General features: G+C 69.4%; 57 protein-coding genes and 1 riboswitch (1 of these 58 only partly in view). Of the genes, 22 read left to right on the forward strand and 35 right to left on the reverse strand.

Annotation, left to right across the window (positions count from 1 at the left end):
- Positions 1-200: 200 nt before the first annotated feature.
- The 4 genes from AB0I12_RS14295 to AB0I12_RS14310 all read right to left on the reverse strand — a co-directional run bounded on the left by AB0I12_RS14295 (position 201) and on the right by AB0I12_RS14310 (position 4,353).
- Entirely contained in the window at positions 201-1,031 is an 831-nt protein-coding gene (locus tag AB0I12_RS14295; RefSeq protein WP_359929138.1) for a DMT family transporter, read from the reverse strand.
- Between the two features lie 177 nt (positions 1,032-1,208).
- Positions 1,209-1,952, reverse strand: a complete 744-nt coding sequence (locus AB0I12_RS14300) for an SDR family oxidoreductase (protein ID WP_359929140.1) — start codon at positions 1,950-1,952, stop codon at positions 1,209-1,211.
- Between the two features lie 16 nt (positions 1,953-1,968).
- On the reverse strand, positions 1,969-3,036 hold the full coding sequence (rsgA, locus tag AB0I12_RS14305) for a ribosome small subunit-dependent GTPase A (protein WP_359929142.1): 1,068 nt from the start codon (positions 3,034-3,036) through the stop codon (positions 1,969-1,971).
- Between the two features lie 153 nt (positions 3,037-3,189).
- Positions 3,190-4,353 carry a YhjD/YihY/BrkB family envelope integrity protein gene (locus AB0I12_RS14310; protein ID WP_359929144.1) on the reverse strand — a complete coding sequence of 388 codons (1,164 nt, stop codon included), beginning with the start codon at positions 4,351-4,353 and terminating at the stop codon, positions 3,190-3,192.
- 63 nt (positions 4,354-4,416) lie between these two features.
- On the opposite strand from AB0I12_RS14310, the gene AB0I12_RS14315 reads away from it, so the two are divergent.
- Together AB0I12_RS14315 and AB0I12_RS14320 are read left to right on the forward strand one after the other, a co-directional pair.
- On the forward strand, positions 4,417-6,048 hold the full coding sequence (locus AB0I12_RS14315) for an acyl-CoA dehydrogenase family protein (protein WP_359929146.1): 1,632 nt from the start codon (positions 4,417-4,419) through the stop codon (positions 6,046-6,048).
- Positions 6,045-6,125, forward strand: a riboswitch (ZMP/ZTP riboswitch). (Overlaps the previous gene by 4 nt.)
- Positions 6,126-6,153: 28 nt before the next feature.
- A complete protein-coding gene (locus tag AB0I12_RS14320; RefSeq protein ID WP_359929147.1) occupies positions 6,154-7,602 on the forward strand; it encodes a glycine hydroxymethyltransferase in 1,449 nt (482 codons plus the stop codon).
- Between the two features lie 51 nt (positions 7,603-7,653).
- Here the strand turns inward: AB0I12_RS14320 and AB0I12_RS14325 are convergent, their stop codons facing one another.
- A complete protein-coding gene (locus AB0I12_RS14325) occupies positions 7,654-9,204 on the reverse strand; it encodes a DHA2 family efflux MFS transporter permease subunit (RefSeq protein WP_359929148.1) in 1,551 nt (516 codons plus the stop codon).
- A 63-nt stretch (positions 9,205-9,267) separates the two neighbouring features.
- Here AB0I12_RS14325 and AB0I12_RS14330 point away from each other — a divergent pair, with 63 nt between their 5' ends.
- Together AB0I12_RS14330 and AB0I12_RS14335 are read left to right on the forward strand one after the other, a co-directional pair.
- Positions 9,268-9,738, forward strand: a complete 471-nt coding sequence (locus tag AB0I12_RS14330) for a MarR family transcriptional regulator (protein ID WP_359929150.1) — start codon at positions 9,268-9,270, stop codon at positions 9,736-9,738.
- The gene (locus AB0I12_RS14335; RefSeq protein ID WP_359929152.1) at positions 9,735-10,769 is read left to right on the forward strand and encodes a hypothetical protein; all 1,035 of its coding nucleotides are present in this window, start codon (positions 9,735-9,737) and stop codon (positions 10,767-10,769) included. Before AB0I12_RS14330 ends, AB0I12_RS14335 begins: the two co-directional genes overlap by 4 nt.
- A gap of 3 nt (positions 10,770-10,772) precedes the next feature.
- Here AB0I12_RS14335 and AB0I12_RS14340 read toward each other — a convergent pair whose 3' ends face one another.
- The 4 genes from AB0I12_RS14340 to AB0I12_RS14355 all read right to left on the reverse strand — a co-directional run bounded on the left by AB0I12_RS14340 (position 10,773) and on the right by AB0I12_RS14355 (position 14,452).
- Positions 10,773-11,954, reverse strand: coding sequence for an amidase (locus AB0I12_RS14340; protein WP_359929154.1), 1,182 nt, complete (start codon positions 11,952-11,954; stop codon positions 10,773-10,775).
- Complete coding sequence (locus AB0I12_RS14345) at positions 11,951-12,553, reverse strand: hypothetical protein (protein ID WP_359929156.1); 603 nt, start codon at positions 12,551-12,553, stop codon at positions 11,951-11,953. Before AB0I12_RS14345 ends, AB0I12_RS14340 begins: the two co-directional genes overlap by 4 nt.
- Before the next feature lie 139 nt (positions 12,554-12,692).
- Positions 12,693-13,886 (reverse strand): MFS transporter, encoded by a 1,194-nt coding sequence (locus tag AB0I12_RS14350; protein WP_359929158.1) that lies wholly within the window; start codon positions 13,884-13,886, stop codon positions 12,693-12,695.
- Complete coding sequence (locus AB0I12_RS14355) at positions 13,883-14,452, reverse strand: helix-turn-helix domain-containing protein (RefSeq protein ID WP_355690785.1); 570 nt, start codon at positions 14,450-14,452, stop codon at positions 13,883-13,885. The genes AB0I12_RS14350 and AB0I12_RS14355 overlap by 4 nt, the downstream gene beginning before the upstream one ends.
- Positions 14,453-14,863: 411 nt before the next feature.
- Between AB0I12_RS14355 and AB0I12_RS14360 the strand changes: the two genes are divergently transcribed.
- The 6 genes from AB0I12_RS14360 to AB0I12_RS14385 are packed head-to-tail and all read left to right on the forward strand — an operon-like array spanning position 14,864 to position 20,390.
- Positions 14,864-16,552, forward strand: a complete 1,689-nt coding sequence (locus AB0I12_RS14360) for a nitrite/sulfite reductase (RefSeq protein WP_359929160.1) — start codon at positions 14,864-14,866, stop codon at positions 16,550-16,552.
- Entirely contained in the window at positions 16,549-16,698 is a 150-nt protein-coding gene (locus AB0I12_RS14365) for a hypothetical protein (protein WP_355690782.1), read from the forward strand. The genes AB0I12_RS14360 and AB0I12_RS14365 overlap by 4 nt, the downstream gene beginning before the upstream one ends.
- On the forward strand, positions 16,695-17,378 hold the full coding sequence (locus tag AB0I12_RS14370; RefSeq protein WP_359929162.1) for a phosphoadenylyl-sulfate reductase: 684 nt from the start codon (positions 16,695-16,697) through the stop codon (positions 17,376-17,378). The genes AB0I12_RS14365 and AB0I12_RS14370 overlap by 4 nt, the downstream gene beginning before the upstream one ends.
- A complete protein-coding gene (gene cysD, locus AB0I12_RS14375) occupies positions 17,360-18,286 on the forward strand; it encodes a sulfate adenylyltransferase subunit CysD (protein WP_359929163.1) in 927 nt (308 codons plus the stop codon). Before AB0I12_RS14370 ends, cysD begins: the two co-directional genes overlap by 19 nt.
- Entirely contained in the window at positions 18,286-19,599 is a 1,314-nt protein-coding gene (locus tag AB0I12_RS14380) for a GTP-binding protein (RefSeq protein ID WP_359929165.1), read from the forward strand. The genes cysD and AB0I12_RS14380 overlap by 1 nt, the downstream gene beginning before the upstream one ends.
- The gene (locus AB0I12_RS14385) at positions 19,596-20,390 is read left to right on the forward strand and encodes a sirohydrochlorin chelatase (RefSeq protein WP_359929167.1); all 795 of its coding nucleotides are present in this window, start codon (positions 19,596-19,598) and stop codon (positions 20,388-20,390) included. The genes AB0I12_RS14380 and AB0I12_RS14385 overlap by 4 nt, the downstream gene beginning before the upstream one ends.
- Here the strand turns inward: AB0I12_RS14385 and solA are convergent.
- Together solA and AB0I12_RS14395 are read right to left on the reverse strand one after the other, a co-directional pair.
- Complete coding sequence (solA, locus tag AB0I12_RS14390; RefSeq protein WP_359929169.1) at positions 20,387-21,511, reverse strand: N-methyl-L-tryptophan oxidase; 1,125 nt, start codon at positions 21,509-21,511, stop codon at positions 20,387-20,389. The two genes, AB0I12_RS14385 and solA, sit on opposite strands and share 4 nt — an antisense overlap.
- A 43-nt stretch (positions 21,512-21,554) precedes the next feature.
- Positions 21,555-22,544: an aldo/keto reductase gene (locus AB0I12_RS14395; RefSeq protein ID WP_359929171.1), complete on the reverse strand. Its 990-nt coding sequence runs from the start codon at positions 22,542-22,544 to the stop codon at positions 21,555-21,557.
- 122 nt (positions 22,545-22,666) lie between these two features.
- Between AB0I12_RS14395 and AB0I12_RS14400 the strand changes: the two genes are divergently transcribed.
- Positions 22,667-22,894, forward strand: a complete 228-nt coding sequence (locus AB0I12_RS14400) for a ribbon-helix-helix protein, CopG family (protein WP_359929173.1) — start codon at positions 22,667-22,669, stop codon at positions 22,892-22,894.
- Positions 22,894-23,979: a Clp protease N-terminal domain-containing protein gene (locus AB0I12_RS14405; protein ID WP_359929175.1), complete on the forward strand. Its 1,086-nt coding sequence runs from the start codon at positions 22,894-22,896 to the stop codon at positions 23,977-23,979. The genes AB0I12_RS14400 and AB0I12_RS14405 overlap by 1 nt, the downstream gene beginning before the upstream one ends.
- A gap of 19 nt (positions 23,980-23,998) precedes the next feature.
- Here AB0I12_RS14405 and AB0I12_RS14410 read toward each other — a convergent pair whose 3' ends face one another.
- From AB0I12_RS14410 to zapE, 3 genes are read right to left on the reverse strand one after another with little or no spacing between them, the layout of a single operon-like run.
- On the reverse strand, positions 23,999-24,868 hold the full coding sequence (locus AB0I12_RS14410; protein WP_359929176.1) for a polyphosphate kinase 2 family protein: 870 nt from the start codon (positions 24,866-24,868) through the stop codon (positions 23,999-24,001).
- Positions 24,869-24,909: 41 nt separating this feature from the next.
- Positions 24,910-25,371, reverse strand: coding sequence for a hypothetical protein (locus AB0I12_RS14415; protein WP_359929177.1), 462 nt, complete (start codon positions 25,369-25,371; stop codon positions 24,910-24,912).
- A 12-nt stretch (positions 25,372-25,383) separates the two neighbouring features.
- Complete coding sequence (zapE, locus tag AB0I12_RS14420) at positions 25,384-26,400, reverse strand: cell division protein ZapE (RefSeq protein ID WP_359929179.1); 1,017 nt, start codon at positions 26,398-26,400, stop codon at positions 25,384-25,386.
- A gap of 75 nt (positions 26,401-26,475) precedes the next feature.
- Between zapE and AB0I12_RS14425 the strand changes: the two genes are divergently transcribed.
- Together AB0I12_RS14425 and AB0I12_RS14430 are read left to right on the forward strand one after the other, a co-directional pair.
- Positions 26,476-27,417 (forward strand): aldo/keto reductase, encoded by a 942-nt coding sequence (locus AB0I12_RS14425; protein ID WP_359929181.1) that lies wholly within the window; start codon positions 26,476-26,478, stop codon positions 27,415-27,417.
- A complete protein-coding gene (locus AB0I12_RS14430) occupies positions 27,414-28,766 on the forward strand; it encodes a GH1 family beta-glucosidase (RefSeq protein WP_359929183.1) in 1,353 nt (450 codons plus the stop codon). The genes AB0I12_RS14425 and AB0I12_RS14430 overlap by 4 nt, the downstream gene beginning before the upstream one ends.
- 468 nt (positions 28,767-29,234) lie before the next feature.
- Here AB0I12_RS14430 and AB0I12_RS14435 read toward each other — a convergent pair whose 3' ends face one another.
- Complete coding sequence (locus AB0I12_RS14435) at positions 29,235-29,666, reverse strand: ROK family protein (RefSeq protein WP_359929185.1); 432 nt, start codon at positions 29,664-29,666, stop codon at positions 29,235-29,237.
- A 97-nt stretch (positions 29,667-29,763) separates the two neighbouring features.
- Here AB0I12_RS14435 and AB0I12_RS14440 point away from each other — a divergent pair, with 97 nt between their 5' ends.
- Positions 29,764-30,795 (forward strand): zinc-binding dehydrogenase, encoded by a 1,032-nt coding sequence (locus AB0I12_RS14440; RefSeq protein WP_359929187.1) that lies wholly within the window; start codon positions 29,764-29,766, stop codon positions 30,793-30,795.
- Here the strand turns inward: AB0I12_RS14440 and AB0I12_RS14445 are convergent.
- The 9 genes from AB0I12_RS14445 to AB0I12_RS14485 form a co-directional block, all read right to left on the reverse strand.
- A complete protein-coding gene (locus AB0I12_RS14445) occupies positions 30,731-31,009 on the reverse strand; it encodes a hypothetical protein (protein ID WP_359929188.1) in 279 nt (92 codons plus the stop codon). The two genes, AB0I12_RS14440 and AB0I12_RS14445, sit on opposite strands and share 65 nt — an antisense overlap.
- Positions 31,010-31,321: 312 nt before the next feature.
- Positions 31,322-31,648, reverse strand: coding sequence for a hypothetical protein (locus AB0I12_RS14450; RefSeq protein WP_359929190.1), 327 nt, complete (start codon positions 31,646-31,648; stop codon positions 31,322-31,324).
- 22 nt (positions 31,649-31,670) lie between these two features.
- Positions 31,671-32,009: a hypothetical protein gene (locus AB0I12_RS14455; RefSeq protein WP_359929191.1), complete on the reverse strand. Its 339-nt coding sequence runs from the start codon at positions 32,007-32,009 to the stop codon at positions 31,671-31,673.
- A complete protein-coding gene (locus AB0I12_RS14460; RefSeq protein WP_359929193.1) occupies positions 32,009-32,287 on the reverse strand; it encodes a hypothetical protein in 279 nt (92 codons plus the stop codon). The genes AB0I12_RS14455 and AB0I12_RS14460 overlap by 1 nt, the downstream gene beginning before the upstream one ends.
- A complete protein-coding gene (locus tag AB0I12_RS14465; RefSeq protein WP_359929194.1) occupies positions 32,284-33,156 on the reverse strand; it encodes a hypothetical protein in 873 nt (290 codons plus the stop codon). Before AB0I12_RS14465 ends, AB0I12_RS14460 begins: the two co-directional genes overlap by 4 nt.
- Positions 33,157-33,188: 32 nt before the next feature.
- Positions 33,189-33,524: a YnfA family protein gene (locus tag AB0I12_RS14470; protein ID WP_359929196.1), complete on the reverse strand. Its 336-nt coding sequence runs from the start codon at positions 33,522-33,524 to the stop codon at positions 33,189-33,191.
- A complete protein-coding gene (locus AB0I12_RS14475; RefSeq protein ID WP_359929198.1) occupies positions 33,521-33,931 on the reverse strand; it encodes a MerR family transcriptional regulator in 411 nt (136 codons plus the stop codon). The genes AB0I12_RS14470 and AB0I12_RS14475 overlap by 4 nt, the downstream gene beginning before the upstream one ends.
- Positions 33,928-34,206 carry a hypothetical protein gene (locus AB0I12_RS14480; protein ID WP_359929199.1) on the reverse strand — a complete coding sequence of 93 codons (279 nt, stop codon included), beginning with the start codon at positions 34,204-34,206 and terminating at the stop codon, positions 33,928-33,930. Before AB0I12_RS14480 ends, AB0I12_RS14475 begins: the two co-directional genes overlap by 4 nt.
- A 38-nt stretch (positions 34,207-34,244) precedes the next feature.
- Complete coding sequence (locus tag AB0I12_RS14485) at positions 34,245-34,823, reverse strand: DUF1707 and FHA domain-containing protein (protein ID WP_359929201.1); 579 nt, start codon at positions 34,821-34,823, stop codon at positions 34,245-34,247.
- Positions 34,824-34,928: 105 nt separating this feature from the next.
- Here AB0I12_RS14485 and AB0I12_RS14490 point away from each other — a divergent pair, with 105 nt between their 5' ends.
- From AB0I12_RS14490 to AB0I12_RS14500, 3 genes are all read left to right on the forward strand, one after another.
- Positions 34,929-36,005 carry an ATP-dependent DNA ligase gene (locus AB0I12_RS14490; protein ID WP_359929203.1) on the forward strand — a complete coding sequence of 359 codons (1,077 nt, stop codon included), beginning with the start codon at positions 34,929-34,931 and terminating at the stop codon, positions 36,003-36,005.
- 150 nt (positions 36,006-36,155) lie between these two features.
- Positions 36,156-36,563 (forward strand): undecaprenyl diphosphate synthase family protein, encoded by a 408-nt coding sequence (locus AB0I12_RS14495; protein ID WP_359929205.1) that lies wholly within the window; start codon positions 36,156-36,158, stop codon positions 36,561-36,563.
- A gap of 65 nt (positions 36,564-36,628) precedes the next feature.
- Positions 36,629-37,147: a hypothetical protein gene (locus AB0I12_RS14500; protein ID WP_359929206.1), complete on the forward strand. Its 519-nt coding sequence runs from the start codon at positions 36,629-36,631 to the stop codon at positions 37,145-37,147.
- Here the strand turns inward: AB0I12_RS14500 and AB0I12_RS14505 are convergent.
- Both AB0I12_RS14505 and AB0I12_RS14510 read right to left on the reverse strand, forming a co-directional pair.
- Positions 37,119-37,295 carry a hypothetical protein gene (locus AB0I12_RS14505; RefSeq protein ID WP_359929208.1) on the reverse strand — a complete coding sequence of 59 codons (177 nt, stop codon included), beginning with the start codon at positions 37,293-37,295 and terminating at the stop codon, positions 37,119-37,121. The two genes, AB0I12_RS14500 and AB0I12_RS14505, sit on opposite strands and share 29 nt — an antisense overlap.
- Entirely contained in the window at positions 37,295-39,172 is a 1,878-nt protein-coding gene (locus tag AB0I12_RS14510) for an ABC transporter ATP-binding protein (protein ID WP_359929762.1), read from the reverse strand. The genes AB0I12_RS14505 and AB0I12_RS14510 overlap by 1 nt, the downstream gene beginning before the upstream one ends.
- Before the next feature lie 139 nt (positions 39,173-39,311).
- Between AB0I12_RS14510 and AB0I12_RS14515 the strand changes: the two genes are divergently transcribed.
- From AB0I12_RS14515 to AB0I12_RS14525, 3 genes are read left to right on the forward strand one after another with little or no spacing between them, the layout of a single operon-like run.
- Complete coding sequence (locus tag AB0I12_RS14515) at positions 39,312-39,752, forward strand: SRPBCC domain-containing protein (RefSeq protein ID WP_359929210.1); 441 nt, start codon at positions 39,312-39,314, stop codon at positions 39,750-39,752.
- Entirely contained in the window at positions 39,749-40,084 is a 336-nt protein-coding gene (locus AB0I12_RS14520) for a metalloregulator ArsR/SmtB family transcription factor (RefSeq protein ID WP_359929212.1), read from the forward strand. The genes AB0I12_RS14515 and AB0I12_RS14520 overlap by 4 nt, the downstream gene beginning before the upstream one ends.
- Positions 40,081-40,521, forward strand: coding sequence for an SRPBCC domain-containing protein (locus AB0I12_RS14525; protein ID WP_359929214.1), 441 nt, complete (start codon positions 40,081-40,083; stop codon positions 40,519-40,521). Before AB0I12_RS14520 ends, AB0I12_RS14525 begins: the two co-directional genes overlap by 4 nt.
- Here the strand turns inward: AB0I12_RS14525 and AB0I12_RS14530 are convergent.
- A complete protein-coding gene (locus tag AB0I12_RS14530; RefSeq protein WP_359929216.1) occupies positions 40,518-41,282 on the reverse strand; it encodes an enoyl-CoA hydratase/isomerase family protein in 765 nt (254 codons plus the stop codon). The genes AB0I12_RS14525 and AB0I12_RS14530 overlap by 4 nt on opposite strands.
- Positions 41,283-41,306: 24 nt before the next feature.
- On the reverse strand, positions 41,307-42,905 hold the full coding sequence (locus tag AB0I12_RS14535; RefSeq protein ID WP_359929218.1) for an ABC-F family ATP-binding cassette domain-containing protein: 1,599 nt from the start codon (positions 42,903-42,905) through the stop codon (positions 41,307-41,309).
- A 95-nt stretch (positions 42,906-43,000) separates the two neighbouring features.
- Between AB0I12_RS14535 and AB0I12_RS14540 the strand changes: the two genes are divergently transcribed.
- Entirely contained in the window at positions 43,001-43,903 is a 903-nt protein-coding gene (locus AB0I12_RS14540; RefSeq protein ID WP_359929219.1) for a neutral zinc metallopeptidase, read from the forward strand.
- Positions 43,904-43,960: 57 nt separating this feature from the next.
- Here the strand turns inward: AB0I12_RS14540 and AB0I12_RS14545 are convergent, their stop codons facing one another.
- From AB0I12_RS14545 to AB0I12_RS14575, 7 genes are all read right to left on the reverse strand, one after another.
- Positions 43,961-48,949 carry a fibronectin type III domain-containing protein gene (locus AB0I12_RS14545; protein WP_359929220.1) on the reverse strand — a complete coding sequence of 1,663 codons (4,989 nt, stop codon included), beginning with the start codon at positions 48,947-48,949 and terminating at the stop codon, positions 43,961-43,963.
- A gap of 356 nt (positions 48,950-49,305) precedes the next feature.
- Positions 49,306-52,317 carry a hypothetical protein gene (locus AB0I12_RS14550; protein ID WP_359929222.1) on the reverse strand — a complete coding sequence of 1,004 codons (3,012 nt, stop codon included), beginning with the start codon at positions 52,315-52,317 and terminating at the stop codon, positions 49,306-49,308.
- A 21-nt stretch (positions 52,318-52,338) separates the two neighbouring features.
- Complete coding sequence (locus AB0I12_RS14555) at positions 52,339-53,289, reverse strand: hypothetical protein (protein ID WP_359929224.1); 951 nt, start codon at positions 53,287-53,289, stop codon at positions 52,339-52,341.
- 109 nt (positions 53,290-53,398) lie between these two features.
- On the reverse strand, positions 53,399-54,043 hold the full coding sequence (locus AB0I12_RS14560; RefSeq protein ID WP_359929226.1) for a hypothetical protein: 645 nt from the start codon (positions 54,041-54,043) through the stop codon (positions 53,399-53,401).
- An 18-nt stretch (positions 54,044-54,061) separates the two neighbouring features.
- Positions 54,062-54,790 (reverse strand): hypothetical protein, encoded by a 729-nt coding sequence (locus AB0I12_RS14565; protein ID WP_359929228.1) that lies wholly within the window; start codon positions 54,788-54,790, stop codon positions 54,062-54,064.
- The gene (locus tag AB0I12_RS14570; RefSeq protein ID WP_359929230.1) at positions 54,777-55,223 is read right to left on the reverse strand and encodes a TadE/TadG family type IV pilus assembly protein; all 447 of its coding nucleotides are present in this window, start codon (positions 55,221-55,223) and stop codon (positions 54,777-54,779) included. The genes AB0I12_RS14565 and AB0I12_RS14570 overlap by 14 nt, the downstream gene beginning before the upstream one ends.
- A gap of 8 nt (positions 55,224-55,231) precedes the next feature.
- Positions 55,232-55,563, reverse strand: the 3' portion of a protein-coding gene (locus AB0I12_RS14575) for a TadE/TadG family type IV pilus assembly protein (RefSeq protein WP_359929232.1). 118 nt of this gene lie beyond the right edge of the window; only the last 332 of its 450 coding nucleotides appear in the window; the start codon falls outside the window, past its right edge; the stop codon is at positions 55,232-55,234.

Here is a 55,563-nt window from a genome sequence, read left to right on the forward strand (position 1 = left end):
AGTGGTCACGTCGGGCGGTCGGCTCACCCGCGTGAGTTGGGTTCGCCGGCTCGTACGGACGGCGCTTGTCAGGTTGGGCAGTTGGCGCACCCGTGAGGGGTGAGTTCGGCGACAGGGCTGGGTTGGGCAGCCGACTCATCCGCGGGGCAGGCGCCGCCGCCTCGGTTGGCGGCGGCGCCTGTCCCCGGGGCTGGGGTGGTTCAGTTGCGTGCGCCGCGGGACTGAGCGGCGATTGCTGCTAGGAGGATTGCGGCTCCTACGAGGGCTGGGGTGGTGAGCCGTTCGTGGAAGGCGAGGATGCCGATGGCTGCGGCGACGACCGGTTCCAGCAGGGCGATGGTGGCGGCTGTCGAGGCTTTCAGGGTCTTCAGGCCTGTGTAGAAAAGCGTGTACGCGAACGCCGTCGGGACCAGACCGAAGTACGCGATCAGTAGCCAGCCGGTGAGTGTGGCCGGGAGGGCGGCGAAGGGGGCGAGGAAGGCGGCGCCGACGGCGAAGCCCAGGAGTGCAGCGGTGACGGGGTCTGGGGTGTTGCGGTTCAGGAGTGTTGTCAGTGTGTAGCCCGCGGCAGAGGCTACGGCTGCTGCTATGCCGGTGAGACTGGTCGTGCCGGCGGTTGCCGACAGCAGGCCGAGGCCTGCGACAGCCACGAAGAGGGCCGGCGTCAGTCGTTCGCGGGCGGCGACGGCGACAAGGATCGGCGCGGCGCCCAGGGCGATCACCGTGGCTGTTCCGACGCCGACGCGCGGGATCGCGGTGAAGTAGCCGAGCTGGCAGACAGCCAAACCCAAGCCGCTCAGCACATGACGCACCGAGCCGGCCGCCACCAACGGACGAACCGGGGTACGGCGGGTGAGGAGGCGGGCAAGGATCAGCCAGAGGGCGGCGGATGCCAGGCGCCAGAAGGAGACGGCGAGTGGTGTGAGGCCCTGCTGGGTGAGAAGGGCGCCGGTCGGGCCGCCGGTGCCCCAGGCGACGGCGGCGGCGATGATGGCGACGAGGGCACGCCTCGTCGAGAGACGGTGGTGCATGGGACACTCCGGGAAGGTGTTCGCAACGAATGGTCGAGGCGTCTGCGAACAGCCCGAAGAAGCCCAGGCCGACGACCTGGGCGCGAGAGCAGCCGTCCGCTAAGCGGCGGCCGGCGGAGTGATGATGCGATGCACGAGGAGGACCTTAACCAGTCCCCCGCCGTCGGGCGAACGCATTTACATCCGCAGGTACGAACCTCCGTTGAAGTCCAGCACGGTCCCGGTGGCGAACTCGGCCTCGGGCGATGCCAGGTACAGGATCGCGGCGGCGACCTCGGACGGATCGGCCACGCGTTCGAGCGGGCTCTCCAGCCGGCGCCGGTCGTACCCGTCGCCGGCCAGGTTCACCGCGGCCATGTCCGTCACGGTCCAGCCCGGCGCGATCGCGGTGACCGCGATCCCGTCCGGCCCGAGCGCCCGCGCCAGCGACTGCGTGAAGGAGACGATCGCCGCCTTCGAGGCACCGTACGCCGGCTGGTTCGGCTCGCCGCGGAACGCGCCGCGCGACGACACGTTCACGATCCGCCCGCCGCGCGGCATGTGCCGGACCGCGCACCAGGTGACGTTGGACGGGCCAACGAGATTCACGGCGAGCGTGTCCGTCCACGCCTGCTGCCATTCGGCGTACGTCGACTCGCGGATCCGGTGCGGGTGGTACACGCCGGCGTTGTTCACCAGGACGTCGATCCCGCCGAGCGTCCGCGCCGCGTCGTCGACCGCGGTCCGGATCGCCTCCGGGTCGGCGAGGTCGGCCTGGACCATCACGTGCCCCGTCCCGGGAAGCTCCTTCAGGACCTGGGCCGCGGCGTCCGGCGAGGAGCTGTAGTGAACGGCTACGCGATCACCCGCGGCAGCGAACGCCCGCGCCGCCGCCGCGCCGATCCCCCGCGAAGCCCCCGTCACCAGCACAGATCGGTTCATGGGACCGATCCTTTCATCAACCGCGAGGCTTGATGTCCCGTCGGTACGACTTGCTGGCCCGCACCCAGTCCTTCTTCGCCTGCGCCCGCAGCCGCGCGTCGGCCCGACGAGCCATGTACGCCGCTTCGCGCTGCAGCTTCACCCAGCTGTCGTAGCGCCGGTACGGCAACGACCCGTCCTCCAGCGCCGCCTGCACCGCGCACCCGGGCTCCATCACATGTGAGCAGTCCTTGAACTTGCACTGCTCCGCCAGCGACGTGATGTCGGGGAACGCCGCGGCCAGTCCTTCGCCGCTCTCCTGCAGGCCGATCCCCCGCAGCCCGGGCGTGTCGATGACGACCCCGCCCGCGGGCAGCACGATCAGCTCGCGCCGTACCGACGTATGGCGGCCCTTGCCGTCCTCGCGGATCTCCTGAACGTCCAGCAGCTCCACGCCGGCGAGAGCATTCACCAGCGACGACTTGCCGGCACCACTCGAGCCGAGCAGCGCCAATGTGGCGTTCCCGTCGAGCAGCGCCCGTACGTCGTCGATGCCCGCACCCGTGGTCGCGCTGCACACCAGTACGTCGGCACCCGGCGCGGCGAGCGCCACGTCCTCGGCCAGCGACTCGGCGTCCCCGACGAGGTCGGACTTGGTCAGTACGACGACCGGCCGTGCACCGCTCTCCCAGGCCAGCGCCAGGAACCGCTCGATGCGGACGATGTTCGGCTCCGGGACCAGACCGACGACGATGGCGATCACGTCGACGTTGGCGGCGAGCACCTGCCCGCGCGACGAGCCGCCGACCTCGGCGCGCACGATCGTGGTCCGGCGCGGCAGCACCGACTCGAGCGTGATCCGGTCGTCCGGCCAGAACCGCAGGACGACCCAGTCCCCTGTGCAGGGGCCGGCCTGGGCGTCGGAGGCGATCTCGGCGAGCAGCGCCCCGGACCAGCTCGCGCGGACCGGACCGTCCTCGGTGAAGACCGTCGCCAGGCCCTTGTCGACCCGGGCGACGCGTCCCGGAACGAGGTCCTCCGGGACGGACTGCAGAAACTCGGCCGTGGAACTGTCGAGTCCCAGGGCCTGAAGTGTGGCTGACATGCGGCGAACCTTTCCGAGGGTCCGGCCGCGGGATCAGGTCAGCGGACGGACGGTGTAGGAGACAACGGCCCGACGGGCCTGTTGAAAGCTCATGGCGGTTGCCTCCTTCCGGTTCCAGCGGTCCCGAGCCGGGGACCGTGTGTCGCGATGCCGTCAGCCTAGGTCGTCGGTGTCACCCTGCGCACCGGATTTTCCGACCGAGGCCGGCTTGCGCGCGGCCTCGGTCTCACCTTGAGCTTCAGGCTCAGGCTTCGGCTCAGCCTTCGGTCGAGGGACGGCATTGCGTGGCCGCTCGGCGAGCTTCTCGATCTTCCGGCCGAGCTGCGCCTCGGGCCGCTCCTCCTCCATCACCGGGGTCAGCGTGTGGTCGTGGTGCGGCTCCGACTCCGCCCTCATCACCGGCTCGACCTCGTCGCCGGCCTCCTCGACCGTCGCGACGTTCTTGACCTCTGCGACCTGCGCCTTGTGCGGCCACAGCCGGTCCACGACCGCGTTCAGCGCGGCGCCGATGAGTACGGCGATCGCGGTCATGTAGAGCCACATCAGGACCGCGATCGGCGCGGCCAGCGGCCCGTAGATCGACGTACCGCCGACCGTGCTCTGCAGGATCCACCGGAGCACGAAGCTGCCCAGGATCCAGATCGACAGCGCCAGGAACGAGCCGGGCAGGTCGGAGACCCACGGCGTCCGGATCGGGACCGACAGGTGGTACAGGGTGTTCAGGAAGCCCGCGGACAGGATCGTGACCACCGGCCAGTACAGCTGGTTCAGGAAGTCCAGCCGGTGCGGCAGCAGCGCGTCGACCGCGTTCGGTCCGGCCAGCACCAGCGGCAGGACGATGACCCCGATGACGAGGGCCGCGCAGTACAGCGAGAACGACAGCGCCCGGGTCCGGACGATGCCCCGCTTGCCGCCCATCCCGTACATGATCGTGATGGTGTCGACGAACACGTTCAGCGCGCGGCTGCCGGACCACAGGGCCAGCACGAAACCGATCGAGATGACGTCCGGCCGGCCGCCGTTCAGCACCTGGTCGAGGGTCGGCGCGATGACGTTCTTGATCGAGTCGTCGGTCAGCGCCCGGGCGGCCAGGTCGACGATCTGCTGCTTGATGTCGTTGATCGTCTCGACCTCGAACCACTTGCTCGCGATGTAACCGAGCGAGCCGGCCAGCCCGAAGATCAGCGGCGGCAGCGAGAGGATCGCGAAGAACGCCCCCTCGGCCGCGAGTCCGGTGACCCGGTAGCGCAGACAGACGCCGACCGTCTGGGTGAGCAGCTTCCAGGTCGTCGCGGGGACCTTGCGAACCCATGCCAATGAGAGGGAGCTCCCACCAGTGGGTCCTGCCCCAGAACGTGCCATACCGCTTACCGTACTGACATGGCGGACCCATTCGCGGTAACGAATCAGGCTCCCCCACTGCGGGGCGTGAACTTCTTCACCCAGGACCGGCCCCTCGGTGACGCTCTGCGTCCGTACGCCGACCTGACGGCGGATCCCGGACTCGGCCGGATCGGCGAGCTCGCGGGCTCCGAGGAGGCCCGTGCGCACGCCCTCCCCGCGAACCAGAACCCGCCGGTCCTGCGCACCCACGACCGCTACGGGAACCGGATCGACGAGGTCGAGTTCCACCCGTCGTGGCACTGGCTGATGGAGCAGGCCGTCGGGTTCGGGCTCCAGGCCGCGCCCTGGACGACACAGCCGAGCGACCACCCGGCGCCACACCTGACCCGCGCCGCGGGGTTCTACCTGTGGTCGCAGGTCGAGCCCGGGCACGGCTGCCCGATCTCGATGACGTACGCCGCGGTGCCGGCGCTCAGGGCGGACGAGCAGCTCGCCAAGGAATGGGTCCCGCAACTGGCGTCGACCCGGTACGACGTACGGCGGTTGCCGGTCGCGGCGAAGCACGGCGTACTCGCGGGGATGGGGATGACCGAGAAGCAGGGCGGCTCCGACGTCCGGGCGAACCTCACGACCGCGACCCCGGCCGGGGACGTGTACCAGCTGAACGGGCACAAGTGGTTCTGCTCCGCGCCGCAGGTGGACCTCTTCCTGGTCCTGGCGCAGGCGCCGGACGGACTGAGCTGCTTCGTCGTACCGCGGGTTCTTGCCGACGGCAACCGGAACCCGTTCGCGCTGCAGCGGCTCAAGGACAAGCTCGGGAACCGGTCGAACGCGTCGTCGGAGGTCGAGTTCCACGGCACCATCGGGTACCGGCTGGGAGACGAGGGCGCCGGGGTGCGGACGATCATCGAGATGGTCGCGGCGACCCGTCTGGACTGTGTGCTCGGCTCCGCGGCCCTGCAGCGGCGGGCGCTGGTCGAGGCTGCTTGGCATACGCGGCACCGGAGCGCGTTCGGTGGGTTGCTGGCGGACAAGCCGGCCATGCAGAACGTGTTGGCGGATCTCGCGATCGAGTCCGAGGCGGCGACGGCCCTGGGGATGCGCCTGGCCGCCGCGGTGGACGCCGCGACCGCGGGCGACCCGCAGCAGGCGGCGTTCCGGCGGATCGCGCTGCCGCTCGCGAAGTTCTGGGTGTGCAAGCGGACGCCGTTCATGGTGGCCGAGGCGCTGGAATGCCTCGGCGGGAACGGGTACGTCGAGGAGTCCGGGCTGCCGCTGCTCTACCGGGAGTCGCCGCTGAACTCGATCTGGGAAGGATCAGGCAACGTCAACGCGCTCGACGTCCTGCGGGCGCTGCGCCGCCCGGAGTCGCTCGACGCGTGGCTGACGGAGATGGCTGCCGTTCAGGGTGCCGATCAGCGGCTGGACGCGGCGGTGAACGACGTACTGCAAGCGCTTGCTGACACCGAGAATGCCGAAGCGGGCGCGCGCAGGCTGGCCGGACAGATGGCTCTTTGCCTCCAGGCATCGTTGCTGATCCGGCATTCCGCGCCCGAGGTCGCGGACGCATTCGTCGCGTCGCGGCTGGCGGGTGACTGGGGCGGAGTGTTCGGGACGCTGCCGCGCACGACGCCGTTCGATCGGATCCTCGAGCGCGCGATAGGGTGAGGCGTCGCGACTGGCGCGCTAGGTGGAGAACCACCGGGGAGCGAAGAACGCGGGCACCGTGCGCCTGGGTGCCGGCGACCCACTGCAACCGCAGGAGAGACAACGATGACTCAACCCTTCGACGCCGCCGCCGCGTCGGCCGCGTACAACAACGCGCTGCAGGTGATCGCCGCGGTGGAGCCCACCATCGCCGGCGCGATCAAGGCCGAGCTGGCCGACCAGCGGTCCTCGCTGAAGCTGATCGCGAGCGAGAACTACGCCTCCCCCGCCACCTTGCTCACGATGGGCAACTGGCTGTCGGACAAGTACGCCGAGGGCACCATCGGGCACCGCTTCTACGCCGGCTGCCAGAACGTCGACACCGTCGAGCAGACCGCGGCCGACCACGCGCGGGCCCTGTTCGACGCGCCGCACGCCTACGTCCAGCCGCACTCCGGCATCGACGCGAACCTGGTCGCGTTCTGGGCGATCCTGGCCCAGCGGATCGAGTCCCCGGCGCTGGCCGAGGCGGGCGCGAAGCACGTCAACGACCTGAGCGAGGAGGACTGGACCAAGCTCCGCAAGGCGCTCGGCGACCAGAAGATGCTCGGTATGTCGCTGGACGCCGGCGGTCACCTGACGCACGGTTTCCGGCCGAACATCTCCGGCAAGATGTTCAACCAGCACTCCTACGGCACCGACCCGGCGACCGGCCTGCTCGACTACGACGACGTCGCCCGCAAGGCCCGCGAGTTCAAGCCGCTGATCCTGATCGCCGGCTACTCGGCGTACCCGCGCAAGGTGAACTTCGCGACAATGCGCGAGATCGCCGACGAGGTCGGCGCGACCCTGATGGTCGACATGGCGCACTTCGCCGGCCTGGTCGCGGGCAAGGTCTTCACCGGCGACTTCGACCCGGTCCCGCACGCGCACGTCACGACGACCACGACGCACAAGTCGCTGCGCGGCCCGCGCGGCGGCATGGTCCTGTGCCAGCCGGAGTACGCCGAGTCCGTCGACCGCGGCTGCCCGATGGTCCTGGGCGGCCCGCTCAGCCAGACGATGGCCGCGAAGGCCGTCGCGCTGGCCGAGGCGCGGCAGCCCTCGTTCCAGCAGTACGCGCAGGCGGTCGCCGACAACGCGGTCACGCTTGCCGAGGGTCTGATGAAGCGCGGCGTCAAGCTGGTGACGGACGGCACCGAGAACCACCTGGTCCTGCTCGACGTCTCGTCGTACGGCGTCACCGGCCGGCAGGCCGAGTCCGCGCTGCTCGACGCGGGCATCGTCACCAACCGCAACGCCGTCCCGCGCGACCCGAACGGCGCCTGGTACACGTCGGGCGTCCGGATCGGTACGCCGGCGCTCACCACGCGCGGCTTCGGCGCCGACGAGTTCGACCGGGTCGCCGAGCTGATCGTCGACGTGCTCTCCGCGACCACGCCGACGACCACCTCTGCGGGCGCACCGTCCAAGGCGAAGTACGTGCTGGCCGACGGCGTCGCCGACAAGACCAAGGCCGCCTCGGCCGAGATGCTCGAGAAGTTCCCGCTGTACCCGGGCCTCGTGCTCAACTGACACGCAAACCAGCGCCCGCTCCCCCCGTGGAGCGGGCGCTGTGTCGTGTGATCAGGAGTCCTGCACACCCATCAGGACGTCCGGCGACGGTTTCGCGGCACGCTTCGGCATCAGTACGGCCGCGAGGACCGCGCCGGTGACAGCGATGCCGGCGGACACCCACATCGTGGTGTTCAGGCTGGTGAGGAAGGCGTCGCGCACGCTGTTCGCGAGGTCGGCCGACCCCGTCTTCGCGGCCACCGCGAGTCCGCCGCCGAGGCTCTTCTCGACCGCGTCCGCTGCCTGCGCCGGCAGACCTGCGGTGTCGACGTCGTGGCGATAGACCGAGTTCAGGACGGTGCCGAGGACGGCGACTCCCACCGTGCCGCCGACCTGGCGGAACGCCTGCAGCAGGCCCGATCCGGTGCCGGCCCGCTCCGGGTCGAGGACGCCGAGCGCCGCGTTCATTGCCTGCGGCATCGAGCACCCGAGGCCGAAGCCGACCACGGCGAACCAGGTCGCGGTGTAGCCGTACCCGGTGCCGAGGTCGGTGAAGGCGCCGAGCACGAACCCGGCCGCCATCACCGCGAAACCGGTCATCACGACCAGCCGGGTGCCGACGCGGGCCTCGACCGGTTCGGCCAGCTTCGCGCCGACCGTCATGCCGCCGATGAACGGCAGCAGCTTCAGCCCGGTGTGCAGCGCGTCGGACCCGTTGATGCCCTGGAAGTACTGCGGCATCGTGAACAGCAGCCCGAAGATCGCGAACACCGAGACCGTCAGCAGTACGGCGCCGCCGGTGAACACCTTCTCGCTGAACAATCGCAGCTCGATCAGCGGACCGGCGGCCCGCCGCTGCCAGAGCAGGAACGCGCCGATCAGGACGACGGCCAGCGCGAGGTACACGATCGTGACGCCGTCACCCCAGGACGTCTCGCCGGCCTTCGTCACGCCGTACACCAGAGCGGCCAGACCCGCGCTGGACAAGACGATGCCGGGCCAGTCGATGGCCGGGCGGTTCGAGCTGCGGCTCTCCGGGACGAGCAGCGTGACGGCGAATGCGGCGAGGAACGCGATCGGCACGTTGATCACGAAGATCCACTGCCAGCCGGCGTGGTCGAGCAGCAGGCCGCCGACGATCGGGCCCAGCGGCATACCGATGCTGTTGGCAACGACGAAGAACCCGATCGCCTTCTTCCGCTCCTCCGCGGTGCGGAACAGCACGGTGATCAGCGACAGCGCGACCGGGACGATCATCGCCGCGCCGATCCCGAGGAACGCCCGGGCGGCGATCAGCTGACCGGCCGAGTCCGACAGCGCGCAGGCGACGGACGCCAGCCCGAACAGGGACAGCGCGATCGCGATGATCCTGCGCCGGCCGTACCGGTCGCCGAGCAGCCCGGCCGGCAGCAGCAGCGCGGCGAGCACCAGGTTGTAGCTGTTCGCCATCCATTGCAGCTGGCTCGTGGACGCGTCCAGGTCCTGGGAGAGCGTCGGGAGGGCGACGTTGAGCACGGTGGTGTCCAGGCCGAGGACGAGGACGGCGAGACACAGGGCGATGAGGACTCCGAAGCGCCGCGCACCGGTGAGCGCCGGCGAGGAAGTGCCGATGGTCGAGGTCATGAAATTCAAAATATCAGAAGTTTGTGATAGTTGCGATAGATCAGATTACTGTAAGCTTCAACCATGGCGGAGGAACCGAGCCGGGAGGCAGTCAGCCAGTTCGTCGAGCGCTTCGCGGGCGTGCTGGCGAACAGCGGCGTGCCGACGATGTCGGCGCGGGTGATGGGCGCGATGCTGGTCAGCCCCACCGGCACGATGACGGCGGCCGAGCTCGCCGAGTCGCTGAAGATCAGCCAGCCCGCCGTGTCCGGCGCCGTCCGGCAGCTGCTCCAGGTCTCCTTCATCTCCCGCGAGCGGCTGCCGGGCTCACGCAAGGACCACTACCGGATCCGCGAGGACGTCTTCGCGGCGATCCTCGAGCGCCGCAACCTGGCCCTCAGCGAGTGGGAGTCGACCAGCCGCTCCGGCGCGTCGCTGTTCGGCGAGGACTCCCCCGTCGGCCGCCGCCTCACCGAGGCGGCCGACTTCTTCGCCTTCATCCACGCCGACATGGACCAGATGATCAAGAACTGGCGCTCGGCACACTCACGGTGAACCGCCGCGAGGCGAAGCGGCTCGTCGGTACGGCGTGGCTGGACAGCGACTACCGCACCGCGTGGGAGACCCGCATCATGCGCCGCCGGGTCCCGCTGTACCGTGCCGCGATCGGTGCGCTGCGCGCGCTCAACGCGGTGACCGGCGGGCGGAACCGTCCGTCGTTCCGGGTGACCCGCTGGGAGCGGGTGGCTCCGCACGGCGGCACCTTCGCGATGGACAAGCTCGAGACGATGACCGGGCGCACCGATCATCCCGTCACGTCGCGGGCCGAGTTGCGCGCGCGGACGTCGTTCGCCTCCCGGCTGGCGCGGGCGGTGTCCGCGGACGAGTGGCCGCAGATCATCGCCGAGTACGAGCGGCGCCGGCGCGGCGAGCGACCGCAGTACCGGTACGTCGGGCATCGGCCGCTGAACGCGACGTCGCACGCGCTGATGGACGAGGCCTGGGTGCGGGGTGACCTGCCGACGGATCCATTCCGGGCGTGGAACGTGCTGAAGTACGAGGACGAGGGAGCCTTCTACAGCTCGTTCTTCACGCACGGCAACGCACGCGGGTACGCCGGTGGCGAGACGAACGTGGGGTTCCAGCGCGGGCGGGTCGTGTTCGACGTGAACTGGCGGCAGACCGCCTCGCTCGCCGGCGAGCAGGCAGTCCTTCGCCGCAGCCGGTTCCTCCGGGCGAAGGAGCTGGTCAAGTTCTTCCGGACCGAGCTGAAGGAGGTCGTCCGACCCCCGGCCGAGCCCGCTGCGGCGCCCACGACGTACGAGGACGTCTACACGCCCGAGGTGGTCGCAGCCGTCGCCGACTTCACGAAACCCGAAGCGCTGCGCTCGCCGACCGCTCGCGGTGAGACCACGCCGGACCGGCACCGTGCCTCCGCGATCGAGGTCGCCAACACCGTGGAGCGCGCTCTGCCACCCTTGACCGCCGCGCCACGACCCTCGGCCGGCGTGCCGGAAGCCGGCAGTACGACGTCGCACGGCGCCCGCGCGGATCATCCACGCCGGCCGGACGGCCCCGTTCGTTGAGCCCTACTTGCAGGTTGTGCTGATCGGGGGTGCTGAGAGGTCTGCCTGCAGCTGACGGGCCGCGGCGAGAGCGACGGCGTCGGCGCCGTGCGGGGCGACGACCTGCATCCCGACCGGGAGGCCGTTCGACAGACCGGCCGGGACGCTCACCGCCGGATGACCGGTCACGTTGAAGACCCAGCACGGATCGCCGGTCACGATGCTCTGCTCGTGCTGGTCGTAGCCGTGGGCAACGGTCAGCGTCGTCGGCGTCACCAGGACGTCGACCTCCGCGAAGAGGTCGGCGAGCGCCCTGTTGTTGTGGTCCCGGATCTCACGGGCCCGGTTGGCTGCGGCAGCCTCCGCGCCCCGTCCGTTGTCGAGCGCCGACAGGACCGGCCACGCCTCGTCCGTGGGTGCGAGCTTCAACGGTACGTCGACCACCTGCACGTCAGTCGCCGCCAGGCGTTCACGCAGTACGCGATCGACGCCTTCCTCTGCGGGACAGGCGCCCAGCGTCGAGAAGTACGCAACCCGCCACCGCCGGGTGGGCTCGGTCGGTACCGGCCAGTGCGGCAGGGCCGACGGGTCGAGGCGGTGCGGCCCGCTGGCGATGCTCGTCGCGAGGACGACGTCGTCGAGGTCCGCGCCGATCACGCCGGCCGTGGTCAGTCCGCCGAGCCCGCGCCCACCCGGCCGCGGCACGCGCCCGTACGTGCCCTTGAACCCGACGATCCCGCAGAACGCCGTCGGGATCCGCAACGATCCGCCGCTGTCACCACCGGTCGCGAGCGGTACGACGCCTGCCGCCACCGCGGCCGCTCCCCCTGCGGTCGAACCGCCGGGTGAGCGCTCGGGATCCCACGGATTCCGGGTGTACTCCCGCCCGTTCCACCCGAACGTCAGCGAGACGGCACCCGGCCGCGCCCGCGTCGCCCACCCGATCGGGATCGCGCCGGCCGTGACCAGGCGCTCCAGGATCGGCGACTCGGGCGGCGTCCGCGCCTTGATCAAGAACGGCACGCCTGCCAGTGCCCCGGTCGGCTCCAACCGCTCCGCCGCCCGCCGCGCCCCCTCCGCGTCGAGCTCCTCGACGAAGTGCAGCAGAGGATCCAGCCGCCGAGCGGCGTCGAGAGCGGCCTCGACAACCTCGAGCGCGGCCACACTGCCCGACCGCACCGACGCCGCGGTCTCACGAGCTGTCATCCGGCGACGAGGGCGTACGCGAAGGGGAGCCGGCGATCCAGCCACGGAGCTTTGATCGTGATCGATTTGGTTGCTTCGGACAACATGACGACGTCGTCGCCGGCTCGCCATTCGAGGACGCGTTCCTTGGTGGGCTGGTCGCCGCCGTCGGCGCCGAAGCTGGTGAGGGCGTCGAGGACGCCGGTGAAGATCCGGCCCGCAGCCTTCTCGGCAAGTTGTTTGGCGTCGCCGCTCAACCACTCGGTGCGTCCGACGATCTCCGGACGGCCGGGCTGGTCGATACGCCAGTTCGGGCGCAGCAACGGCCGCGTCGACGGGATGCGGGTGATGGAGCCGAGAGATGAACCGTCGGCATCGCGCACGGTCCAGGAGTCGGGACCCGCCGCTACGGCGACGCACAGCAGCCGGGTCAGTTCGGCGTCGAGGTACAGCGAGTGTTCCGGCCCGGCATATGCACACGCCGCGAGCACCCGGTCGTGCTTCCCGCCCTGCGGCACCCGGATCGCCTTCGGCCCCCAGCCGATCTTCTTGCGCTTCGGCGTAGCCGGCAGCTCGACCGTACCGACGGTGAATTCGCGGACGCTCTCCCAGCCGGACACCTGCGCGAGTTTACGGCAGCGGCGACGCGATCGACGCGGGCGTGCAAGCTCGACAGGACGTATCCATCCCGATCCGGCACGCGCACGCGGGACAACCCGCGCGGAAGGCGGACATGTCCTGTCGACCCTGCACATGAGTTCAGCGATTGACCCTGGCCGCCGCCCACAGGACCAGGGCCGCGAACAACGATGCGACGAGCGCGCAGGCGACCGGAATGCTCGAGAGGCTGATCAAGGCTCCGAAGCCGGTCATCGCGACGGGCATCAGGGCCTCGTCGGACAGGTTCACGATGCTGAAGCTGCGACCGAGGTACGCCGGGGCGACCGACTGCTGGAACGCCGCCGACAACTGCGCCGACGCGATCCCGGCCGTGCAACCGATCATCGCCATCGCGACGAAGACACCGAGCTTCGGCATCAGCCCGATCATTGCGCAACCGGCCGCCTGGACGACGAGTGCGAGCAGACCGGATCGCGCGAGGTCGGCCGGCTTCCACCGCATCGCCACCAGCGCACCGACCGCGGCGGCGACCCCGGAACACGCCTCGAACCAGCCGTACCAGGCCGAGCCCCAGCCCGCGGAGTGGGTGCGTTGCACCAGACCGACGGCGAGGATCGGGCCGACGCACAGATTCAGCCCGGAGAACGCGATCACCAGCGTCCGCGCCCGGACGTCCCGCTTCAGGTAGCCGAAGCCGTCGCGCAGGTCCGCGCGGATCGACCGCCCCACCGACACCGGCTGCGGGAGCCGGGGCTTCACCAGGAAGGCGAGCGCCAGCGCGATCACCACGAACGACGCCGCGTCGACGATCATCACCGTGATCAGCCCGCCGTGCGCGACCAGCAGGCCGCCGAGCGGAGCGCCTGCGAAGATCGCGAGCCGCTGCGCCAGTTGCGAGCCGGCCGACAGCTTCACCAGGTCCTCCGAGCGGACCATCCGCCGCGGCAGCGTCCCCGAGGCCGGTGTGTAGAGCGCGTCGACGGCACCGAAGACGACAGCGACCGTCAGCAGGAGCGCCAGGGACAGACCCCAGATCGCCACGGCCGACGCGGCGAGGGTGAGTACGACGATCCGCGCGAGGTTGGCCAGGATCATCGTCCGGCGGCCGTCGAACCGGTCGGCCAGCGCGCCGCCGTACAGCAGGACGAGCGCCTTCGGCAGGGCGCCGACGCCCATCACCAGTCCGGCGCCCGCCGGGGTCGTGATCTGGGCGGCGCTCCACGCGAGTCCGACGTACCACGCCATGTCCCCGGCCTGCGAGACCGCGGCCGACGCGATCCATCCGTGCACCCGATGGTCTCTCCGGAGCGGCGGGAAGACCTCGGTGGTCACGGGCGGGCAGGGACGGCGTGGGCGAAGAAGAAGACGCGGTGCGCGTCGTCACCCTCGGCGGGATTGTCGTGGTACTCCCGGACCAGGTCCTCGACCCGCTCGCTCAGCTCGACGAGCTGGTCGGGCGTCAATGTGAGCCATCTCTCGGTCGCGTACGCCGCCCGCACCCAGGGCTCGCCGAACTCGTGCCGGATGTCGAACCACTGCCGCACCTTGCCGACGTGGTGGGCGAGGTTCGCGTCCTCGGCGGTGGCCGCGACGAGCTCGCCGGCCGGGTCCCCCTGCGCGTCGGCGATCGACCACGAGTACTCCGAGGTGTCGCCGAGCTTCCACCAGCGTTCGCGGCGGTTCCGCGCCAGCTCCGGGGCTTCGGCGATCACGCCCGCGGACGCGAGAACCTTCAGGTGATGGCTGATGTTGCCGACAAGTTCTCCGGTCGCGGCGGCCAGCGCGGAGGCGGTCGCGGGACCGTCGACGGACAGCAGGTCGAGCAGCCGGCGGCGCAGCGGATGGTGCATGGCGGCGAGCACGGACGGCGTCACGGTCCGGCGGTTGGCGGGCGTCATGACGAGCAGAGTACGTCGCACAAGAACTCTTGCACAAGAGTTCTTGCGGACTGCGTTCGGTAGCAGAATCAATCTCCAGCAGACTGGTAGACATAGCCACATCGTGAGATCGGGTCTCACGATGTAGGAATGGGAGTTGATTTGTCAGGCTCTGACGCTGACGCTTGTGGACATGCTCGCTGCCCTCTCCACCCACCTCGTAGGTCGCATTCATGTCGACCTCGGGCGGATGCGCAGCGCCATCTGTTGTCCTTCGATGTTCTGACAGCCACCCTGCCCGGGCCAACGACGGCCCCCTGATCACCCCCGATCACCGCTGGGTGCGCACCGCGCGGAACGCATCGAACCGACGACGCTTCGATCTGCCGCTCGCAGGTGAGCACCTGTCACGAGGACAAGGACACGCCCCCGATGACTGCCGGCGTCACCTCTGCTGCCCGGAAACCGGCCCGCCCCCGCAAAGGCAAGGGCGAAGGCCAGTGGGCACTCGGATACCGCGAGCCGCTCAACAAGAACGAAGAGAACAAGAAGAACGACGACGGCCTGAACGTCCGGGCCCGGATCGAGAACGTCTACGCGCACCGCGGCTTCGACTCGATCGACCCCGCCGACCTGCGCGGCCGGTTCCGCTGGTGGGGTCTGTACACGCAGCGCAAGCCCGGGATCGACGGCGGCAAGACCGCGACGCTCGAGCCGGAGGAGCTGGACGACCGCTACTTCATGATGCGGGTCCGGGTCGAGGGCGGCCAGCTGACCGCCGAGCAGCTCCGGGTGATCGCGGAGATCTCCACGACGTACGCGCGCGACACCGCGGACATCACGGACCGGCAGAACATCCAGCTGCACTGGATCGCGATCGAGGACGTGCCGGCCATCTGGCAGCGGCTCGAGGCGGTCGGCCTGTACACGACCGAGGCCTGCGGTGACGTGCCGCGGGTGGTGATCGCCAGCCCGGTGGCGGGGATCGCCGCGGACGAGATCATCGACCCGACGCCGGCCATCGACGAGATCGTCGAGAAGTACATCGGCTCGAATGAGTTCTCCAACCTGCCGCGCAAGTTCAAGACCGCGCTCACCGGGCACCCGTCGCACGACGTCGTCCCCGAGGTGAACGACATCGCGTTCGTCGGTGTGGTGCACCCCGAGCACGGCCCGGGCTTCGACCTGTGGGTCGGCGGCGGCCTGTCGACGAATCCGATGCTCGCGCAGCGGCTCGGCACCTGGATCCCGCGCGACGAGGTCGCGCAGGCCTGGTGGGGCGTCACCAGCATCTTCCGCGACTACGGCTACCGCCGGCTGCGCAACCGGGCCCGGCTGAAGTTCCTGCTCGCCGACTGGGGTGTGGAGAAGTTCCGCGAGGTGCTCGAGGAGAAGTACCTCAAGCGCAAGCTGATCGACGGCCCGGCGCCCGAGGTGCCGGCCGTCCAGGGCGACCACGTCGGCGTACACAAGCAGAAGGACGGCAAGTACTTCGTCGGCGTCGCGCCGGTCGTCGGCCGGGTCTCGGGTACGTCGCTCGCGCAGGTCGCGGACGTCGTCGCGCGGCACGGGTCGAACCGGATCCGGACGACCGCGCAGCAGAAGCTGCTGGTGCTGGACGTGGAGGAGTCGCAGGTCGACTCGCTCGTCGCCGAGCTGGACGCACTCGGGTACCAGGCGAACCCGTCGGCGTGGCGGCGGAACACGATGGCCTGCACCGGTATCGAGTTCTGCAAGCTGGCGATCGTCGAGACCAAGGCCAAGGCCGCGCAGCTGATCAACGAGCTCGAGGAGCGGATCCCCGAGCTCGACGTACCGATCACGGTGAACGTCAACGGCTGCCCGAACTCCTGCGCCCGGATCCAGGTCGCGGACATCGGCCTGAAGGGCCAGCTGGTCCTCGACGCCGACGGCCACCAGGTGCCCGGCTACCAGGTGCACCTCGGCGGCGGCCTCGGGCTGGACGCCGGGTTCGGCCGCAAGCTCCGCGGCCACAAGGTCACCGCCGACGACCTCACCGACTACGTGGAGCGTGTCACCCAGAACTACCTGAAGGAGCGCAACGAGGGCGAGCGCTTCGCCCAGTGGGTCACCCGAGCGGACGAGGAGGCACTGACATGAGCGAACGTGCGGCGCCCCTCTACTGCCCGTACTGCGGAGACGAGGACCTCAGGCCCTCCGAGGACGGCCATGGCACGTGGGAGTGCCGGCCGTGTGCACGGGTGTTCCAGCTGAAGATGATCGGGTTGCGGGTGACGGTGGAATGAGTGACTTGAAGACGATCGCCGAGGAGGCGAACGAACGGCTCGCCGACGCGTCGGCGGTCGAGGTGCTCGCGTGGGCACGGGAGACGTTCGGCGACGAGCTCGTCGTCACCGCCTCGATGGCCGACGGTGCGCTCCCGCACCTGGCGGCGCAGGCGGCGCCGGGCGTCGACGTCCTGTTCCTGGACACCGGCTACCACTTCGCCGAGACGATCGGGACCCGGGACGCGGTCGCGGCCACGCTGCCGATCCACCTGATCAACGCGACCCCGCGGCAGACGGTCGCGGAGCAGGACGCAGAGTACGGCGAGAAGCTGCACGACCGCGACCCGAACAAGTGCTGCGCGCTGCGCAAGGTCGAGCCGCTGAACCGGTACCTGTCCGGCTACAAGGCCTGGGTCACCGGCATCCGCCGCGAGGAGGCGCCGACGCGGGCCAACACGCCGCTCGTCGAGTACGACGAGAAGCGCGACATGGTGAAGCTCAACCCGATCGCGCCGTGGACGCAGGAGGACCTGGACGGCTACATCCAGGACAACGGCGTACTCGTGAACCTGCTGCAGTACGACGGCTACCCGTCGATCGGCTGCGAGCCGTGCACGCAGCGCGTCGCGCCCGGTGAGGACCCGCGCAGCGGCCGCTGGGCCGGCACCGGCAAGGTGGAATGCGGGTTGCACACATGACCGTCCCGGTAACAAGCACAGTGACTGAGCTCGATGCTCTCGAGAGCGAATCGATCTTCGTGTTCCGCGAGGTGGCGGCGGAGTTCGAGCGGCCGGTGATCCTGTTCTCCGGTGGCAAGGACTCGATCGTCATGCTGCACCTGGCGCGGAAGGCGTTCGCGCCGGCCGGCGTGCCGTTCACGTTGCTGCACGTCGACACCGGCCACAACTTCCCCGAAGTGCTCGAGTACCGTGACGCGGTCGTGCGGCAGCTCGGGCTGCGGCTCGAGGTCGCGAGCGTCGAGGAGTACCTCGCCGACGGCCGGCTGCGCGAGCGCGCGGACGGCACCCGGAACCCGTTGCAGACGGTCCCGTTGCTGGACGCCATCAACGGGCACCGCTTCGACGCGGTGTTCGGCGGCGGCCGCCGCGACGAGGAGCGGGCGCGGGCGAAGGAGCGGATCTTCAGCCTGCGCGACGAGTTCGGGCAGTGGGACCCGCGCAACCAGCGCCCGGAGCTGTGGTCGCTGTACAACGGCAAGCACCGCCCGGGTGAGCACGTCCGGGTGTTCCCGCTGTCGAACTGGACCGAGCTGGACGTCTGGAACTACATCGAGCGCGAGGGCATCGAGCTGCCGAGCATCTACTACGCGCACGAGCGGGACGTGTTCGAGCGCGACGGCATGCTGCTGGCCGTCGGCCCGTACTCGCAGCCCCGCGACGGCGAAACGGTTGCCAAGCGCATCGTTCGGTACCGGACCGTCGGCGACATGTCCTGCACCGGCGCGGTGGCCAGCGGCGCCTCGTCCGCGGCCGAGGTGGTCGTCGAGGTCGCCGCGAGCGAACTGACCGAGCGCGGCGCGACCCGGGCCGACGACCGCGTCAGCGAGGCCGCGATGGAAGACCGCAAGCGAGAGGGGTACTTCTGATGAGCACTCCGACAGAGCGGCTCGCCCAGCGCGGCCTGCTGCGGCTCGCGACCGCGGGCTCGGTCGACGACGGGAAGTCGACGCTGGTCGGCCGGCTGCTGCACGACTGCAAGGCGATCCTCGCCGACCAGATCGCGCACGTGAAGACCGTGTCCGAGGCGCGCGGCGGTGACTTCGACTTCGCGCTGCTCACCGACGGCCTGCGGGCCGAGCGGGAGCAGGGCATCACGATCGACGTCGCCTACCGGTACTTCGCCACCGACAAGCGGTCGTTCATCCTGGCCGACTGCCCCGGGCACGTGCAGTACACCCGCAACACCGTGACCGGCGCCTCCACCGCCGACGTCGTCATCATCCTGGTCGACGCCCGCCACGGCGTCCTCGAGCAGACCCGCCGGCACCTCGCCGTCGCCGGCCTGCTCCGGGTCCCGCACGTCGTCCTCGCGGTCAACAAGATCGACCTGGTCGGCTACGACGAGGCCGTGTACACCAAGATCGCCAAGGACGTCGGCGAGGTCGCCGACCAGCTCGGCATCGCCGACCTGCAAGCCATCCCGGTGTCCGCGCTCGCCGGCGACAACGTCGTCGAGCGGTCCGCCGAGACCGCCTGGTACGACGGGCCGACCCTGCTCGAGCTCCTGGAGAACGCGACCGGCCGCACCGACACCTCGACGCAACCGCTGCGCTTCCCGGTGCAGTACGTGATCCGGCCGCAGACCGACGACGAGTACCGCGACTACCGCGGCTACACCGGCACTGTTGCCTCCGGCACGGTCACGGTCGGCGACCCGGTCATCGTGCTGCCCGCGGGCCGCCGTACGTCGATCGCCGGTATCGACCGCCCGGTCGTCACCGCCACCTCGACCGCGGTGGCCGAGCGGCCGTCCGCGGTCGCCGGCGAGGCGGTCACCGTCCGGCTCGCCGACGACATCGACGTCGCTCGCGGCTCGGTGATCGTGGCCGCCGAGGCCTCCCCCGGCACCCGCCGGGAACTGGCCGCCACCGTCAGCTGGCTGTCCGACCGGCCGCTGACGGTCGGAGCCCGAGTGCTGATCAAGCACACCACGACGACCGCGCAGGCGATCGTCACCAAGATCACCGGGGCGCTGGACCTCGACACGCTCGGCGTCATCGATGCCACCGAGCTGGGCCTCAACGACATCGGCAAGGTGCAGCTCAAGGTCGCCGCACCGCTGGCCGCCGATCCGTACTCCAGCAACGCCATCACCGGATCGTTCCTGCTGATCGACGCCCACGACGGGTGGACACTCGCAGCCGGCATGATCGACGACGAAGAAGGGGAACTGCTGTGACTGCTCCAGCGCTCGTGATCCTCGCCCACGGCAGCCGCGACCCGCGTTCGGCCGCCACCGTCCACTCGCTCGTCACGTGCCTGCGCGGGATGCGGGACGACCTGCGGATCGAAGCCTCCTTCCTCGACCACTGCCCGCCCACGCCGTACCAGGTGATCGGCAAGCTCGCCGCCGAGGGCGTCGAAGAGGTCGTCGTCCTCCCGCTGCTGCTGTCGTCGGCGTACCACGCCAAGATCGACGTACCGGCCGTCGTCGACGAGGCCCGGACCCGGTTCCCGAACCTGCGGATCATCGCCTCCGACGTGCTCGGGTACGACGACACGCTGCTCGACGTCCTCGACCGCCGGATGCGCGCGGAGCTGAAGGACGGCCGGGTACGGGAGCTGGACGCGATGGTGCTGGCCTGCGCCGGTTCCAGCGATTCGCACGCGAACGCGAGCGTGACCCGCCTCGCGCGGCTGTGGGGCCAGCGTCACAAGCTGCCGGTGACCGCCGCGTTCGTCGCTGCCGCATCCCCGTCTCCCGCCGAGGCGGTGCTCCAATGGCGCCTGGAGGGTCGCCGCCACGTGGCGGTCGGCTCGCTGTTCCTCGCGCCCGGGGTGCTCCCGGACCAGGCCGAAACCACCTCACGCCGGGCCGGCGCGGTCGCCGTGTCCGCGCCGCTGGGCGTGAGCGCCGAGGTGGCCCGGCTGGTCCTGCTCCGCTACGGCGTGGCCGGCCTGGACCTGCTCACCCTCGAGCCGGCCCCGCGCCCGGTCATCGCCCGCCCGGAGCTCGTCCGGACGGCCTAGAACCGGTGCGGGTCGACGAAGGAGACGTCAGTGGAGGGCGTCTCCTTCGTCGTGATCTGCGCCAGCAGCTCGCCGAGACCGGCGCAGTGCTTGAAGCCGTGCCCGCTGTCGCCGCCGGCGATCACCACGCGCTCGTCGTACCGCCCGGCCAGGAACTGCCCGTCGGGCGAGTCCGTGACCATGCACGGCATCACCTTCACCGGCTCGGGGTCGAGCTCCGGGAAGTGCTGCGCGATCGCGGCGGACAGCTCGGCGATGTCCTTGCGCGGGTGGATGTAGCGGTCGAGCTCGTCGGGGTCGACATCCCGGTCGCGCTCGGCGCCGTCGAGGCCGACCTTCACGAGGAAGTCCTCGTCGGACCCGTGCCCCCACAGTCCGCGGCCGTCGGCGAACTCCCAGATGAACGACGGGAAGTTCCGCAGCTGGAACGCCTCCGCGGCCGGATCCTTCGGCTGGAACCAGAACAACGGCGTCCGGCGCGGTGACAGCGGCAGCCCCGGGACGAGCTTGCTCAGCCAGGCGCCGGTGCTGACGACGACCTGCTCGGCGGTGATGCTGGTCGTCGGCGTCCGCACCGTCACCCCGTCCGGGCGGACGTCGATCGCCGTCACCATCGTGTGCGGATAGACGGTCGCCCCCAACCGCTGAGCCTCCGCGACGTGTGCTCGTACGGCCGGCTCCGCGTAGCAGATCCCCGCGTCCGGATCCCAGACGGCGATGTCGTCGTCCGCGAGTGCGTACTGCGGGAAGCGCTCGGCCAGCTCGTCGTGCGAGAGATCCGTCGTCCGTGCGCCCGCGGCCCGCCGGGCACCGGTCACCGGGCGGCTCGCCGGAGCGCCGACGTTCAGCGAGCCGGTCTGGCGGACGTACGTCTCGCCGGTCCGCTCCCCCAGCTCGGTCCACAACGCCAGCGACGTCCGCGCGATCGCGGTCAGCCCGGGATGCTCCATACACGCCACGCGGAACAGCCGCGTCGTCCCGTGCGACGAGCCGAACGCGTGCCCGATCGCCTGCCGCTCGATCCCGACCACGTCGACCCCGCGCGCCGCCAGCCGCCACAGCGCCGCCGACCCGAACGCACCCAACCCGACGACCACCACGTCCGCCCGCAGACTCGTCATGCGGTCACCCTATGACCCGACCGACGGTCGGGCCGGGGAGTTCTCAGAGACCGACCATCGCCATGCCTGCGGGGTTGTAGCGGTCGCCTTGGACGCCGACGCGGGCGGCCAGTGCATCGAGGTCGGCGATCTCGTCGGCCGACAGCGCGATCCCGGTCGCGCCGGTGTTCTCGTCCACCCGGCCGCGGCGACGGGTGCCGGGAATCGGAACGATCCACGGCTGCTGGGCGAGCAGCCAGGCCAGCGCCACCTGCCCCGGCGTACAGCCCTTCGGCTCCGCGAGGGACCGGACGTAGCTCACCAGGGCCTCGTTGGCGCTCAGGTTGCCGGCCTCGAACCGCGGCACCCTGGTGCGGATGTCGCCGGCGGTGAACTCGGTCGACGTACCGACCGTGCCGGTCAGGAAGCCCTTGCCCAGCGGACTGAACGGCACGAACCCGATGCCGAGTTCGGCACACGTGGGCAGCACCTCCGGCTCGGGGTCTCGGGTCCACAGCGAGTACTCGCTCTGCACGGCCGTGACGGGATGTACGGCGTGGGCCCGGCGGATCGTCGCGGCGCCCGCTTCGGACAGGCCGAAGTGACGCACCTTCCCGGCCCGCACCAGCTCGGCGACCGCCCCGGCGACGTCCTCGATCGGCACCTCGGGATCCACCCGGTGCTGGTAAAAGAGGTCGATGACGTCGATCCCGAGCCGTTGCAGGGACTCGTCCGCGACCCGCCGGATCTGCTCCGGGCGCGAGTTCGTCCCGACCATCTTGCCGTCCTGGATGTCCCACCCGAACTTGGTCGCGATCACCACCTGGTCGCGCATCGGCGCCAGTGCCTCGCCGACCAGTTCCTCGTTGACGTACGGCCCGTACACCTCGGCGGTGTCGAAGAAGGTGACGCCGGCGTGCTCGACGGCGTACCGGATCACGCCGATCATGTCGTCGCGGTCACCGGGGTTGGGGCCGTAGCTCTGCGACATGCCCATGCAGCCGAGACCGACCGCGGACACCTGCAGACCTTGACCGAGCGTACGCACATGCATGGTGTCTCCTCAGGCCGGATGCTGTTGGCTTCACCGTAGGAGTGGAGGCCCACCGGCAGGGAGACCCTCTCGGTCCAGGTACTGGCAGTGCCTCTCGGCGATAGCGTGATATCTTGCTAGCTATGGCGAAGGACGCGACCAAGAACATCCTGCTCCGGCTCGACCCGGAGCTCGCCGACCGGCTGCAGACCGTGGCCGCGGTGGAGGGTCGCTCGGTGTCGGACGTGGCGCGCGAGGCGATCGCGGCGCTGGTGGACCAGCGCCGTCAGGACGACCGGTTCAGCGCGCTGCTCGAGGAGAACCTCGTGCGGCACGAGGAGTCGTTACGCCGGCTGCGCGGGGACGACTGATGCGCCACCTCGGGCGGTACGACGTTCTCGCCGTCGCCGCGCGCGTGCTGCGCTGCGCCTCCGACGACGTCGTACGGCGGTCGGACCTCGACGCGATCGACCGGGTGCTGGACGACGTACGGGCGACCGGCGGGCTGGCCGAGGCGGCGGGGGCACTGCTCGCCGGGCTGGTGCGGGCCCGACCGTTCGACGGGGCCAACCGGGTCGTGGCGGTGGCCGTGGTGCTGCAGTTCGTGTCGCTGAACCGGGCCGACCTGCAGCTCGAGCCGGTGACCGACGTGGACGAGTTCCTCGACCGCATCGCAGCGGGCGAGGCCGGCAGCGACGAGGCCGCGGCCTTCGTCCGCAGCCGGCTCGAGCATCACCCGGTCACGCCCGAGGACCTGCAGGAGCACCTGCAGATCGAGTTGCTCGACGGTCTCGGTGACCTGCTACAGGACTGGTGGAGGGGAGATCCGATGTACGAGCAGTTCAGCGAAGCGGCGCGGCACGTGATCGTGCTGGCCCAGGAGGAGGCGCGCAGCCTCGACCATGTGTACGTCGGCACCGAGCATCTGCTGCTCGGGCTGATCACGTCGGGCCAGGGCGTCGCGGCGCGCGTGCTCGCCGACCTGGGGATCACCGCGCCGGCGGTGCGGGACCTGGTCGTGGAGATCATCGGCCGCGGCCGCAGCGGGGCGTCCGCCGGAGCGATCCCCTTCACGCCGCGCGCCAAGAGCACCTTCGAGTTCGCCTGGGGCGAGGCGCGGGCCCGCGGCGCGGAGCAGGTCGGGCCGGAGCACCTGCTGCTCGGCGTCCTCCATGACGGCGACGGCGTCGGCGGGCAGATCATCACCAAGCTCGCCGAGAGCACCGACGAGGTCCGCCGCAAGCTCGAGAAGCGGATGAACTGGCGGCAGCGGTCGGAGTCACTCGTCACCGGCATGCTGGCCGAGGACCCCGGCAACACCTGGACGACGTACGGCCGCCGGCATCACCTGCTCGCGGAGCTCAACGCCGTCCTCGACGAGAACGAACGCCTCCACGAGCAGGTGGCCATGCTCCGCGAACTGCTCCGGCGCCACCACATCGACCCCGACGGCTGAGCAGCTCACCGCCCCTGACTCAGGTCGCGGCGAGCCGCTTCTTCTCCTTGGCGACGTCGAAATCGGCCGCCGGCCATTGCGGGTTCAGCTCCGCGAGGGTCTCGAGGAGGATCGTCGTGACGGCCCAGTTGCGGTACCACTTGCGGTCGCTCGGGACGACGTACCAGGGCGCGTCCGACGTGTTACAGCGCTCGATCGCGGCGTGGTACGCGTCCATGTAGTCGGGCCACAGCTGCCGCTCGTCGACATCGCCGGGGTTGTACTTCCAGTGCTTGGTCGGGTCGTCGAGCCGGGCCTGCAGCCGGACCCGCTGCTCCTGCGGCGAGATGTGCAGGTAGCACTTCACGATCGTCACGCCGCTCGCGGTCAGCTCAGCCTCGAAGTCGTTGATCTGGTCGTACCGCCGGGTCCACACGTTCGGCGTGACCAGCTCGCGCACCCGGGCGATCAGCACGTCCTCGTAGTGCGACCGGTCCAAGATCCCGATCATCCCCTGGTCCGGCACCGCCTGCCGGATCCGCCACAGGAACCCGCGGCGCTTCTCGGCCGGCGTCGGCGCCTTGAACGACGTGATCTTCAGGCCCTGCGGGTCCATCAGCCCCGCGCCGTGCCGGATCACCCCGCCCTTGCCGGAGGTGTCCATCCCCTGCAGCACCAGCAGGACGCTCCGCTCACCGCCGGTGCGTCCCTCGGCGAACAGCCGCTCCTGCCAGTCCGAGACCTCGGCGCCGAGGTTCTCCAGCGCGAGCTTGCCGTCGTCCTTGGTGCCGCTGAACCCCGGCGTCGCGCGGGTGTCGTAGGTCGTCAGGTCCACTTCGCCGACCGGCACCCGCAGCTGCTCCCGCAGTCCCCCATCGGCCGCCTTCTGGCCCTTCTTCTGCTTCGCCATCTGCTCATCCTGCCTCATCGGATCCCGAGATCGGCGGACGTTCACCGGCTTCCGGCACGACGTTGCCGCCGGCGGCGCAGCAGCACCAGCTCGACGACCACGACGACGACTGCGCTGATCGCCAGCGAGGCGAGGCTCCACATCATGCCGCCGAGCAAGGACAGGCAGTCCCCGCCACCGGCGGGGCAGTCGGTGGCGTCGTAGTACGCCGTGCCGACGCCGAGCGCGATCAACATCAGGACCGTGGCCGCGCACAGATAACCGGCCGCGCGGACCAGCCATCGCCCGCCGCCCGCATCCGCATCGGCCCGGGAACGCGACGGTTGCACAGCGGTAGCGATCACCAAGAGGGCGGCGAGACCTACAGCTGCGACGAAGATCATGAACTCGCCTTCGTCGCGGTTCCAGATGAAGCGGAAGCCATCGTCGGTCGACGCACGCCAGACCAGCCAGGCGAAGAAGACCGCCAGGACAACGCCTACGCCGAGCCGGACCGTACGCATGCCCTCAGGGAATCATGCGGCACGGGCCAACGCGATCAACCTCGACAGGGCGCGCAGGTACTTCTTGCGATAGCCGCCCTTCAGCATCTCGGCCGAGAACAGCTGGTCGAGCGGGACGCCGCCGGCGAGCAGCGGCAGGTTCCGGTCGTACATCCGGTCGGCCAGCACCACGATCCGCAACGCCACGTTCTCGTCGGTCAGCGGCCGGACGTCGGTGATCGCGACGGTCTCGACCCCGTCCAGCAGCGCGCCGTACTTGCTCGGGTGCAGCTCGGCCAGGTGCCGGTGCAGGTCGACGAAATGGTCGCAGGACGCGTTCGCCCGGAGCGTGGCCTCCTGCTCGACCTTCTCGTCCGGCCACGGGTCCGGCGCCACCGGGAGACCGCGATGCCGGTAGTCCGGGCCGTCCACCCGCCGTACGTCGAACCGGGCGGCGAGACTCTGGATCTCGCGGAGGAAATCGACCGCTTGGAACCGGCCTTCGCCGAGCTTGTCGGGCAGCGTGTTCGAGGTGGCGGCGAGCTCCACGCCTGCCTCGACCAGTTGACCCAGCAGCCGGGAGATCAGCATCGTGTCGCCGGGATCGTCGAGCTCGAACTCGTCGATGCAGATCAGCCGGTACGACGACAGCACCTCGACCGCGGTGCGCAATCCGAGCGCGCCGACCAGGTTGGTGAGCTCGACGAACGTGCAGTACATCTTCGGGCCGGCCGCCTCGTGCCACAGCGATGCGAGGAGATGAGTCTTGCCGACGCCGAATCCGCCGTCCAGATAGATGCCCGGTTTGCCTGGGGCTGCCGGGGCGGGCCGGAACCGGGACCAGAGGGAACGGGCCGGAGCGGGCCGGGGCGTTGCAAGGTACGCGGCGCGTTCGGTCAGGACGGTCAGCACCTCGGCCTGGGACGGCTCCTCCGGGTCCGGGCGATACGTGCTGAACCTGACGTCCGCGAATCGCGGCGGCGGCACACACTCCGACAACAACCGATCCGAACTCACGACCGGCGTCCGCTCACTCAACCGCACCACCATGCGCCCCACCCTAAGCCAGGCCAAGGAGTGGAAAGCCTCGTGTGACCCTGACGCGTTCGCCGTAGGCTCCGGCGCATGACTGACAACTGGCTGCGGCCCCTTGGTTCCACCGGTCTGACCGTTTCGGCCGTCTGTGCGGGCGGCAGCGGCATCGCGGGGATGCCCGCGGTGTTCGGGTACGACGTCACCTCGCAGGAGGCGATCGACCTGGTACTGCGGGTGTTCGACAGCCCGCTCACCTGGATCGACACCTCCAACGGGTACGGCGACGGTGCCAGCGAGACCCGGATCGGCCAGGCGATCCGGGAGTACGGCGGGCTGCCGTCCGGCTTTCTCGTCGCGACGAAGGTGGACGCGAAGGACGGCGACTACTCGGGCGCGCGAGTCCGGGCGAGTGTTGCCGAGAGCAAGGAACGGCTGGGGCTGGACGAGCTGCCACTGGTGTACCTGCACGATCCGGAGGCCCATGACTTCGAGTCGATGCGGGATGCCGTGGACACCTTGATGCAACTGCGTGCCGACGGGGAGATCGGGCACGTCGGGCTCGCGGGCGGCGACACCCGGGAGCTGTCCCGCTACCTCGATCTCGGCGGTTTCGAGGTACTGCTCGTGCACAACCGGTGGAGCCTCGTCGACCACTCGGCCGGCAGGATCTTCGAGCGCGCCCGTTCGGAAGGCATCGCGGTGGTGAACGCCGCGATCTACGGCGGCGGGATTCTCGCCAACCCGGCCGGCGCCACGAAGTACGCCTACCGTGAGGCGCCGCCCGCGCTGCTCGAGGCGGTGGCGGAGCTGGACAAGGCGTGCGGCGAGTACGGGATCGACCTCGCGACGGCCGCGCTCCGGCACTCGATGGACGACCCGGGCATCGCCGGGACGGTCGTCGGCATTACCAAGCCGGCCCGCGTCGACGCGCTGCTCGCGGCCCGCGATGCGGACCTGCCCCAGGAGTTGCTTAACCGGTTAGGTAGCCTGTTGCCGAGCAAGCAGTACTGGGTGGAGAAGGAGACGACGTGACGAACGGCTTCCCGAGCGGATTCACGTGGGGCGCGGCGACCGCGTCGTACCAGGTCGAGGGCGCGGTCGCCGCGGACGGGCGGGGTCCGAGCATCTGGGACACGTTCGCTCACACGCCGGGCCGGATCGCGGACGGCACCAACGGTGATGTGGCGGACGACCACTACCACCGGTTCGCCGAGGACATCCGGCTGCTGGCGGACCTCGGGCTGAACGCGTACCGCTTCTCGATCGCCTGGCCGCGGATCGTCCCGGACGGGTCCGGCTCGGTGAACGCCGCCGGACTGGACTTCTACCGGCGGCTCGCCGAGACATGTCTAGCGAACGGCGTCACGCCGTACGCGACGCTCTACCACTGGGACCTGCCGCAGCCGCTGGAGGACGCCGGCGGCTGGCTGGTGCGCGACACGGCCGAGCGATTCCGCGACTACGCCGCCGTCACGCACGACGCACTGTCGGACGTGGTCAAGCACTGGATGACGCTGAACGAGCCGTGGTGCTCGGCGTTCCTCGGGTACGGCAACGGCGAGCACGCGCCGGGGCGGACCGAGGGCGCCGGGGCGTTGAAGGCTGTGCATCACTTGTTGCTCGGTCACGGGCTGGCGCTCGACGCGATCCGGTCCGAGGGCGGGACGTACGGGATCGCGTTGAACCCGGCGCCGATCCACGCCGCGACCGACTCCCCTGCTGATCGCGACGCTGCCCGCCGGATCGACGGGCTGCGGAACCGGCTGTTCCTGGAGCCGTTGCTGTCCGGCGCGTACCCGGCCGACGTACTGGAAGACACCGGGACGACCGCGTGGTTCGCTGAGCAGTCCGCCGACCTCCCGGTGATCTCGGCGCCGCTCGACTTCATCGGTGTCAACTACTACTGCCCGACCACTGTCGCCGCGCCGGACGGGGCGATCTCGTCGCCGGTCGCATCCACGCAACCCGGCAGTGAGAACGTTGTTGCCGTCGACACCGGTCTCCCGGTCACCCAGATGGGCTGGCCGATCCAGGCGAGCGGGCTGCGCGACATCCTCGTGACGATCAACAAGATGGCGCCGGGCCTGCCGTTGTACGTGACCGAGAACGGGTCGGCGTACCCGGACTTCGTGAACGCCGACGGCGCGGTCGAGGACGACGAGCGCCTCGACTACCTCCAGCAACACGTCGCCGTCTGCCAAGACCTGGTCACCGAAGGCTTCCCGCTCAAGGGCTACTTCGCCTGGTCACTCCTGGACAACTTCGAATGGTCCTGGGGCTACAGCCGCCGCTTCGGCATCGTGTACGTCGACTACGCAACCCAGCAACGCATCGTCAAGAAGAGCGGCCGCTGGCTGGAGAACTTCCTCACTCACGACTGACGTCCCCGCCAGCACTCCCTCCAACTCCAACCACGGCATGTCGCGCCCCTGAGGCTGCGACCGCCGCACTCACGCACGCGGACCGCCAGCACTCGCTAACCCCACCGAACCACGGCGTGTCGCGTACCCGAGGCCCCCAACCGCCCGGTTGCTGAGTGACCCACGTCCGCCGTCCGGATCTGCAGGCCATCACAATCGGCCAGAAAGGCCCCCAGCCCGCGTAGGACCAGTGGTCTGGGGCCGATTGTGTTGGCCTGGCGGTCCGCATCCTCGACGCACCGACCACCGCACTCACACCCGCGGACCCCCAGCACTCACTAAACCCACCGAACCACGGCGTGTCGCGTCCCCAGGGCCCCGAACCGCCCGGTTACTGAGTGACCCACGTCCGCCCTCGGGATCTGCAGGCCAGCACGACCCTCGAAGAAGCCGGGACCCGCCTGGTCAGGCTCGTGCGTTTGGTGGGGGTTAGTTGCTGTGGAGTACCAGGGAGGCGGCGCCCAGCGCCGCGGCGCTCGGGCCTAGCTTGGAGAGCCCTACACGGGTCGGGCGCATGGCCCGGCCGTAGGAGAGGCGGTTGATCTCCTGGGCCGCGACGCAGGCGTAGATGTCGCCGGCCTCACTGAAACCGGGACCGGCCAGGATGATCTGGTCAAGGTCGAGCAGGTTGGTGATGGAGAGCAGCGCCTTCGCCAGGTACGTCGCGGACTCCTCGATCAACTCCAGGCACCGCGCATCCCCGCCCGCGGCCAGCCGCGCGATCTTGGCAAAGTCGGAGCGGGCCGAGAGTTGGCGACCGCGCAGACCGAGCTTGTCGGCCAGCGCCGCGTCCTCACCGGCCCGCGCGACCACCGCCGCGGGGGCCGCCAGACTCTCCAGGCAGCCCTGCCTGCCGCACAAGCACATCGCCCTCCCTCGGAGCGAACTTTGGTACACAACGCGTAAGGAAGTGGCAGTGGTTGACCTCAATCATTCTTGAGGTTCTAGCGTGACGGTTGTGAAAGCGATCAGATTGCATGCATTCGGTCCGGCGGAGAACCTGGTGTACGAGGAGGTGCCGGATCCCGTTGCGGGCAGCGGCATGGTGCTCGTCGAGGTGGAGGCGGCCGGGGTCCATCTCGTCGACACGATGATCCGCGCCGGCACGAACGACGACAGCCCGATCCCGGTGCCTTCGTTGCCGACCGTACCGGGCCGCGAGGTGGCGGGCCGGGTCAGCGCGGTCGGCCCGGATGTCGACCCGTCGTGGATCGGCAAGCGGGTCGTGGTCCATCTCGGGATGGTGCCGGGCGGGTACGCCGAACGCGCGGTGGCGAAGGTCGAGTCACTGTACGAACTGGCGGACCACGTCGACGCCGCACAGGCGGTCGCCGCGATCGGCACCGGCCGGACCACCGCCGGAATCCTCAACCAGGCGCATCTCACCGCGGACGACGTCGTACTCGTCACCTCCGCGGCGGGCGGAATCGGCAGCTACCTGATCCAGTCGGCGCGCAACGCCGGCGCGGTGGCGATCGGCCAGGCCGGCGGCCCGTCGAAGGTGGAAACGGTCCGCTCGCTCGGAGCGCAGTTCGCCATCGACTACCGCGACCCGGATTGGGCCACAACACTGAAGTCCGAACTCGGCGACCGCGAGATCACCCTGCTCCTCGACGGCGTCGGCGGCCCCAACGGCCAGCAAGCCTTCAACCTCCTCGGCACCGGCGGCCGAGCCCTGATGTTCGGCTGGTCCGGCGGCGGCCCCATCGAGTTCACCCACGAAGACCTGATGACCCGAGGCCTGACCGCCGGCTGGGCAATCGGCGCCAAACTGACCCGCCACCTCCGAGCCCTCGAATCAGCCGCCCTGGAAGAAACCACCACCGGCCGCTGGAAGGCCCTCACCACAACCTTCCCCCTGTCCGAAGCCGCAGCCGCCCACAAGTCCCTGGAAACCCGAGCCACCATCGGCAAGGTCGTCCTGCTCACAGAGGGAAGTCACACTTCCACGGCGCATCCAACTCCTTCGGATCAGCCCCGGTCCGCCTGACGGCGTCATCAACCTCGTCGATCGTCGCGACGAACTCGTCGTGCACGATCGACAGGTTGCCGTCCCAGAGGTCGTCGGCGTTGGCCAGCAGCTCGCGACGTACGTCGAACGCCCGGATCCTGAAGTTCCCGGCCTTCAGCGGAATCACCCAGGCCCACGACTCGTTGTCTGCGGAACCACAAACCCTCCGAGCGGCGACGATCGACTTCCACATCAGAAGCCTGTTCCTCGCCCGAATCTGCATCATCGGCCTGAAGAGCCGGGTAGGTACTCGGACAACCAGGCCCACTCGCCGCCACGACCGATCAGCCGGGACAGGCCGACCTCGAGACACCGATCGAGCGAGCCCTCCTCGGCACGAACGAAGACACCGTCGCCGAGCGCCGGTCCCGACACGACCAAGGTCCACGGCCGACCATGTTCCGCGAGCCTCTCGTGGTCAATCGCCACCTTTGCGGACGCTCCGGCCTCACCCGGTCGGGTCCACAACTCCACTATGTCCACCTACCCTCCGATCAGGACACGCTCAATCCCCATCCGCGGCTTCCAACAGCCGGATTCTCTCCTCGTCGGCTGCCATCACCGACCGCATCCGTACGGCGATCGCCGCAGCCTTCTCCCGCACCTGCTCCGCCGTCAACAGATCCGACGGCGTCTCCCCCGGACTCTCCCAGAAATCGTTCGCCACGATGAACAGATCCTGCGCAACCTCGAATCGCTCGACCGACTCGAACGACCCAGGCGTGTATTTGAAGAGCGGCAGACACAACCGCATGAACTCACCCGCCGACAATCGTCCCTCGGCCACCGCGTCCGCCAGCACGAGAAACGGCGCCAATCCCTTCACCGGCACTCTCCGATCGACTGCCGACGTCTCATGCCAAGCTCTCGCCAGGATCCTCTGCACGGCTTTCTCGTAAGCGGATCCGTTGCTCGTCCTCTGTCATCAACGTTCTCAACCGTACGGCGATCTCCGCGACCTTCGCTCGGACCTCGGCGGCCGTCAAGTGGTCCGGCGGCGGGTCTCCTGCACCGTCCCAGTACTCGTCCGACACGAAGAACAGGTCCCGCGCCGCGACAAACTCCTCACGCGACAAGAAGTGACAATGCGAAAACTGGAACAACGGCCGGCACAACACCTTGAACTCCCGCGCCGACAACCGCCCCTCCGCCACCGCCTCCGCCAACGACACAAAGCTCTCCGCTTCCCGCATCACACCTCCACCAGCGAACGCATCCGTACGGCGATCGCCGCAGCCTTCTCCCGCACCTGCTCCGCCGTCAGCAAATCCGACGGCGTCTCCCCAGGACTCTCCCAGTAGTCGTCCGCCACAAAGAACAGATCCTGCGCGGCCCGAAACCGCTCCTGCGATTCGAACGACCCTGGCGTGTTCGAGAACAACGGCAGACACAACCGCATGAACTCCCCCGCCGCCAACCGCCCCTCCGCCACCGCCTCCGCCAACACGAGAAACGGCGCCAAGTCCTTCACCACAACTCGCCGAGCGTGAGCGCATTGCCGAGGGCGGCCGAGGCTGCCGTCAGAGCGGCCTGGTCAACGGCCGCCGGATTCCCGCGGGCAAAGGGCTTCCAGCCGGGGAAGAAGGTGCCCTCCGCCCAGTGGACGGGCTGGGTTCGGCCGAACGCGGCATGGAACTTGTCCAGGACCCTCGCTGGAAGCTCAGCCGACAGGAACGGAAGGCTGGCGATCGGAGCGCCTGTGCGCAGAGCGCTCGGAGTCGGCAGAGTCTCCTCGACGGCGATCGCTCCATAGACCGCTCCGGTGCGCCCGGCGAGCTCCCGCAGTACGTTCGTCGCCCAACCAGCCAGCCTGTACGCCGCATTCCGGTCCTGCGTCTTCCAAAGGTTCTCCGGCACTCCCAGCGCGTCGGCCGACACCGAGACTGCCACCGGATGCGCCTCCCCGTCCGTCCCGAACAGGTGTTCCACGACCACCGTGCCCAGGCGCCCGCCGCGATACCCGGCCTTCAACGAGCGCGAGACCGGATCCCCTCCGTGCAGCATCGACTCGAGCTCCACAGGCCCGAGCCGCACGGTCGAGCGGTCCTCCAGATCCTGCACCATCCCGAACCGCCGCCCACGCGGCGCCACCTCGACCACGCCCGACGGCACAAGCCCCAATTCACCCACGGTGTCACAGGCTCGTCCGAAGGTCAGTTCCTCGTTCTCGGCCACCCACACCGCGATCGTCAGATGCGGCGGATCCGGGTACAGCGCATCCATGGTCACTCGCCCAATAGTCGCAGCATCCGAGTCTCCAACGATCCGTCGGTCTGCAACAACGCGGACCAGACCGCCCGGTCGTCGACGAATGCCGAGAAAGTCCTCCCGATACGCCACCGCCAGCACTTCACCACAGCAGCACACGAGACTCAGGAGCTCCTTGGGGCGTACATGATGACGAGGACGCCCAGGAGGCAGATGGTGGCGCCGAGGAGGTCGTAGCGGTCGGGTTTGAAGTGGTCGACGAGGACGCCCCAGGCGAGGGAGCCGGCGACGAAGATGCCGCCGTAGGCGGCGAGGATTCGGCCGAAGTGGGGGTCGGGCTGGAAGGTGGCGACGAAGCCGTAGGCGCCTAGGGCAACTATTCCGCCGGCGATCCAGAGGAGGCCGCGGTGTTCGCGCCAGCCTTGCCAGATCAGCCAGGCGCCGCCGATCTCGGCGACGGCCGCGAGGACGAAGAGGGCGACGGACTTCAGGACCGTCACGGGGCGATCTCCGGGAACGGGATCGGGCAGTCGGGGTTGCCGGCGCAGGTTTCGAGGTCTTCGCAACCGGCGGCGACGGCGGCTCGGAGGGTTTCGGCGATCACGGTGAGGTCGGCGAGCTTGGCTTCCACGTCGGCCAGTTTCCCGCGGGCGCGGGCCTGGAGGCCGGCTCCCTCGCCGCGCCGGTGGCGATGGCGGGCGGTGTCGAGCAGGTCGGACACCTCGGCGAGCGTGAATCCGAGGCGTTGCGCGGCCTTGATCACGCGCAGGGTGGTGACCGCGTCGTCCGGGTAGATGCGGTGGCCGCCGAGGGTTCGGGACGGCTCGTCGAGCAGGCCGCGGCGTTCGTAGTACCGCAGGGTCTGCAGGTTCACCCCGGCGGCCGCGGCCACCTCGCTCGATCTCATGACAGGAAGCCGTCGAGTACGGCGGTCTGGGTCGGCGGGACCGTGACACGGAGGCGAAGTTCGAGCGTGAAGGTGAAGAACGAACAGCACTCGGTCTCGCGGGCGGTGAGGTCCTCGACCGTGGCCAGCGACTCCGGATCCAGCGTCAGGTCGAGCGTCTGCGGGTCCACGCGCTCGGCGCGCAGCAGGTGGTCGGCGAACAACTGGTCGAACTCGGCGACGCGGAACGGCCGCTCCGCGGTGGGCAATGTGCAGAACTGCGAGATCTCGTCCATGGATCGACGGTAAACCTGTACCCAGGTACCGGATGCAACTACTGCAGCCAAGTCAGCGTGAATTGCACCGCGCCGAACCCGACCCGGTCCCCCGGCCGGACCCGCACGGTGGTCGTGATGCGGAGGTCGTTGACGCAAGTCCCGTTCATGGAGCCGAGGTCGCGGAGCATCCAACCGTCGTCGACGTACCGCAGCTCGGCATGGGCCCGCGACACGGACTCGTCGGGCAGGCGGAGCGTCGCGCCAGGACCCCGGCCGATCCGCACGGTCGGTGAGCCGGGCGCGGGCAGGGCAAGCGCAGGCAGAGGAGAGGCATCCGTACGGCGGACCAGGCTGAGGCGAGGCAGCGCGCCGGTCGGGATACGGGCGGCTCGTAGGCGCGGGATGCGGGCGCGGAGGTCGCGCAACCAGGTGGCGGCGCCCCGGTCGCCGCCTGGGAGGTCGCGGACGGCGTCGGCGAGTTCGCCGCGGCTCTGGGCGCGGAGGACGAAGTTCATCCGGCGGATGAACGTGTCGTGGGACAGGCGGCCGGAGCCGGCGCCGTCGCGGAGGATCGCCAGGGCACGGTCGCGGTCGGCGTCCGACGGACGCGTCCACGGCACCCCAACCGAGCTCATGGGCAGATTGTCCGTGGCCACCGGTTCACTGTCCACCGCGGCCCATCACGGCACCGTGACAGCCGGTTCCTGGAGACTGTCCGTGCGGTGGGACAGAATGACGGGATGCGACTGCCTGTGATGCCGCCGGTCAAGCCGATGCTCGCCAAGCCGGTGAAGGAGATCCCGCGCGGTGAGATGTCCTACGAGCCGAAGTGGGACGGCTTCCGGTCGATCATCTTCCGCGACGGCGACGAGGTGGAGATCGGCAGCCGGAACGAGAAGCCGATGACGCGCTACTTCCCCGAGCTGGTCGAGGCGGTGAAGGCCAACCTCCCGGAGCGCTGCGCGATCGACGGCGAGATCATCGTGATCGGCGCGTCCGGCGACCGCCTGGACTTCGAGGTGCTGCAGCAGCGCATCCACCCGGCGGCGAGCCGGGTGAACATGCTGTCGGAGAAGACGCCGGCCCGGTTCGTCGCGTTCGACCTGCTCGCGCTCGGCGACGACGACTACACCGAGCGCCCGTTCAGCGAGCGCCGCGCGGCGCTGCTGGACGCGCTCGCGACCGTGAAGGAACCGATCCACGTCACCCCCGCGACGGCCGACCCCGAGACCGCGGCGCAGTGGTTCGAGCAGTTCGAGGGCGCCGGCCTGGACGGGCTGATCGCGAAGCCGCTCGACGGCACGTACCAGCCCGACAAGCGGGTGATGTTCAAGGTCAAGCCGGAGCGTACGGCGGACTGCGTCGTCGCCGGCTACCGGCTGCACAAGAGCGGCCCGGACCGGATCGGCTCGCTCCTGCTCGGCCTCTACAACGACGACGGCACGCTGGCGAGCGTCGGCGTGATCGGCGCCTTCCCGCTCGAGCGCCGCAAGGAGCTCTTCCAGGAAATGCAGCCGCTGGTCACCACGTTCGACGACCACCCGTGGGCGTGGGCGAAGCAGGAGGAGGGCGTCCGGACGCCGCGCAACGCCGAGGGCAGCCGGTGGCAGGCCGGCAAGGACCTGTCGTTCGTGCCGCTGCGGCCGGAGCTGGTCGTCGAGGTTCGCTACGACCACATGGAAGGCATCCGCTTCCGCCACACCGCACAGTTCGTCCGCTGGCGCCCGGACCGTACGCCGGAGTCCTGCACGTACGAGCAGCTGGAGGAGCCGGTGAAGTTCGACCTGGCCGACGTCCTCTCCAGCGCCCAGCGCTGATGCTCTACGGCCTTTACACGCGCCTCCTCAGGCGCCAGCTCGCCGGTCTGCCGATGCCGCAGCACGTCGCGATCGCGATGGACGGGAACCGGCGCTGGGCGAAGCGGGCCGGCTACGACGACGTACGGATCGGCCGGTCAGCTGGATCTGTTGCCGGATTCAACGGCGCGTGCGCTGAAGGAGGCCGTCGAGGAGACCCGCGACCGCCCGGACGCCGGTGACCTGACCATCGCGATCGCGTACAGCGGGCGGCTCGAGGTGCTGGACGCCGTGCGGTCGGTGCTCGACCAGGCGGCCGCGGACGGGCGGTCGATCGAGGACGTCGCGGACGCGCTGAGCGAGGACGACATCAGCCGGCACCTGTACGTCCCGGGCCTGCCGGACCCCGAGCTGGTGATCCGGACCAGCGGCGAGCTGCGGATGTCGGACTTCCTGCTGTGGCAGGCGACCGGCTCGGAGATCGAGTTCTGCGACCTGTACTGGCCCGCCTTCCGGGAGGTCGACCTGCTCCGGGCGCTGCGGACGTACGGACGCCGGAGACTGCAACGATCCAGTTGAATACTTTCGGCCCGGACGGGGGCACTATGGAGGTGTACCGACCGGTAAGCAGCGGAGGTGGCACGATGTACGACGTCGTACTGCTCGTCGAACAGGAACTGTCCGAACCTGACGCGAAACGCGTCGTCGAACTCCATCAGGACATGCCCGAGCCGGTCAGGTACCACGTGCTGGTGCCCTGCCACAACGCGGAGGCCGGCGTCGAGGCGTCGATCAGCGCGCTCGGGACCGCGGACCTCTATGGGCCGGGCCTGGCCGGCCAGCGCGAAGACCTCGCCGAGGCTCAGAAGGCGATCGACACCGAGGCGAAGGGCTGCACCGGGCGCAGTGTGCAGCGGCTCCGCGACCTCGGCCGGAACGCCGAGGGCGGGATCTCGCACGACCGGCCGATCGACGCCCTGGTCGCGACCGTTCAGCACGTCCAGGGCCGCGAGGTGATCATCCTGACCCGCCCGCACATCGTCGCGGAGTTCTTCCACCTCGACTGGACGACCTCGGCCCGCCGACACCTCGGTGTCCCCGTGCTCCACCTGCTGGAGCACGACTCCCGGCCGGCTAGTGCGGGAGCAGAGCCGCGTACGTGATGCCGCCGGCCAGGCTGGCGATCAGCAGGGCCAGCGTCGTACGGACCGCACGCTCACCCGTGCGGCCGTAATGACGGCCGTCCTCGGAGTGGTATGCAAGCTTGAACCCGGCGTACCCGGCCGCGAGAACGAGCCCTAACTTGATCATCAGACACCTGCCGCCGCATCCGACTCTCTGAACTGCGTGGAGTACAGATCAGCGTACTCGCCGCCGGCCGCGAGCAGCTGCTCGTGCGTGCCGCGCTCGACGATGTTGCCGTGGTCAACCACCAGGATCTGGTCCGCGTTCCGCACCGTCGACAGCCGGTGCGCGATGACCAGCGACGTACGACCCTCCAGCGCGGTGTCCAGCGCCCGCTGGACGGCGACCTCGGACTCGGAGTCCAGGTGCGCGGTGGCCTCGTCGAGGACGACGATCTTCGGCGCCTTCAGCAACAACCGGGCGATCGCGAGCCGTTGCCGCTCGCCACCGGACAACCGGTGGCCGCGGTCGCCGACGACGGTGTCCAGCCCGTCCGGCAGCGCAGCGACCAGGTCCCAGATCTGCGCGGCCCGCAGCGCGGCGATCATCTCGTCCTCGGTGGCGCCCGGCTTCGCGTAGACCAGGTTGGCGCGGATCGTGTCGTGGAACATGTGCGCGTCCTGCGTGACGTACCCGATGGTGTCGTGCAGGGACTGCAGCGTGACGTCTCGTACGTCGCGGCCGCCGACGCGGACCACTCCCCCGCTCACGTCGTACAGCCGGGCGACCAGGTTCGTGATCGTGGTCTTGCCGGCGCCCGACGGCCCCACGAGGGCGACCATCTGGCCGGGCTGGACCGCGAAGCTGACGTCGCCGAGGACCTGCGCGGAGACGCGCTTGTCGAGAACCGCGACGGACTCGAGGCTCGCCAGTGAGACCTGCTCCGCCGTCGGGTACGAGAACGCGACGTGCTCGAACTCGACACTCGCCGCGTCGCCCGGGAGATCCTCGGCGTCCGGCGCGTCCTTGATCATCGGCTCGAGGTCGAGCACCTCGAAGACCCGCTCGAACGACACCAGCGCGGTCATCACGTCGACACGGACGTTGGAGAGCGCGGTCAACGGACCGTACAGCCGGCCGAGCAGCGCGACGAGCGCGAGCAGGGTGCCGATCGTCAGCGTCTCGCGGACGGCCAGGTTGCCGCCCACGCCGTACACCAGGGCGGTCGCCAGCGCGGCGACCAGGGTCAGCGCGGTGAAGAACACGCGGCCGAGCATCGCGATCCGGATCCCCAGGTCGCGGACCCTGCCGGCCCGCTCGCCGAAGTCGGCGTTCTCGATCGACGGGCGGCCGAACAGCGTGACCAGCAGCGCGCCGCCGACACTGAACCGCTCGGTCATCGCGGTCGACATCTCGGCGTTCAGTTGCATCTGCTCCCGGGTCATCGCGGCGAGCCGCCGGCCCAGCACGCGCGCCGGGATCAGGAAGATCGGCAGCATCAGGATCGCGACGACGGTCAACTGCCAGCTCAGCGCCAGCATCGCGCCGACGACCAGGATCAGGCTGATGACGTTCGAGACCACGCCGGACAGTGTCGAGGTGAAGGCCTGCTGGGCGCCGATCACGTCGTTGTTCAGCCGCGAGACCAGCGCGCCGGTCTGGGTCCGGGTGAAGAACGCGACCGGCATCCGCTGCACGTGCGCGAACACCCTGGTCCGCAGGTCGAAGATCAGCCCTTCACCGATCCGCGCCGAGAACCAGCGCTGCACGAGGCCGAGAACTGCCTCCACGACCGCGAGCAACGCGACGATCAGCGCGAGCGCGGTGACCAGGCCGGCGTTCCCCTTGGAGATCCCGTCGTCGACGATCTTCTTGAACAGCAGCGGCGACGCGATCACCAGGAACGCCGAGACGATCACCAGCAGCAGGAACGCCGTGATGTGCCAGCGGTACGGCTTGGCGAACCGGACGATCCGCCGCAGCGTGCCCTTGGCCAGCTTCTGCTCCAGCACCGACGTGTCCTGGCGCCGCCAGCCCATCGCACCCATTCCGGGGCGCATCATTCCCGACATCCGGCCTCCCTTTCGCCTGATCTTCTCAACATCCGGTGCCCGCGCACACTTCCCGCAACTTTTGGTTGCGCATCCCGGCGGCGATGGTCTACAGTCATGAGCAACCAAAGGTTGCGAAAGGATGAGGGGCATGACCAGGAGCATCGAGCGGGAGATCCGGATCGCGGCCGCGCCGGAGGTGGTGTACGAGGTGGTCAGCTCGCCCGAGCACCTGCGCGAGTGGTGGCCGGACGAGGCCGAGCTCGACGCCGTGCCGGGCGCGACCGGGACCATCGGTTTCAAGCAGGACGACGGCATGATGACGGTTCCGGTGACGGTGATCGAGGCCGAGCCGCCGCGCCGGTTCACGTTCCGCTGGGACTACGACGGCGAGGTCGCCACCGCGGAGAACTCGGTGCTGGTGACGTTCGACCTCGTCCCGGTCGACGGCGGCACGCTGCTCCGGTTCGCCGAGACCGGGTACGACGAAGCCGCCAAGTCCGACGCGGTGCTCGAGGACCACACCAGCGGCTGGGACTACTTCCTCCCCCGCATCGCGCCGTACGTGGACCGGCTGGCGCACCGGCCGTGATCGACGACGAGCTCTGGTCGGCGATCGGCGACCCGACCCGGCGGCGGATGCTCGACCTGCTGCTGGCCGACGGCGGCGGCACGGCGACCAGTCTCAGCGACAAGCTGCCGGTCACCCGGCAGGCGGTCGCGAAACACCTCGGCGTTCTCGACCGGGCCGGACTCGTGCACTCCACGCCGTCCGGGCGCGAACGCCGCTACACCGTGGACGACGAACAGCTCGCCCGCGCGATCAACCAACTTACCGACGTCACCGCGACGTGGGACCGGCGGCTGCAGCGGATCAAGCGCATCGCCGAGTCAATCGAACAACGAAAAGGGGAACAATCATGAGCGACATCCTGCACAGGGTCGGCGTCATTGCGCCGGTGAAGGACGTACACGCGGCTCTCACCACCCTCGACGGCCTGGCCGGCTGGTGGACCGAGGACACCAAGGGCGACCCCGACGGCGTCATCGAGTTCCGCTTCGCCAGCGCGGGCGGCGACGGGTTCGACATGAAGATCCTGGAGACCGCGCCGGAACTTGTCCGCTGGGAGGTCGTCGGCGGGCCGGAGGAGTGGATCGGCACGCACGTCAGCTTCCGACTCTCCCAGGCCGACGAGTACGCGATCGTCCTGTTCAAGCACGAGGGTTGGCGGGAGCCGGTCGACTTCATGTACCACTGCAGCACGAAGTGGGCGACGTTCCTGATGAGCCTCAAGCAGTACGTCGAGACCGGCAAGGGCGACCCGGCGCCGAACGACGTACCGGTCAGCAACTGGCACTAGCCGAAGGCGGCCAGGAGCTCCTTCAGACGGCGTTCCTGCGCCTCCCGCTCGAACCTGAGCTGGTCGTCGTACGAGCGGTCCGCGGCACCGAGCAGCAAAGCCTTGGTCTCGCGGATCGCTCCCGGCAACGGCCCGAGCAGCGCGTCGGACAGGTCCTTCACCGTCGCCTCCAGCTCGTCCGCCGGTACGACGATGTTCGCGAGGCCGAGCTCCTTCGCCTCCGCGGCCTCGACCCAGCGGCTGGTCGTGCAGATCTCCAGCGCCCGGGAGTAGCCGATCAGCTCGACGAGCGGCTTGGTGCCGCCGAGGTCCGGGACCAGCCCGAGCGACGGCTCGCGCATGCTGAAGCGCGCATCCGGCGTGACGACCCGCAGGTCGCAGGCCAGCGCGAGCTGGAAGCCGGCCCCGACCGCATGCCCCTGCACCGCGGCGATGCTGACGATCTCGGGGCGCCGCAGCCAGGAGAAGCCGGACTGGAAGGTCGCGATCAGCTCCAGGACCTCGTCGGTCGGCTTCGCTCCGAGCGTCAGCAGCGGCTCCTGGCCCAGGTCGTTCTCCCCCATGATCAGCCGCCGGTCGAGTCCCGCCGAGAACGACGGCCCCTCCCCCGACACGACGACCACCCGCACCTCGGGCGGCAGCGCCGTACCGAAGTCGGCCAGCGCGCTCCACATCGCCGGCGTCTGCGCGTTCCGCACCTCAGGCCGATCCAGCACCACCCGGGCCACCGGCCCGTCCACCGTCAACCGCAGACCTGTCATGGCGCGGATATTACCCGGAAGTAATCAGGCGAGCGAGATCAGGTCGGCGTACTCGCTCGTCCAGAGGTCCTCGACGCCGTCCGGGAGCAGCACGACACGCTCGGGCTCGAGCGCCTCGACGGCGCCCTCGTCGTGCGTGACCAGCACGATCGCGCCCGTGTACGAGCGGATCGCGTTCAGCACCTCGGCGCGGGAGGCCGGGTCGAGGTTGTTGGTCGGCTCGTCGAGGAGCAGGACGTTCGCCGCGGACACGACCAGCGTGGCGAGGGCGAGGCGGGTCTTCTCGCCGCCGGACAGCACCCTGGCCGGCTTGTCCGCGTCGTCGCCGGTGAACAGGAACGAGCCGAGCACACTGCGCGCCTGGGTCTCGTTCAGGTCCGGGGCGGCGGTCTTCATGTTCTCCAGCACCGTGCGGTTCACGTCCAGGGTCTCGTGCTCCTGGGCGTAGTACCCGAGCTTGAGGCCGTGGCCGTCGATCACCTCACCGGTGTCGGCCTTCTCGATCCCGCCGAGGATCCGCAGCAGCGTGGTCTTGCCGGCGCCGTTCAGGCCGAGCACCACCACCCGGGAGCCCTTGTCGATCGCCAGGTCGACGTCGGTGAAGATCTCCAGCGAGCCGTACGACTTCGACAGCTCACGCGCCATCAGCGGCGTCTTACCGCACGGCGCCGGCGTCGGGAACGCGATCTTCGCGACCCGGTCGGACTGGCGCTCCTCCTCCAGCGACGACATCAGCTGTTCGGCGCGCCGCAGCATCTGCTGCGCGGCGGTCGCCTTGGTCGCCTTCGCGCGCATCTTGTTCGCCTGGTCGACCAGCTGCGACGCCTTCTTCTCCGCGTTCGCCCGCTCGCGCTTGCGGCGGCGCTCGTCGGTCTCGCGCTGGCTCAGGTACGCCTTCCAGCCGACGTTGTAGACGTCGATCTCGGCGCGGTTCGCGTCCAGGTGGAACACCCGGGTGACGGTCTCCTCGAGCAGGTTCACGTCGTGGCTGATCATGATCACGCCACCGGCGTACGACTTCAGGAAGTCGCGCAGCCAGATGATCGAGTCGGCGTCCAGGTGGTTGGTCGGCTCGTCGAGCAGCAGCGTCTCGGCCTGCGCGAACAGGATCCGGGCCAGCTCGACGCGGCGGCGCTGACCACCCGACAGAGTCGACAGCGGCTGGCCGAGCACGCGGTCCGGGAGGCCGAGGTTCGCCGCGATCCGGGCCGCCTCGGACTCGGCCGCGTACCCGCCGGCGGCGTGCAGGTCCGCCTCGGCGCGCTCGTACCGCCGCATGCCCTTGGCGCGCGTCTTCTCGTCCGCGCTGGCCATCGACTTCTCGGCCGAGCGCATCCGCCGGACGACCTCGTCCAGGCCGCGGGCGGACAGGATCCGGTCCCGCGCCAGGACGTCGAGGTCGCCGGTACGCGGGTCCTGCGGCAGGTAACCGATCTCGCCCGACGACGTGACGGTGCCGCTGGCCGGCAGGCCCTCACCGGCGAGGATCTTGGTCAGCGTGGTCTTCCCGGCGCCGTTGCGGCCGACCAGACCGACCTTGTCGCCGGGGCCGACCCGGAACGACGCGGGCGCGAGCAGTTGGCGGGCACCGACGCGAACCTCGAGATGGGAGACAGTGATCATCGGGGTTCGGGCGCGTCCTTACACTCGGCAACTGGTCGATACGGCGGTGTCACGGCACGCCGAAATCCCCCGCACTGAGGTCTAGTGTAGGTGGGATGAAATTCAATCCGGAGGCGGATCTCGACACCAGCGGCGTCGAGGACACCCGCGGCAGTGGTGGCGGCGGCCGCAGCGGTCTGCCGGGCGGGATGATCCCGGTCGGCGGCGGTATCGGCGGCATCATCCTGCTGGTCGTGATCCTGCTCCTGTCCGGCGGCCTGCCAGGCGGAGGTGGCAGCGACGAGCCGGCGGCGCGGAACACGGCGGCGGGCAACCTCGACTCGTGCAAGAAGGGCAGCGACCTGCAGTCGAACTCGGACTGCCGGTTCGTCTTCTACCAGAACTCGATCGAGAGCTTCTGGGCCGCGGAGCTCCCGCGCCGCGGCAAGAAGTACACGCGGGCGCCGATGCGGGTCTTCGAGGGCTCGGTGAACACCGGCTGCGGCCCGGCGACGAGCGCGGTCGGCCCGTTCTACTGCCCGCCGGACAAGCGGGTCTACCTGGACATCGGGTTCTTCCAGACGCTGCAGAACGACCTGGGCGCGCGCGGCGGCGAGTTCGCCGAGGCGTACGTCGTGGCGCACGAGTACGGCCACCACATCCAGAACCTGTACGGCATCCTCGACCGGATCAAGTCCCGCAACGGCCCGGCGTCCGACTCGGTCCGCTCCGAACTCCAGGCCGACTGCCTGGCCGGCATCTGGACCAACCACGCGACCACGGTCCCGAACAGCAGCGGCCAGCCGCTGATCACCGAGCTGAGCGAGGACGACATCGCCCGCGGCCTGGATGCCGCCGCCTCGGTCGGCGACGACCGCATCCAGCAGAAGACCCAGGGCCAGGTCACCCCGGAAAGCTTCAGCCACGGCACCGCCGAACAACGCATGCGCTGGTTCACCAAAGGCATGGACTCCGGCGACATGACCGCCTGCGACACCTGGTCCGCCAACCCGCTGTAACTCCAGTGAACGAAACCGCCCCTGGACTCCGCGGAGTCCAGGGGCGGTTTGCGGTACCTATCCGATCCGTTGCGCCAATGGGTGCGCCGGATCGGGATCGGTGGTGGACGTCCCGGGGAGCCAGGCGACCATGCTCCCGTCCGGCGTCATGGTCATCGACCAGATGGTGAACGGCGGGAACGGCGCCGGATCCTGGACGGACACGCGAGTCCCATCGGCCCGGTCCTGCACCACGAAATGACCCGGCCGAGCTGGAACCACGTCGCTGGCGCCGGGCTCCCACGCCAAGATGTTGGCATCGTTACTGACAGCCAACGGCACACCGGGAATATCCCAGTAGTATCCACCCTGAACAATGTCGGATTCGGTGACCACGCCAGTCCCAAGGCGTTTGACCACGACTGCGGACGAGTCGGGATCGAAGCCCTTCATGAGAAGGGCATTGGAAATGAAGTACCGGCCGTCCCGGCTCAGCTGCATCGGGCCGAACGACAACCCACCCATCTTGTAGTACGGCATACTCACCTGACCGGTCGACGCATTGTAGAACACGTATTCGTTGGCTCCGTTGAAGTAAGGACTCCGATTGTCGTTCACCGTCATCGTATAGACGATGGTATTGCCGTCACCCGGCATCCCGGTCATGTTGGCGGAATCGCAGACCAGACTCGACGTACACATGTCGATCCGCTGGACCGCGCTGCCCTTAACTGCCCGGAATATCTTTCGAACATCCCCCTGCGGGTATCCAGGGTCCTCGACCAGAGTATTCAAGGCCAAGATGCTTCCGGAGTCCGACAGCGCGATGCGCTCGACAGGTGCCGAGATTCCCGGGTCGGCAGTCCACACCGCGTGCTCGTCGAAGTCGTAGACCATGACCTTGCGCGCCGGACCGTCCCCATCCACGATGTAGGCGATATAGCGGCCATTGGCAGCGCTCGCGAGCTTCGGCTTCGGACGACCGAAGCCACCGGATAACGGGTCGACCGCCGCTGAGATCATCTGTGGTGAACGGGCGTCCGCCGCACGCGAGGCCAGCTCGACCTCGCCGTTGGCCAGGTCTCTACGGACGAGGTAGAAGTTGCCGTCCCGCGGGATCCCGGGCGGCCCGACCTCGTCCGGGGTCAGGCTCAACGGGAAGAACGCGTAGCGGCCGTCGTCGGAGAGCTCGACCCCGACGGTGCTCGTCTTCCCGTCCATCCCGCGCATCAGATCGTTGGCGCCCGGATTGTCGATCAACGGACTACCGGCGACGACCGGCTGCGACGTACCAGGCCCGCTCTGCCCAGCGGCGGTGACAGCGAAGACGCTGACCGTGTAGCTGACGCCGGCCCGTAGGCCACCGATGACCGTGCTCAGGTTCGAACCGGGGACGGTGTGCGAGCCTGTGTCCGGCTCGGTGGTCAGGACATAGTGGTCGATGGGGTTGCCACCTGGCTGCGAGGGCTCCCGCCAGGTGACCAGGGCGGCCAGGTTGCCGGGGGTGGCGGTGACGTCTCGGGGTGGGGTCGGGACATGAGGGCCGACATAGATCCCGGCTTCCGCCGTGAGCTCGCCGTGGTCGCCGTTCGGCGGGACCAGGGCCTGAACCTTCACGACGCCATCGGCGACCGCGTCGTAGACTCCGTCCTGGGTGACGGTCCCGGGTCCCTTCACGACGCTCCATGTCGCGGGCTCGTCCGGATAGCCGAAGATACGGCTGTTGAAGTCGATCGTCTCGCCCACTGCCAACTCCGCGCTCGGCGGATCAATCAGCACGTTGCGGATCGGTCCACCCGAGTCGAAGACCTGCTGCTCCCAGCGGAACCCTTCGAACTGCTGGTGCAGGACGTTCTTCGTGGCCAGATCTGCCGTCAGACCACCAGTGAGTTGGACTCCGAGGAAACCTGCGATGAACGGGTTCTTGTCTGTGTCCGCCTCGGCCCGAGCGTACGGCTTTGCGGTGATGTACGGACCGGCCGTTCCGTAGAACAGCAGCATGATGTCGGGTTCGAGGGCGAGCGTTTCGTCGATGTTGCCGAACGCGTCGAGGTGCGGTTCGGAGACCAGGCTCTGGTCGCCGAACGGCTCATCGCTCAGCGTGTTGCCGTTGCGGCGAATGCGATCTCCGAACTGACCGGATGAATGGCCGACGAGTCTGATGCCTGCTCGGCCTTCGACGGTCAGCACCACGTACACGTCGACGCCCGGACACATTTCGACCGGGAGACGGCCGAGGTACACCGCAACGCAGGCGCCCCGCAGGTGCCCAATCGGGATGCGGCGTTCCTTCTCGCCTCTCCAGAACGACTGGTCGACCCTGTACTCGATGTTGGTGTCGGCCTTGATCGTGTACTCGCTCTGGGGCGAGCCGGGTCCGCCGTTGACCTCGAACGACGGATCCAGCGAGCCCGCGATCTCCACGTGCACACCATGGTCGATGTCCGCGGAGAACTCGAAAGTGAACTTTCCGTCGTGCAGCCCGAAGGTCGGCGGGTCGACTGTTGCCGAGGTGCCGGCGCGGGCTCGCGGGGCTCCCTGCCGTAGCGTCTTGCCCTTCACCGTCGGGTGCCGCAGCGTCGCGCCCGGAGTCTCTTGCTGGAACCGCAGGCCGTCGGAGTCCTTGATCTTGATGTCGCGGGACAAGGCGCCATCGGACACGACGTCGGGCAACGACGCGTCTTCGGTTTGGAAGACCAAGACCGTGCCGGTGTCGACCCGTAGGACCTTGCGGAGCAGTCCCTCTGGGGTTGCTGGGCTCGAGGTGGCGACGACGATGGCGCCCGCCTGGATGGCGTTGAGCTGTGCGTTCGGATTGGTCACGGAGATGCTCGTGGTGCCAACGTTCGCGATTCGGCTCATCGAGTCAGCGGTCAGGACGATCGGGTCCTGGGCAACGGCGATGGTCGGCTTGATCGGCCTGGAAGCTGCTGTCGGCAGGCCGGCGCCGTGCATGTTCAGCGCCGAGACGACGAAGGTGTACTGCGTCTGCTGATCGAGCCCGTCGACCGCGGCGGACAGCGAGGTCGTGTCGACGACCCGTCCGCCGGGGCTGACCGTCACGCGGTAGCCCGTGATCGGGGCGGAGCCGGTGTCGATCGGCGGTTCCCAGGCCACGGTGATCGTGCCGTTCTCGGCGACTGAGGCTTGCAGATCGGTTGGTGCGTTGGGCGGCCGGGTCGCTGATGGCGTGCCGGTCGCCACGGACCAGTCGCCGGTACCGGTTTTGTTGCGGGCTCGGACCTTGACGGTGTACATCGTGCCGTTGTCGAGGCCGGTGAAACCGGTCACGGTCGTGCCGGCGGGGATGACAATCCGGTGGTCCCCTGGGTTGGCGGTGACCTCGTAGTCGAGGATGTCGGCGCCGCCGTCGGCCGGTTGGACCCACTGGATGTCCAGGCGGCCGTCGAGCTGGAAGAGTGCGAGATCCATTGGTTTCAGGGGGACTTCGGCAACCTTCGGGATCACCGGAACTGCCATCGACGCCGTCGAGCCGTTGGCGTTCGTTGCCGTGACCACGACTTTGTAGAGCTGGCCGTTCGTCAGGCTGGGCAGTGTTGCACTGTGTTGGTCACCAGCAACAGTCACCGGCGTCGTGGCCGGGACTGTCGTGACCTTGTAACTGGCCACCTGATCGACCGCGCCCTCTGGTGCGGACCACGTCACCACCGCCTCGCTGTCCCGACCGAGAGTGTTCGTGATGAACGGCGCGCCGGGTGGAGCGGGCGCCGCCGGCTTGATCGCCTGCGACGCCGCGGAGTAGTCCGACGCGCCCGCCGCTGTCTTCGCGCGAACCTGGAACGTGTACGCAGTACCGTTCGTGAGTCCCTGCACGACGACGGAGGTGCCAGTGCTGGTCGACGCAGTCTGACCCCCGGGAGACGTCAGTATGTCGTATCCAGCGATCGGGAGATCCCCCGAGTCGGCCGGCGGATCCCAGCGGACCTCCACGGCCCGGTCGCGGGCGCCTCCGGTGACGTGGAGCGGCGGCTGCGGCTTCGACGGCGCGACGGCGTACGCCTGGATGTCGACGTACAGGCGAACGCCGGCGTTGGTGCCGTTGACGATGCTGACCGTTCCGGTGGGGCTGACACGGGCCCAGACCAGGTTGAAGGAGAGCGTGTTGGCGGACGGCGGCGCAACGTCCGTCACTCCGGTCGGCCGGGTCTCGTTCCCCGGATACGTCACGACCTCACCACTGGTGGTCGAGCCGTAGGCAGTCACTCGCAGGGCAGCGAACGTCACGCCGCTCGCCGGGAGACCGGCTCGACCGAAGAGCTGCAGAGTCTGTACGCCGTTGACAGGTACCAACGCCGCCGAACCTGAGTCGAGCACGCGCTGCTGCGCGACGGGGACGGATCGCAACGAGATCGCCGCGGGATTCGTCGCGGCCGTGAAGTAGCCGACGACGTCGACGGTGTAGTGCGTCGTGCCCGAGGAGACATTGAAGAGCGTCAGGCTGCCGGTGCTCGAGAGCTGGACGACGGCACTGTTCGTGTACGGCTTCGCGGCGCCGAAGTTGCCGTGGTAGGCGCTGGGGCGGGCGCTGCCGCCTGGGTACAACGTCCATCCACCGCCGCCCGTCGGCGTCCAGGCGGTGACGTTGACGACGGCGGCGGTGATGTTCGCCGCCGCCGGCAGACCACCCTTCGACGCGATGGTGACGGTGATCGCGGAGTTGGCCGGGACCGGCGTGTTGGTCGTTACCCCGATCCGGCTCCTGGTGTCGATGACCCGCGCCTGGCGCAGCGGGACGAAGCGGTTGCCGGATGCCTGCGACGATGCGTCGGTGTAGTAGCCCGTCACGTCGGCGAGGATCCGGACCGTGCCGGCGCTGCCGTTCTTGAAGCTGATCGCACCCGCGGAGTTCACCCGAACCGTCGAGGACGACGAGGTCAATCCGCTGTTCGCGTAGAAGTAGAAGTTCGGCGCGCTCGGCGCGGCCTCACCGGCCGGCCAGGCGAACATCGACCCGGTCGCCGTCGGCGAGATGGTGACGATGTTCACCTGGACGGCGCTGACTCCGGTCGTGGGGACGCCTTTGCGGCCGGTGAACTGGACCGTCACGGTTCCCTGGGCGGGGACCGGCGTCGTGGTTGGGACGCCGATACCCGTTCCGGTGTCCAGCATTCGCTGTGGTGGCGACAACGGCAGGTATTGTCCGGGCCCAGCGTTGGGCACCGTCGTCGCGGTGGCCGCGACATTCCGGCTTTGTCCGGCCGAATCCGCCTCGGCGGCCGGTGCCAGAGAATTCGCGAGGCCGAGAATCAGGCATAACGACAGAAGTATTCGTGCAATTGACTGCACTGAAACCCCCAGCTAGAGCGGCCCCCGGAGCAGGCAAACTCTAGCAACGTGCAGGCACGCTCCGCAGTCGAATTGCAGCTTGTTGCAACGACAATCCGACTGCTGTCACGAGCGCGTCAGGCGACCTGGGCCGGGCGGTGGTAGCCCGGGAGTAGTTCGTCCACCAGGGCGTCGGTTTCCGCCTCGGGGCCGCGGGGGCCGCCGTGGCGGGTGAGGGCGGCGTACATCTGGCCGGCCACGTTGGTGACGTCGGCGGTGGTGCCGAAGTGGGCGGCCAGGCGGAGTGTGGCTCGCCACAGTTCCTCCGACGCCGGCGAGAAGCTCAGGCCGGTCTGGAGGGCCGTGCGGGCCATGGTGCCGTCGTTGTGGTTGAGCGACGCCTCGGCGAGCCGCAGTGCGGCGTCGACGACGGCCTCCGCCATCCTGCGCTCGATGCCGGACGCGGCGAGCCACGAGTAGCGTCCGCCGGGCAGGTTGGACCAGGCGGGGCCATGCACCAGGCTGAGCGCCGTCGACAGCGGGCCGCGCGGGTCGTCGATCATCGACGCCTGCTTCGCGAGCGTGCGGAACACGTCCCAGTCGACCCGGACGACGCTGCGGTTGAGCATCCAGCGGCCGGACTCGTCGGCATACATCGCGTCCACACCGACCCAGCGCCGGGTGTGCTCCAGCGCCGCGTCGCGCAGCTCCTGGCTGATGCCGCGCGGCCAGATCGCACCGGCGAGCACGTTCGGGTGGACGCCGTAGTCCTGGCTGGCCAGGAACGCGATGATCTCCGTCGACAGCGCGACCCGGCCGTCGTCGATGACCCCGCGGGCGTCGACCTCGACCGGCCCGAGCAGGTCCACCTCGACCGGAGCCGGCCGGCTCAGATCCATGGTGGAGAACTCGTACGCCGGCATGTCCTGCTCCGACCGGCGCTTGTCGCGCGCATCGGCCTCGGCCGCGTCGAACAGCGCGACCAGGTCGGCGAACTGCTCCGGGTTGACGCTGTGCGCGTCCACCTCGAGACCGAGCAGCCGGCAGACGGCCTGGTTCTTCTCGTCCACGACGAACCGCCACGGCGAGTTCAGCACGTCGCCGACCACGACCGCCGAGATGCTGCGCTTGGTGTCGGCGGCCAGCCGGTTCAGCTGGTCCTGCTCCTCCGGCGACGGCGGCGCGGACAGGAAGATGACCTCCGGGCCCCACAGCGCCGCGTCCGGATGCGTCATCCGGGCCTCGGCGACCGAGCCGGCGTCCCGACGCTGGCAGGCCTGCACCTGCGCCTCGGTGCGCCGTACGACCTCGCCCATCGCGTCGTCGAGGCGGACCCAGTAGCTGAGCCGCGCCGGCGCCAACGACGACAGGTCGTCGCCGAACCCGACCATGCTGATGTGCGCGCCCTCGGACCACAGGTTCGTCGCGAGCTCGACCGCGAGCGATCCGACCACGTCGCGGGAGGCGTTGTTCACGCCGCCGAACGCGACGATGCCGTTCGCCGTGTCGAGGTCGATCAGCACCGTGGCGCCGTCGGCGTTCTGCCCGACCGTGACCAGCGTCGGGTACGGCGCCGGCGCGTTGACCTCACCGGTCGGGCCGTAGCCGCGGCGCAGCGTCCACCGGGTGCCGTCGGCGATCGCCTGCCACGGGCCGGGGGGCTCGGGCTGCGCGCCGTACGGGTCGAGGACGAGAGTGAGCGCCCTGTCGGTCACCAGCGCGGCGACGACCTTCGGCATCGGCCGCTGCAGCTGGGTCATGTCCGCACCCAGCTTGCGCAACGAGTTGTCGACGAACTGGGCGGTCGGCACGTCCGACGCCAGCCGCAGGCCGACCTCGGTCTGCCGGTGACCGGCAGCCTTCGGGCCGGGGCCCTGCGCCCAGCCGCGGCGGCGCTTCAGCGCCAGTGCCAGACCGGCCGCGAGCAGCGTCGCGCCGAACCCGTACATCCCGGCTTCCTGCAGGCTGATGCCGTCGTCGGCCGCGACCGGAGTCGCCTCCGGGACGCGGGTGCCACCCGCGGCCGGTTCGCCGTGCTCGGACTGGCCGGCGCCCGGCGCATGCGGCTCGACGGTGACGCTCGGCTCCCCCGGCTTGACGTTCTTCGCACCCGGATCGTTCTTCGCGCTGCCGATCCCGATCGACGACGGCTTCTCCATCCCTTGCTCGGAGAAACGTCCCGGGCCGGTCGTCTTCGTCTCGGGCGTCGTCCTGGTCTCGGTCTTGTTCTCGACCGTGACCTTCGGCTTGACCGCCGTCCTGGTCTCGGTGGTCGACTTGGTCGTCTTGGTGCTGACCGTCGACTTGGTGTGGTCGCCGATGCTCACGCGGACTGTGTGCACGCCCGGGCCCTTGGCGTCCGCGGGCAGCCGCACCTGCCAGCCCGGCAGGATCAGGTCCGGGTTGGTCAGCCGGCGGCCGTCGGGCTGCAGCTTGTTCTTGTTGAGGTCGTAGATCTCCTTGTACCGACGGCCCTCGCCCAGGTAGCGCTCGGCGATGTCCCACAGGCAGTCGTAGTTGCGTCCCGACGGCGGGCGGACCTCGGTGTACTTGACGACCTGACCCTTGTGGTCGTTGTTCGTCCGGACGCCGACGCTCGTCTTCGAGTGCTGGCTGCTGCCGCTGAGGACCGTGCTCGCCGCCTCGGTCTGCCGGAACTGCGACCCCGAGGACTCGTGCTTCACACTCACGGACGTCGGCGCGGCCGGGCCGCCCGTGGTGACCGCGCTCGCGACCGGCAGGCTGACACCGGCACCCGCGGCGATCAGTACGACGGTGCCGATCAGGCGACGGGCCAGCACCTGCGAACCGCCGCCGAGCGGGACCCGCGGCGAGAGCCCGAGGCCGCGGATCTCAGCGACCGCCTCCGCGACCAAGCAGACCACGAAGTGCAGCCACGCGATCCAGATGAAGAACGCGATGATGCCCAGCACGGTCTCGACGCTCAGCTCGCTGAACAGCATGCTCTTGCTGGGCATCGTGTCCGGCCACGGCGTACCGAAGAAGCGCAGCAGCACGTACGGCACACCGCCGACGATCGCCAGGATCGCGAGCAGCGCGACGAAGCCCTTCAGCCGATCCGCCCCCGGACTCCCCGACCGCCGCTGCGGCAACCGCGCCGCCTGCACAGGCTCGTTCGTCCTAACCATCACGCCTCCATACCCCCACCATCAGCCACCAATAGCCTGAACTTCCTGCACAGGCAGCCGCTGCACAGCAGTCACGTTCGCCTGACCGATCGGATTCCACCCACCGGCGTCCTTGCCGACCCAGTACGAGACCTCCCAGGTGATCGTCAGCTTCACCGTGTACATCCCGTCCGGCTGACTCGCACTGGACTTCTTGTAGACGTGCTTACAGGGGTTGACCTGGTCGTTCGGATCCTTCGACTGGTCGTATCCGTCGGGGTCGTCGACCGGCGTCACACCGGCGGCGCACTTGAACGGGCCGGTGCCGTCACCGGGGTCGATCGTCAGCCGCACGACCATGCCCTGCATCGTGAGATTGTGCTTCGGGTCGAAGTACCCGCTGGTCATCTCCTCCGGCGTGTACTTGCCGATGTCGCTCTTGACCGCTATCGAACTTTCCGGGGTCAGGGTGAAGTAGGCGGGAACGTTCACGCGCGGTGTGTAGGTCGGCATGATCTGCAGCGCCGGCGGAGGATAGGTGCTTTTGAAGGGCCACCAGAACTGGTTCATGTAGTCCGGGAACGGGCACTGGGCGCGCTCCTCGGGGCCGACCGCGACGTATGCCCGCTCCAGGTGAGCCTCAGGTCCGCCGTTGTAGCTGTCGAGCGTGTAGTCGGTGATCGTGATCCGCAGCACCCACATCTTGCCTTCCGGCGCCCGCGGCAGCCTGATGCCCTCAGGGATGTCGAAATCACGGCACGGCACGAACGGTCTGCCGCGCAGGCGCTCGCGCCACGTCGGAGGCGGCTGGCCGCCTGTGTAAGCCTTGCCGGAGCTGCAGTACGCACCGAAGCCGACCGAGTTCACGTACATGCTGCAGACCTTGTTCCCGGTCTGGATCGTGTCTGCGGTAGCTGTGGTGGCGGAGACCGCCGTGAGTAGTGCGAGTACAACGCTCAGGACGAGCAGTGTGCGACCTACTCGATTGTGCATCCTCACTCCCCAGACTCGTCTTCCCGCAGATTATCTTCGACCAGGGGCATCATGCCCGGTGCCCAGTGCCCCGTCACCTCTTCGCAACCTCGAATGCCAGGCTTCCGGACTAGGCCGGATATCGCATTCCGGCGCAGTTGACGCCCTTGCTGGTGGCCACGCGGTACGGCAGCCAGCCCAGCCCGGTCTTGATCATCTCGAAGACCTCCGGCGAACCGTTCGGAGCGACGACCACCCACTTCCGCGCCTTCGGATCCCAGTACTGCGCGGTCTGCGAACGGCACATCTGAACCGCCACGGTGCCGTCCTGTGTGCTGGCCGCGCCGACCACCACCACACTTCCCGGCGGCTTCATCACCCAGCCGTTGCGCTTGGCATCCGCGATCTCCTGCGACACGTCGGCGTAGAAGAAGGACGGGAAGCGCCTCTTCAGGATGGTGTCGTCCTTCGACACCAGGGCCTGGAAGTACAGCGGGTAGCTGGTCACGAGGCCTTGGACGGCGGGGTTGGACGCGAAGTTCCCGGGCTGCACGATCACCTGCTTGGCTTGGGCGGTCGGCTTCGCGGTCGCGACGGGCTCTGTCGGCGCGCTCGTGGTCGTGCTGGGTTCGGCCGAAGGCGCGCTCGACGACGACGTCGTACCGGAGTCGCCGCCGACCGGGACCGGGCGGCCGCCGTCGTTCGAGTCCTTGCTGCAGGCACTCAGCAGCAGGACACCCGCCACCACGGCGGCCGGGAGGGCAAACCTACGCACGAAGAGAATCCTCCGGGTCTAGCGCCCGCTGGACGGCGGGCTGGTGGGGCCTGACGGGCTGTCGGTCGGCGGGGTCCCGGAAGGATCCGGCGTCGGGGTCACGTTCGGGGAGCAGGTCGCCGGGAACGGGAACGGCGACAGCGTCCAGATCGGGGTCGGCGAACCGAGGGTCCAGGTCGGACACGGCAGGTCGATCGTGGGCGGGCGGGGGTTGCTCGTGGGTGCGCCGGGGCCGTCGGTGGTTGGGTTCACCACGATCGAGGGGATGGTGGGGCTGTCGTCGGCCTTGGTGATGCCTTGTTCGGCGTGGGCCTGGCCGGTGCCGGTGGCTTTGAGGGATTGTTTGCCGACGAGGCCTAAGAACGTTGTTTTGTTGGCGATGTCGACCTGGATGTCGACCTCTTTGTCGGTCAGCGTGGTGGGGCGGCAGGCCGTGACCGCGGGGTCGTTGGAGCGGACCTGGCCGCAGAACTCGGTGATCGCGGCGGCTGCCTTGGCGGTGTCGATCTTGGCCTCGGCGACGTTCAGCTGGATGGCGGCGGCGCCGACGCGGGCGGCTTCCTGGGCGTAGCCGATCGCCCGGGAGCGGGCGCCGAGCTGGCGGCCGCCGTCGATGACCAGGCCGGCCAGGGTGAAGATCATCACCGCGAGGATCGCGACCGCGGGGCTCAGCGCACCGCGCGGGATGCGCCGGTGGTTGCGCCGGGCATCGATCCGGAAGAAGTCCACGAGCTTACGAGCCGTCACCGCGCACCCCCCGGTACGGGTCGAGCGAGGACGTGAAGCGCTTGGTGATCTTCGTGTCGCCGCCGAGACCGAGCAGCCCCAGGTCGCGGTAGTTGATCGTGCAGGTGACCTCGACCGACAGCGGCGAACCGGCCGTGAACCCGGTCGTGATCGAACCCGAGGCGGACTGCTTGCAGGACTCCACCGCCTGGCTCATCGCGGCGGTGACGGCCTGGTCGACGCGGCCCTGGCCCTCTTGCAGCGACCGCGCCTGGCTGGCCCCGCGGGCGCCGTCCCGGGCAGCGCCCTCCAGCAGCGAGGACGTCTGGAAGTACCGCCCGCAGGCGAGCAAGAACATGAACAGCGCCAGCAGCACGGGCGCCAGGATGACCATCTCCAGCGCCAGCGTGCCGCGCTCACGACGCCGGGCAAGTAACCGGCGAACCCCCAGCATCCGCATCCTCACTTGTCGGCGTCGAACTGCTCGATCGGACCGGTGGCGGTCCGGCTCACCTTCAGCGTCAGTCCCGGCACCAGCGAGACGGTGTCGCCGGTGACCGTGAACGAGACCGTGCGTTCCGGGGTGTTGTACGCCGGGAACGGCACGGTGGCATTCCGCAGCGTCGTACCGCCGAGCTGCTGCGCGTACGACTGGATGTCCGCCCGCACCTTCTCCCCCACGGCCGTGGTGTAGACGGGCGGCTGCACCAGCCGCAGCCGGGAGACGCCCTCCTGCGCCGCGTTCAGCGCGACGGACCGCCCGTACAGCCACAGGGCGGTCTGGATGGAGACGA

The sequence above is a fragment of the Kribbella sp. NPDC050459 genome, assembly GCF_040655315.1.
Lineage (GTDB): Bacteria > Actinomycetota > Actinomycetes > Propionibacteriales > Kribbellaceae > Kribbella.

What these genes read in the sequence shown, in the direction of transcription:
- AB0I12_RS14490 (WP_359929203.1), top strand. Translation starts at nt 34,929, where the DNA reads ATGCGACTGCCTGTGATGCCGCCGGTCAAGCCGATGCTCGCCAAGCCG.
- AB0I12_RS14515 (WP_359929210.1), top strand. Translation starts at nt 39,312, where the DNA reads ATGACCAGGAGCATCGAGCGGGAGATCCGGATCGCGGCCGCGCCGGAG.
- AB0I12_RS14295 (WP_359929138.1), bottom strand. Translation starts at nt 1,031, where the DNA reads ATGCACCACCGTCTCTCGACGAGGCGTGCCCTCGTCGCCATCATCGCC.
- AB0I12_RS14370 (WP_359929162.1), top strand. Translation starts at nt 16,695, where the DNA reads ATGAGTGACTTGAAGACGATCGCCGAGGAGGCGAACGAACGGCTCGCC.
- AB0I12_RS14365 (WP_355690782.1), top strand. Translation starts at nt 16,549, where the DNA reads ATGAGCGAACGTGCGGCGCCCCTCTACTGCCCGTACTGCGGAGACGAG.
- AB0I12_RS14535 (WP_359929218.1), bottom strand. Translation starts at nt 42,905, where the DNA reads ATGATCACTGTCTCCCATCTCGAGGTTCGCGTCGGTGCCCGCCAACTG.
- AB0I12_RS14355 (WP_355690785.1), bottom strand. Translation starts at nt 14,452, where the DNA reads ATGACGCCCGCCAACCGCCGGACCGTGACGCCGTCCGTGCTCGCCGCC.
- zapE (WP_359929179.1), bottom strand. Translation starts at nt 26,400, where the DNA reads ATGGTGGTGCGGTTGAGTGAGCGGACGCCGGTCGTGAGTTCGGATCGG.
- cysD (WP_359929163.1), top strand. Translation starts at nt 17,360, where the DNA reads ATGCGGGTTGCACACATGACCGTCCCGGTAACAAGCACAGTGACTGAG.
- AB0I12_RS14500 (WP_359929206.1), top strand. Translation starts at nt 36,629, where the DNA reads ATGTACGACGTCGTACTGCTCGTCGAACAGGAACTGTCCGAACCTGAC.
- AB0I12_RS14340 (WP_359929154.1), bottom strand. Translation starts at nt 11,954, where the DNA reads ATGACAGCTCGTGAGACCGCGGCGTCGGTGCGGTCGGGCAGTGTGGCC.
- rsgA (WP_359929142.1), bottom strand. Translation starts at nt 3,036, where the DNA reads ATGTCAGCCACACTTCAGGCCCTGGGACTCGACAGTTCCACGGCCGAG.
- AB0I12_RS14395 (WP_359929171.1), bottom strand. Translation starts at nt 22,544, where the DNA reads ATGCATGTGCGTACGCTCGGTCAAGGTCTGCAGGTGTCCGCGGTCGGT.
- AB0I12_RS14405 (WP_359929175.1), top strand. Translation starts at nt 22,894, where the DNA reads ATGCGCCACCTCGGGCGGTACGACGTTCTCGCCGTCGCCGCGCGCGTG.
- AB0I12_RS14445 (WP_359929188.1), bottom strand. Translation starts at nt 31,009, where the DNA reads ATGTGGAAGTCGATCGTCGCCGCTCGGAGGGTTTGTGGTTCCGCAGAC.
- AB0I12_RS14550 (WP_359929222.1), bottom strand. Translation starts at nt 52,317, where the DNA reads ATGGTTAGGACGAACGAGCCTGTGCAGGCGGCGCGGTTGCCGCAGCGG.
- AB0I12_RS14300 (WP_359929140.1), bottom strand. Translation starts at nt 1,952, where the DNA reads ATGAACCGATCTGTGCTGGTGACGGGGGCTTCGCGGGGGATCGGCGCG.
- AB0I12_RS14425 (WP_359929181.1), top strand. Translation starts at nt 26,476, where the DNA reads ATGACTGACAACTGGCTGCGGCCCCTTGGTTCCACCGGTCTGACCGTT.
- AB0I12_RS14525 (WP_359929214.1), top strand. Translation starts at nt 40,081, where the DNA reads ATGAGCGACATCCTGCACAGGGTCGGCGTCATTGCGCCGGTGAAGGAC.
- AB0I12_RS14510 (WP_359929762.1), bottom strand. Translation starts at nt 39,172, where the DNA reads ATGATGCGCCCCGGAATGGGTGCGATGGGCTGGCGGCGCCAGGACACG.
- AB0I12_RS14485 (WP_359929201.1), bottom strand. Translation starts at nt 34,823, where the DNA reads ATGAGCTCGGTTGGGGTGCCGTGGACGCGTCCGTCGGACGCCGACCGC.
- AB0I12_RS14380 (WP_359929165.1), top strand. Translation starts at nt 18,286, where the DNA reads ATGAGCACTCCGACAGAGCGGCTCGCCCAGCGCGGCCTGCTGCGGCTC.
- solA (WP_359929169.1), bottom strand. Translation starts at nt 21,511, where the DNA reads ATGACGAGTCTGCGGGCGGACGTGGTGGTCGTCGGGTTGGGTGCGTTC.
- AB0I12_RS14530 (WP_359929216.1), bottom strand. Translation starts at nt 41,282, where the DNA reads ATGACAGGTCTGCGGTTGACGGTGGACGGGCCGGTGGCCCGGGTGGTG.
- AB0I12_RS14320 (WP_359929147.1), top strand. Translation starts at nt 6,154, where the DNA reads ATGACTCAACCCTTCGACGCCGCCGCCGCGTCGGCCGCGTACAACAAC.
- AB0I12_RS14315 (WP_359929146.1), top strand. Translation starts at nt 4,417, where the DNA reads ATGGCGGACCCATTCGCGGTAACGAATCAGGCTCCCCCACTGCGGGGC.
- AB0I12_RS14555 (WP_359929224.1), bottom strand. Translation starts at nt 53,289, where the DNA reads ATGCACAATCGAGTAGGTCGCACACTGCTCGTCCTGAGCGTTGTACTC.
- AB0I12_RS14400 (WP_359929173.1), top strand. Translation starts at nt 22,667, where the DNA reads ATGGCGAAGGACGCGACCAAGAACATCCTGCTCCGGCTCGACCCGGAG.
- AB0I12_RS14325 (WP_359929148.1), bottom strand. Translation starts at nt 9,204, where the DNA reads ATGACCTCGACCATCGGCACTTCCTCGCCGGCGCTCACCGGTGCGCGG.
- AB0I12_RS14330 (WP_359929150.1), top strand. Translation starts at nt 9,268, where the DNA reads ATGGCGGAGGAACCGAGCCGGGAGGCAGTCAGCCAGTTCGTCGAGCGC.
- AB0I12_RS14410 (WP_359929176.1), bottom strand. Translation starts at nt 24,868, where the DNA reads ATGGCGAAGCAGAAGAAGGGCCAGAAGGCGGCCGATGGGGGACTGCGG.
- AB0I12_RS14455 (WP_359929191.1), bottom strand. Translation starts at nt 32,009, where the DNA reads ATGCGGGAAGCGGAGAGCTTTGTGTCGTTGGCGGAGGCGGTGGCGGAG.
- AB0I12_RS14475 (WP_359929198.1), bottom strand. Translation starts at nt 33,931, where the DNA reads ATGAGATCGAGCGAGGTGGCCGCGGCCGCCGGGGTGAACCTGCAGACC.
- AB0I12_RS14360 (WP_359929160.1), top strand. Translation starts at nt 14,864, where the DNA reads ATGACTGCCGGCGTCACCTCTGCTGCCCGGAAACCGGCCCGCCCCCGC.
- AB0I12_RS14415 (WP_359929177.1), bottom strand. Translation starts at nt 25,371, where the DNA reads ATGCGTACGGTCCGGCTCGGCGTAGGCGTTGTCCTGGCGGTCTTCTTC.
- AB0I12_RS14505 (WP_359929208.1), bottom strand. Translation starts at nt 37,295, where the DNA reads ATGATCAAGTTAGGGCTCGTTCTCGCGGCCGGGTACGCCGGGTTCAAG.
- AB0I12_RS14480 (WP_359929199.1), bottom strand. Translation starts at nt 34,206, where the DNA reads ATGGACGAGATCTCGCAGTTCTGCACATTGCCCACCGCGGAGCGGCCG.
- AB0I12_RS14540 (WP_359929219.1), top strand. Translation starts at nt 43,001, where the DNA reads ATGAAATTCAATCCGGAGGCGGATCTCGACACCAGCGGCGTCGAGGAC.
- AB0I12_RS14570 (WP_359929230.1), bottom strand. Translation starts at nt 55,223, where the DNA reads ATGCTGGGGGTTCGCCGGTTACTTGCCCGGCGTCGTGAGCGCGGCACG.